The 57,671-nt window shown below is 45.0% G+C and carries 53 protein-coding genes, 8 tRNA genes and 5 rRNA genes (2 of these 66 only partly in view); 62 read left to right on the forward strand and 4 right to left on the reverse strand.

Annotated elements, in window-relative coordinates; all coding sequences use genetic code 11:
* The 12 genes from ACY8DX_RS00145 to rsmI all read left to right on the forward strand — a co-directional run.
* Positions 1-1,071, forward strand: a 23S ribosomal RNA gene (locus tag ACY8DX_RS00145) (it extends 1,865 nt beyond the left edge of the window).
* Positions 1,072-1,139: 68 nt separating this feature from the next.
* A 5S ribosomal RNA gene (gene rrf / locus ACY8DX_RS00150) occupies positions 1,140-1,256 on the forward strand.
* Between the two features lie 789 nt (positions 1,257-2,045).
* Positions 2,046-2,261 (forward strand): sigma factor G inhibitor Gin, encoded by a 216-nt coding sequence (locus ACY8DX_RS00155; RefSeq protein WP_049672629.1) that lies wholly within the window; start codon positions 2,046-2,048, stop codon positions 2,259-2,261.
* Between the two features lie 121 nt (positions 2,262-2,382).
* Positions 2,383-3,837, forward strand: a complete 1,455-nt coding sequence (locus ACY8DX_RS00160) for an aminotransferase class I/II-fold pyridoxal phosphate-dependent enzyme (protein ID WP_462406028.1) — start codon at positions 2,383-2,385, stop codon at positions 3,835-3,837.
* A 41-nt stretch (positions 3,838-3,878) separates the two neighbouring features.
* Positions 3,879-4,517: a dTMP kinase gene (gene tmk, locus ACY8DX_RS00165; RefSeq protein WP_049672627.1), complete on the forward strand. Its 639-nt coding sequence runs from the start codon at positions 3,879-3,881 to the stop codon at positions 4,515-4,517.
* A 108-nt stretch (positions 4,518-4,625) separates the two neighbouring features.
* Positions 4,626-4,955 carry a cyclic-di-AMP receptor gene (locus ACY8DX_RS00170; protein ID WP_049672626.1) on the forward strand — a complete coding sequence of 110 codons (330 nt, stop codon included), beginning with the start codon at positions 4,626-4,628 and terminating at the stop codon, positions 4,953-4,955.
* 25 nt (positions 4,956-4,980) lie between these two features.
* Positions 4,981-5,985: a DNA polymerase III subunit delta' gene (gene holB, locus ACY8DX_RS00175; RefSeq protein ID WP_462406029.1), complete on the forward strand. Its 1,005-nt coding sequence runs from the start codon at positions 4,981-4,983 to the stop codon at positions 5,983-5,985.
* On the forward strand, positions 5,978-6,805 hold the full coding sequence (locus ACY8DX_RS00180; RefSeq protein ID WP_049672624.1) for a PSP1 domain-containing protein: 828 nt from the start codon (positions 5,978-5,980) through the stop codon (positions 6,803-6,805). The genes holB and ACY8DX_RS00180 overlap by 8 nt, the downstream gene beginning before the upstream one ends.
* A gap of 16 nt (positions 6,806-6,821) precedes the next feature.
* Positions 6,822-7,175 (forward strand): DNA replication initiation control protein YabA, encoded by a 354-nt coding sequence (yabA, locus tag ACY8DX_RS00185; protein ID WP_049672623.1) that lies wholly within the window; start codon positions 6,822-6,824, stop codon positions 7,173-7,175.
* Positions 7,176-7,244: 69 nt separating this feature from the next.
* Positions 7,245-7,985 carry a tRNA1(Val) (adenine(37)-N6)-methyltransferase gene (locus ACY8DX_RS00190; protein ID WP_156185672.1) on the forward strand — a complete coding sequence of 247 codons (741 nt, stop codon included), beginning with the start codon at positions 7,245-7,247 and terminating at the stop codon, positions 7,983-7,985.
* Positions 7,975-8,259 carry a GIY-YIG nuclease family protein gene (locus tag ACY8DX_RS00195; RefSeq protein WP_049672622.1) on the forward strand — a complete coding sequence of 95 codons (285 nt, stop codon included), beginning with the start codon at positions 7,975-7,977 and terminating at the stop codon, positions 8,257-8,259. The genes ACY8DX_RS00190 and ACY8DX_RS00195 overlap by 11 nt, the downstream gene beginning before the upstream one ends.
* Positions 8,237-9,112 carry a 16S rRNA (cytidine(1402)-2'-O)-methyltransferase gene (gene rsmI / locus ACY8DX_RS00200; RefSeq protein ID WP_462406030.1) on the forward strand — a complete coding sequence of 292 codons (876 nt, stop codon included), beginning with the start codon at positions 8,237-8,239 and terminating at the stop codon, positions 9,110-9,112. Before ACY8DX_RS00195 ends, rsmI begins: the two co-directional genes overlap by 23 nt.
* A gap of 40 nt (positions 9,113-9,152) precedes the next feature.
* Here rsmI and ACY8DX_RS00205 read toward each other — a convergent pair whose 3' ends face one another.
* On the reverse strand, positions 9,153-9,440 hold the full coding sequence (locus ACY8DX_RS00205) for a transition state genes transcriptional regulator AbrB (RefSeq protein ID WP_049672620.1): 288 nt from the start codon (positions 9,438-9,440) through the stop codon (positions 9,153-9,155).
* Positions 9,441-9,943: 503 nt separating this feature from the next.
* Here ACY8DX_RS00205 and metG point away from each other — a divergent pair.
* The 25 genes from metG to ACY8DX_RS00330 all read left to right on the forward strand — a co-directional run bounded on the left by metG (position 9,944) and on the right by ACY8DX_RS00330 (position 34,444).
* Positions 9,944-11,908 (forward strand): methionine--tRNA ligase, encoded by a 1,965-nt coding sequence (gene metG / locus ACY8DX_RS00210; RefSeq protein ID WP_462406031.1) that lies wholly within the window; start codon positions 9,944-9,946, stop codon positions 11,906-11,908.
* 140 nt (positions 11,909-12,048) lie between these two features.
* The gene (locus tag ACY8DX_RS00215) at positions 12,049-12,816 is read left to right on the forward strand and encodes a TatD family hydrolase (protein ID WP_049672618.1); all 768 of its coding nucleotides are present in this window, start codon (positions 12,049-12,051) and stop codon (positions 12,814-12,816) included.
* Positions 12,817-12,965: 149 nt separating this feature from the next.
* Positions 12,966-14,186 (forward strand): ubiquitin-like domain-containing protein, encoded by a 1,221-nt coding sequence (locus ACY8DX_RS00220; RefSeq protein ID WP_462406032.1) that lies wholly within the window; start codon positions 12,966-12,968, stop codon positions 14,184-14,186.
* Positions 14,187-14,348: 162 nt separating this feature from the next.
* Entirely contained in the window at positions 14,349-14,909 is a 561-nt protein-coding gene (gene rnmV, locus ACY8DX_RS00225; RefSeq protein WP_049672617.1) for a ribonuclease M5, read from the forward strand.
* Positions 14,902-15,795 (forward strand): 16S rRNA (adenine(1518)-N(6)/adenine(1519)-N(6))-dimethyltransferase RsmA, encoded by an 894-nt coding sequence (rsmA, locus tag ACY8DX_RS00230; protein ID WP_049672616.1) that lies wholly within the window; start codon positions 14,902-14,904, stop codon positions 15,793-15,795. The genes rnmV and rsmA overlap by 8 nt, the downstream gene beginning before the upstream one ends.
* A 129-nt stretch (positions 15,796-15,924) precedes the next feature.
* Positions 15,925-16,818, forward strand: coding sequence for a sporulation peptidase YabG (yabG, locus tag ACY8DX_RS00235; protein WP_049672615.1), 894 nt, complete (start codon positions 15,925-15,927; stop codon positions 16,816-16,818).
* A gap of 224 nt (positions 16,819-17,042) precedes the next feature.
* Positions 17,043-17,300, forward strand: a complete 258-nt coding sequence (gene veg, locus ACY8DX_RS00240) for a biofilm formation stimulator Veg (RefSeq protein ID WP_049672614.1) — start codon at positions 17,043-17,045, stop codon at positions 17,298-17,300.
* A 75-nt stretch (positions 17,301-17,375) separates the two neighbouring features.
* Complete coding sequence (locus ACY8DX_RS00245) at positions 17,376-17,585, forward strand: small, acid-soluble spore protein, alpha/beta type (protein ID WP_049673087.1); 210 nt, start codon at positions 17,376-17,378, stop codon at positions 17,583-17,585.
* Between the two features lie 187 nt (positions 17,586-17,772).
* Complete coding sequence (gene ispE / locus ACY8DX_RS00250; protein ID WP_049672613.1) at positions 17,773-18,642, forward strand: 4-(cytidine 5'-diphospho)-2-C-methyl-D-erythritol kinase; 870 nt, start codon at positions 17,773-17,775, stop codon at positions 18,640-18,642.
* A gap of 53 nt (positions 18,643-18,695) precedes the next feature.
* A complete protein-coding gene (purR, locus tag ACY8DX_RS00255) occupies positions 18,696-19,511 on the forward strand; it encodes a pur operon repressor (RefSeq protein WP_049672612.1) in 816 nt (271 codons plus the stop codon).
* 172 nt (positions 19,512-19,683) lie between these two features.
* Positions 19,684-19,977: a septation regulator SpoVG gene (gene spoVG, locus ACY8DX_RS00260; protein WP_049672611.1), complete on the forward strand. Its 294-nt coding sequence runs from the start codon at positions 19,684-19,686 to the stop codon at positions 19,975-19,977.
* 203 nt (positions 19,978-20,180) lie between these two features.
* Positions 20,181-21,554, forward strand: coding sequence for a bifunctional UDP-N-acetylglucosamine diphosphorylase/glucosamine-1-phosphate N-acetyltransferase GlmU (glmU, locus tag ACY8DX_RS00265; RefSeq protein WP_049672610.1), 1,374 nt, complete (start codon positions 20,181-20,183; stop codon positions 21,552-21,554).
* 20 nt (positions 21,555-21,574) lie between these two features.
* Complete coding sequence (locus tag ACY8DX_RS00270; protein WP_049672609.1) at positions 21,575-22,528, forward strand: ribose-phosphate diphosphokinase; 954 nt, start codon at positions 21,575-21,577, stop codon at positions 22,526-22,528.
* A gap of 218 nt (positions 22,529-22,746) precedes the next feature.
* Positions 22,747-23,355 (forward strand): 50S ribosomal protein L25/general stress protein Ctc, encoded by a 609-nt coding sequence (locus tag ACY8DX_RS00275; RefSeq protein ID WP_049672608.1) that lies wholly within the window; start codon positions 22,747-22,749, stop codon positions 23,353-23,355.
* A gap of 348 nt (positions 23,356-23,703) precedes the next feature.
* On the forward strand, positions 23,704-24,264 hold the full coding sequence (gene pth / locus ACY8DX_RS00280) for an aminoacyl-tRNA hydrolase (protein ID WP_049672607.1): 561 nt from the start codon (positions 23,704-23,706) through the stop codon (positions 24,262-24,264).
* Positions 24,265-24,344: 80 nt separating this feature from the next.
* Complete coding sequence (locus ACY8DX_RS00285) at positions 24,345-24,575, forward strand: anti-sigma-F factor Fin (protein ID WP_049672606.1); 231 nt, start codon at positions 24,345-24,347, stop codon at positions 24,573-24,575.
* Positions 24,576-24,688: 113 nt separating this feature from the next.
* Positions 24,689-28,219, forward strand: a complete 3,531-nt coding sequence (gene mfd, locus ACY8DX_RS00290; RefSeq protein WP_462406033.1) for a transcription-repair coupling factor — start codon at positions 24,689-24,691, stop codon at positions 28,217-28,219.
* A 177-nt stretch (positions 28,220-28,396) separates the two neighbouring features.
* Positions 28,397-28,933: a stage V sporulation protein T gene (gene spoVT, locus ACY8DX_RS00295; protein WP_049672604.1), complete on the forward strand. Its 537-nt coding sequence runs from the start codon at positions 28,397-28,399 to the stop codon at positions 28,931-28,933.
* A gap of 141 nt (positions 28,934-29,074) precedes the next feature.
* Positions 29,075-30,679, forward strand: coding sequence for a putative polysaccharide biosynthesis protein (locus ACY8DX_RS00300; protein WP_462406034.1), 1,605 nt, complete (start codon positions 29,075-29,077; stop codon positions 30,677-30,679).
* 18 nt (positions 30,680-30,697) lie between these two features.
* Entirely contained in the window at positions 30,698-32,161 is a 1,464-nt protein-coding gene (gene yabN / locus ACY8DX_RS00305; protein ID WP_439802644.1) for a bifunctional methyltransferase/pyrophosphohydrolase YabN, read from the forward strand.
* A 20-nt stretch (positions 32,162-32,181) separates the two neighbouring features.
* Positions 32,182-32,442 (forward strand): RNA-binding S4 domain-containing protein, encoded by a 261-nt coding sequence (locus ACY8DX_RS00310; protein ID WP_049672601.1) that lies wholly within the window; start codon positions 32,182-32,184, stop codon positions 32,440-32,442.
* Positions 32,443-32,512: 70 nt separating this feature from the next.
* Positions 32,513-32,818 (forward strand): sporulation protein YabP, encoded by a 306-nt coding sequence (gene yabP, locus ACY8DX_RS00315; protein ID WP_049672600.1) that lies wholly within the window; start codon positions 32,513-32,515, stop codon positions 32,816-32,818.
* Positions 32,815-33,471, forward strand: a complete 657-nt coding sequence (gene yabQ / locus ACY8DX_RS00320; protein ID WP_439802643.1) for a spore cortex biosynthesis protein YabQ — start codon at positions 32,815-32,817, stop codon at positions 33,469-33,471. The genes yabP and yabQ overlap by 4 nt, the downstream gene beginning before the upstream one ends.
* A gap of 14 nt (positions 33,472-33,485) precedes the next feature.
* On the forward strand, positions 33,486-33,860 hold the full coding sequence (locus tag ACY8DX_RS00325; protein WP_049672598.1) for an FtsB family cell division protein: 375 nt from the start codon (positions 33,486-33,488) through the stop codon (positions 33,858-33,860).
* Positions 33,861-33,979: 119 nt separating this feature from the next.
* Positions 33,980-34,444 (forward strand): S1 domain-containing RNA-binding protein, encoded by a 465-nt coding sequence (locus tag ACY8DX_RS00330; protein WP_049672597.1) that lies wholly within the window; start codon positions 33,980-33,982, stop codon positions 34,442-34,444.
* Between the two features lie 141 nt (positions 34,445-34,585).
* On the opposite strand, the gene ACY8DX_RS00335 is transcribed toward ACY8DX_RS00330, so the two are convergent.
* The 3 genes from ACY8DX_RS00335 to ACY8DX_RS00345 form a co-directional block, all read right to left on the reverse strand.
* A tRNA-Glu gene (locus tag ACY8DX_RS00335) sits at positions 34,586-34,657 on the reverse strand.
* 13 nt (positions 34,658-34,670) lie between these two features.
* A tRNA-Met gene (locus ACY8DX_RS00340) sits at positions 34,671-34,747 on the reverse strand.
* A gap of 88 nt (positions 34,748-34,835) precedes the next feature.
* Positions 34,836-34,982, reverse strand: a complete 147-nt coding sequence (locus ACY8DX_RS00345; RefSeq protein WP_197089964.1) for a hypothetical protein — start codon at positions 34,980-34,982, stop codon at positions 34,836-34,838.
* 72 nt (positions 34,983-35,054) lie between these two features.
* Between ACY8DX_RS00345 and spoIIE the strand changes: the two genes are divergently transcribed.
* The 25 genes from spoIIE to ACY8DX_RS00470 all read left to right on the forward strand — a co-directional run.
* A complete protein-coding gene (gene spoIIE / locus ACY8DX_RS00350) occupies positions 35,055-37,538 on the forward strand; it encodes a stage II sporulation protein E (protein ID WP_049672596.1) in 2,484 nt (827 codons plus the stop codon).
* Between the two features lie 86 nt (positions 37,539-37,624).
* A complete protein-coding gene (locus ACY8DX_RS00355; protein WP_462406035.1) occupies positions 37,625-38,362 on the forward strand; it encodes a vWA domain-containing protein in 738 nt (245 codons plus the stop codon).
* A gap of 19 nt (positions 38,363-38,381) precedes the next feature.
* Entirely contained in the window at positions 38,382-39,299 is a 918-nt protein-coding gene (locus tag ACY8DX_RS00360; protein ID WP_462406036.1) for a serine/threonine protein kinase, read from the forward strand.
* A gap of 127 nt (positions 39,300-39,426) precedes the next feature.
* Positions 39,427-40,842 (forward strand): tRNA lysidine(34) synthetase TilS, encoded by a 1,416-nt coding sequence (tilS, locus tag ACY8DX_RS00365; protein ID WP_462406037.1) that lies wholly within the window; start codon positions 39,427-39,429, stop codon positions 40,840-40,842.
* A complete protein-coding gene (gene hpt, locus ACY8DX_RS00370; RefSeq protein WP_049672592.1) occupies positions 40,839-41,384 on the forward strand; it encodes a hypoxanthine phosphoribosyltransferase in 546 nt (181 codons plus the stop codon). Before tilS ends, hpt begins: the two co-directional genes overlap by 4 nt.
* Before the next feature lie 136 nt (positions 41,385-41,520).
* Positions 41,521-43,506, forward strand: coding sequence for an ATP-dependent zinc metalloprotease FtsH (ftsH, locus tag ACY8DX_RS00375; protein ID WP_439802642.1), 1,986 nt, complete (start codon positions 41,521-41,523; stop codon positions 43,504-43,506).
* 82 nt (positions 43,507-43,588) lie between these two features.
* The gene (locus ACY8DX_RS00380; RefSeq protein WP_462406038.1) at positions 43,589-44,356 is read left to right on the forward strand and encodes a type III pantothenate kinase; all 768 of its coding nucleotides are present in this window, start codon (positions 43,589-43,591) and stop codon (positions 44,354-44,356) included.
* Positions 44,357-44,391: 35 nt separating this feature from the next.
* Positions 44,392-45,270 carry an Hsp33 family molecular chaperone HslO gene (gene hslO, locus ACY8DX_RS00385; RefSeq protein WP_049672589.1) on the forward strand — a complete coding sequence of 293 codons (879 nt, stop codon included), beginning with the start codon at positions 44,392-44,394 and terminating at the stop codon, positions 45,268-45,270.
* Between the two features lie 18 nt (positions 45,271-45,288).
* On the forward strand, positions 45,289-46,149 hold the full coding sequence (locus ACY8DX_RS00390) for a peptidylprolyl isomerase (RefSeq protein ID WP_049672588.1): 861 nt from the start codon (positions 45,289-45,291) through the stop codon (positions 46,147-46,149).
* Between the two features lie 125 nt (positions 46,150-46,274).
* Complete coding sequence (cysK, locus tag ACY8DX_RS00395) at positions 46,275-47,201, forward strand: cysteine synthase A (RefSeq protein WP_049672587.1); 927 nt, start codon at positions 46,275-46,277, stop codon at positions 47,199-47,201.
* A 132-nt stretch (positions 47,202-47,333) separates the two neighbouring features.
* Entirely contained in the window at positions 47,334-48,167 is an 834-nt protein-coding gene (gene folP, locus ACY8DX_RS00400) for a dihydropteroate synthase (protein WP_049672586.1), read from the forward strand.
* A complete protein-coding gene (folB, locus tag ACY8DX_RS00405) occupies positions 48,160-48,528 on the forward strand; it encodes a dihydroneopterin aldolase (protein WP_049672585.1) in 369 nt (122 codons plus the stop codon). The genes folP and folB overlap by 8 nt, the downstream gene beginning before the upstream one ends.
* Positions 48,525-49,049 (forward strand): 2-amino-4-hydroxy-6-hydroxymethyldihydropteridine diphosphokinase, encoded by a 525-nt coding sequence (gene folK, locus ACY8DX_RS00410; protein WP_439802641.1) that lies wholly within the window; start codon positions 48,525-48,527, stop codon positions 49,047-49,049. The genes folB and folK overlap by 4 nt, the downstream gene beginning before the upstream one ends.
* Positions 49,001-49,210 carry a helix-turn-helix domain-containing protein gene (locus ACY8DX_RS00415; protein ID WP_049672583.1) on the forward strand — a complete coding sequence of 70 codons (210 nt, stop codon included), beginning with the start codon at positions 49,001-49,003 and terminating at the stop codon, positions 49,208-49,210. Before folK ends, ACY8DX_RS00415 begins: the two co-directional genes overlap by 49 nt.
* A 33-nt stretch (positions 49,211-49,243) precedes the next feature.
* Entirely contained in the window at positions 49,244-50,242 is a 999-nt protein-coding gene (gene dusB / locus ACY8DX_RS00420; protein ID WP_049672582.1) for a tRNA dihydrouridine synthase DusB, read from the forward strand.
* A 177-nt stretch (positions 50,243-50,419) separates the two neighbouring features.
* Entirely contained in the window at positions 50,420-51,901 is a 1,482-nt protein-coding gene (lysS, locus tag ACY8DX_RS00425) for a lysine--tRNA ligase (RefSeq protein ID WP_049672581.1), read from the forward strand.
* Between the two features lie 378 nt (positions 51,902-52,279).
* Positions 52,280-53,835, forward strand: a 16S ribosomal RNA gene (locus ACY8DX_RS00430).
* 148 nt (positions 53,836-53,983) lie between these two features.
* Positions 53,984-56,919, forward strand: a 23S ribosomal RNA gene (locus tag ACY8DX_RS00435).
* Between the two features lie 67 nt (positions 56,920-56,986).
* Positions 56,987-57,103, forward strand: a 5S ribosomal RNA gene (rrf, locus tag ACY8DX_RS00440).
* The 16S, 23S and 5S rRNA genes sit together here with 6 tRNA genes alongside, the layout of an rRNA operon.
* A gap of 7 nt (positions 57,104-57,110) precedes the next feature.
* Positions 57,111-57,186 (forward strand) — tRNA-Val (locus ACY8DX_RS00445).
* A 5-nt stretch (positions 57,187-57,191) separates the two neighbouring features.
* Positions 57,192-57,264: transfer RNA gene (locus ACY8DX_RS00450), tRNA-Lys, on the forward strand.
* Between the two features lie 69 nt (positions 57,265-57,333).
* Positions 57,334-57,408 (forward strand) — tRNA-Gly (locus tag ACY8DX_RS00455).
* 15 nt (positions 57,409-57,423) lie between these two features.
* Positions 57,424-57,509 (forward strand) — tRNA-Leu (locus ACY8DX_RS00460).
* Positions 57,510-57,526: 17 nt separating this feature from the next.
* A tRNA-Arg gene (locus tag ACY8DX_RS00465) sits at positions 57,527-57,603 on the forward strand.
* A 6-nt stretch (positions 57,604-57,609) separates the two neighbouring features.
* Positions 57,610-57,671: transfer RNA gene (locus tag ACY8DX_RS00470), tRNA-Pro, on the forward strand (it continues 15 nt past the right edge of the window).

The following is a 57,671-nucleotide window of genomic DNA, read 5'->3' on the forward strand; positions in this document are numbered from 1 at the left end:
CGCCTGCCCGGTGCTGGAAGGTTAAGAGGAGCGCTTAGCATTAGCGAAGGTGCGAATTGAAGCCCCAGTAAACGGCGGCCGTAACTATAACGGTCCTAAGGTAGCGAAATTCCTTGTCGGGTAAGTTCCGACCCGCACGAAAGGCGTAACGATCTGGGCACTGTCTCAACGAGAGACTCGGTGAAATTATAGTACCTGTGAAGATGCAGGTTACCCGCGACAGGACGGAAAGACCCCGTGGAGCTTTACTGCAGCCTGATATTGAATTTTGGTACAGCTTGTACAGGATAGGTAGGAGCCTTTGAAGCCGGAGCGCCAGCTTCGGTGGAGGCGTCGGTGGGATACTACCCCCGCTGTATTGAACTTCTAACCCGCACCCCTGAACCGGGGTGGGAGACAGTGTCAGGTGGGCAGTTTGACTGGGGCGGTCGCCTCCTAAAGAGTAACGGAGGCGCCCAAAGGTTCCCTCAGAATGGTTGGAAATCATTCGCAGAGTGTAAAGGCACAAGGGAGCTTGACTGCGAGACCTACAAGTCGAGCAGGGACGAAAGTCGGGCTTAGTGATCCGGTGGTTCCGCATGGAAGGGCCATCGCTCAACGGATAAAAGCTACCCCGGGGATAACAGGCTTATCTCCCCCAAGAGTCCACATCGACGGGGAGGTTTGGCACCTCGATGTCGGCTCATCGCATCCTGGGGCTGTAGTCGGTCCCAAGGGTTGGGCTGTTCGCCCATTAAAGCGGTACGCGAGCTGGGTTCAGAACGTCGTGAGACAGTTCGGTCCCTATCCGTCGTGGGCGCAGGAAATTTGAGAGGAGCTGTCCTTAGTACGAGAGGACCGGGATGGACGCACCGCTGGTGTACCAGTTGTTCCGCCAGGAGCATAGCTGGGTAGCTACGTGCGGACGGGATAAGTGCTGAAAGCATCTAAGCATGAAGCCCCCCTCGAGATGAGATTTCCCATAGCGCAAGCTAGTAAGAACCCTGAAAGATGATCAGGTAGATAGGTCCGAGGTGGAAGTGTGGCGACACATGGAGCTGACGGATACTAATCGTTCGAGGACTTAACCAAGAACAAAACGCATAGGCCAAACAAACATTATCCAGTTTTGAAAGAATGATTCAACATTCTTTTATAAGTCCGGTAACGATGGCGAAGAGGCCACACCCGTTCCCATTCCGAACACGGAAGTTAAGCTCTTCAGCGCCGATGGTAGTTGGGGCTCACGCCCCTGTGAGAGTAGGACGTTGCCGGGCAAGTGAAACCAGTTCAGTAGTAAGCTGGTTTTTTTGTGTTTTATATTTTCTCGAAAGAGAATATAAAAGTTGATGAAGCCTATCCGAACTGGCAGCAGGCATCTCCGATTGGGAAGAAGCAAGGAGCTTCAGAAGGCAAGTGAGTGAAGCCTGGAATGAAAGGTATACATGAGGACTTAACGAGTGCGGCCGACGCCCGAGGTCCACCGCTTATCGCCGATCAGGTTCCGAATACGGAAGTGAAGCTCTTCAGCGCCGATGGTAGTTGGGGCCGCGCGTCCTCTGTGAGAGTAGGACGTTGCCGGGCAAGCAGAAACCAGTTCAGTAGTGAGCTGGTTTTTTTGTGTTTTCAGGGTATCGTAGAGATGCGGACAAATCAAAAAAGCCTAATAATAGTGTGGTTTTTGAAGATTTTAAGGCAAAAAAACGAGATATCTTCTAAAAAGCAGCTCAGCTTATCATTTTTGACGGTCAGAGGATGGATCGGCTTTATTTTTTTATCTCCATTTTTCTAATTTTAAGATTTAAGGGCGAACGACCTTTGTTAAGGGCGGAATCCAGGCATTACGGGCGATGACCCATCACCTTTTTCAAAATAAGAATTCATTCGCCCACATCCAGACTCATAAAACCTCACCCCTCCCTTCCACTAAACTTTATATGTTGACCCCTAATTAAGACATACAACGTATGCCTGCTCTGGGCATACAATAAGATACAGAAAGAATTCAAAATCATGTATACAATGCCTTGCCAGCGGTGATACTAGGATTAGTGGGAGGTGTATTTATGGCCATTTTTGATGCAGCCTATAAGGAGTTCAAGGAGTCTGAAAACAGATGCCGTATTTGTGAGAAAGTGAAATCAGAAGGTCTACAGCTTCATATAGGATTCATTTGTTCCGAATGTGAGAGAGAGATTGTTCAGACAGATACGAGTGAGCCGGTTTATCAGGAATTCGTGGAGAAACTGCGGAGGAATAATATATCCGGTATTTATACGTAAAGGATTTCAGTTCGTTACTTGAACGAACCGAATAGGAAAATTTATAATGATAAAAAGCACAGGCCCCTTCTTTTGACGGAGCCTTTTTATATGGCTGTGATGAGGAAGGTAGTTGATATAAATGGATAAAATAAAGATACCGATTCTGGAAATGCTGGAGGCTCATAGAGGGAAAGTACCTCTATCATTACATGTCCCAGGTCATAAGAATGGATCAATGGTACATCCGCGGACGCCATCTGGTCTGCAATCAGCTATGAGCTGGGATATGACCGAGCTGATCGGTCTGGATGATCTCCATAGCCCGGAGGAGGGGATTAAAGAAGCTGAAACATTGCTTTCCTCTTTTTATCAGACAGATAGAAGTTATCTGCTTGTGAATGGTTCTACAGTGGGGAATTTAGCGATGATTCTTGGGGTTATCCAGCCGGGAGAAAAGGTGCTGGTACAGAGGAATTGCCATAAGTCTGTTATGAACGGGTTGGAGCTTGCTCGTGCAAACCCTATCTTCATTCATCCGGAGCTGGATGCAGAGGGGGTTGAGATTGGGCTCACAGCTTCAGTCATCAATAAATATTTACATAGGCACCCGGATACGAAAGCCATCATTTTAACTTACCCCAATTATTATGGAATGGCTATGGACCTTGAGGATCTCATTAAGGAAGCTCATTGTTTGCAAATTCCTGTACTCGTTGATGAGGCTCATGGTGCTCATTACGCAGCAGGTGACCCTTTCCCGCCTTCTGCCCTTCTTCATGGGGCAGATATTGTGGTTCACTCCGCTCATAAGACACTGCCTGCGATGACAATGGGGTCATATTTACATATTCAAGGGAATCTGGTTTCTGCCGAGCAGGTGGAGCGTTATGTCAGGATGCTTCAGTCCAGCAGTCCATCCTACCCGATTATGCTGTCGCTTGATTTAGCGAGGGCATATCTGGAAGGATATGGCGAGTTAGATAAGCAATATCTTCAGAAGCAGATTCAGCTATTGAAGGATTATTTAGCCAGTCATAAACAGCTGGCTGTATATGAAACAGAGGATGCTGATTGGCTTGACCCGCTTAAACTGATGATATACCACCGCGGCGGTCTCTCAGGTCAGGAGCTGCAGGCAAAGCTTGAGGAAGCCGGCCTCTACTCAGAGCTCTCAACAGACCGATTTGTGTTATTTGTTCTCCCTCTCTTGAAGGAGGGCGAGGAATATTTCATTAAGGAGATTATAGCAAGGTTCGAGTCGATAGTGTGGAACGAGGGAAAGGGGGCTCAAGCCCGCCATACAGCCTTGATACAGGATGAAGCCAATAGGAGAGAACATAGTGAGCTTGCCTTATCCTACGAGGAAATGGAGAGGCTGCAGGTAGACAGACAACCGCTTTCTCTCGCCATTGGGGAGATTGCTGCCGAGGCAGTTATTCCTTATCCGCCCGGAATTCCGCTCATTCAGCGCGGGGAACGGATTACGGAGGAGGTAGCTGAAGCGTGCCAGAAGCTATTGGAGCAGGGGAAAAAAATCCAAGGTGGCATGTTTCTGAAAGAAGGAGAAATTCAGGTCTTTAAAAGGGGCCTATGATATACTAACTAGTAGCGTACATAATATTGGAGGGTACAGCCTTGAATCGAGGAGTATTTATTACAGTGGAGGGTCCTGAGGGAGCCGGAAAAACAACCATCATAGCAAAAGTGGCTGAACAGCTGGAGAAGGAAGGATACAGCATTATCCTAACGAGAGAGCCTGGGGGCATCCCCATTGCTGAACAGATTCGAGAGGTAATCCTGAATCGAAGTAATACAGCGATGGACCCGCGTACAGAGGCACTCCTTTATGCAGCTGCCCGCAGACAGCATTTGATGGAGAAGGTTGTACCGGCACTTGAAAAGGGAGCAATCGTCCTTTGTGACCGTTTCGTTGATAGTTCCTTGGCTTACCAAGGATACGCAAGAGGTATAGGGGTAGAGGAAATCTGGCAGATTAACCAGTTCGCCATTGAAGACCTTATGCCGGAGCTGACATTATTTTTCATGATTGAGCCGAAAAAAGGACTAGAGAGAATCGAGCAGCATAAAAATAGAGAAGTAAATAGACTTGATGTAGAGGAGCTGAGCTTCCATCAGAAAGTGTATGACGGCTATCAATTATTGATGGAAAAGGACCCGTCACGCATTAAAGGCATTGATGCAGACCGGTCTATTGAGGAAGTATATGAAGAAACTCTTCACCAAATAAAGACAATTATTGACAGGAAACCTTAAAGCACTGCTTTAAGGTTTTATATTAATCTTATACAGGCTTTGGTATAATGAAGATGACAACTTAGAGGAAAACACTGAATAGATTGATTCTAGATTGGGGGGTTCACCATGAAACTTATTGTAGCAATAGTACAAGATAAGGACAGTGCAAAATTATTAAGTGACTTGGTTGACCATAACTTCCGTGCGACTAAGTTGGCCACGACAGGCGGGTTTCTGAAATCTGGCAATACGACTTTTATGATTGGTACTGAGGAAATACGGGTCAATAAGGCTCTTGAAATCATTAAAAGGAATTGTCAGGCGAGGGAGCAATATGTGTCACCGGTCTCACCCATCGGAGGGAATGCGGATTCGTATGTGCCGTATCCAGTCGAAGTAGAGGTGGGAGGGGCAACTGTATTTGTCCTGCCAGTGGATCAGTTCTATCATTTTTAAGTTTAAGGGATGAGAGGAAATAAGCATGATTGAAACATGGGAACAGCTATCAAGCCAGCAGCCAAGAGCAGCAGCAATGCTGAAGAACAGCCTGATAAAAGACAGGGTAGCACATGCATACCTATTTGAAGGGGAGCGTGGCACCGGCAAGCAGGATGCGAGTATATTGCTTGCTAAGTCCTTATTCTGCCTTGAGCCGATTGAGGGGTATCTTCCATGCGGAGAATGCGCGAACTGTAAGAAAATCGAGCATAAGAATCATGCGGATGTCCATATCATCGAACCTGATGGCCTTTCAATCAAGAAAGAGCAGATCAAAATGCTTCACGAAGAATTTCAGAAAAAAGCAGTTGAATCTCAAAAGAAAGTTTACATTATTACTCACGCGCACAAAATGACAGCCTCTGCGGCAAACAGCCTGTTGAAGTTCCTTGAGGAACCTCATGCAGGCACGACCATTATCTTGCTGACTGATCAAATCCACCGGATGCTTTCTACGATTTTATCCAGATGCCAGACCATTTCCTTTACACCTTTAAACCCTGTGGAGCTAAGCAAGCAATTAGTTCAATCAGGGGTACCAGGCAAGAAGGCTAGATTAATTGCCAGTTTGACGAATAGTGTCGAAGAAGGACTAGCTTTAAATGAGGATGAGTGGTTTGCACAAGCCCAAAAGATAGTGGTAAAATTGTTTGAAGCCATAAAAAATCCAGTGGATGGCATTATGGTCGTCCAAGAGGATTGGCTCCCTCATTTCAAAGAACGTGAGCAAATGGAAATGGGATTATTGCTTCTTTTGAATATATACAGAGATCTCCTTTACGTTCAGCTTGATAAACCAGAGGAAATGGTTTATCAGGATAAGGAGGATCAATTCCGCCAATTGGCTATAATGCATTCGCAAAAGCGATTAGCCAATCAGATGAATGAAATACTGGAGGCAAAACGGAAGCTTTCGGCGAATATGAACCCACAGCTGTTAATGGAGCAGCTTGTGCTTAACCTTCAGGAGGGGTTTACACTTGTATGATGTTGTAGGAGTCCGCTTTAAAAAAGCGGGTAAAATATATTATTTCGACCCAGGTGAGCTCGAGATAGCCAAGGATGAGTATATTATTGTAGAAACCGTCAGAGGCATTGAATTTGGGAAAGCTGTGATTCCGCGCAAGCAAGTGGGCGAAAATGATATAGTCCTTCCTTTGAAAAAGGTCATCCGGATTGCTGATGAGAAAGATCGCTTTACCGTAGACGAGAATAAGGAAATTGCCCAGCAGGCTTTCCAGATTTGCAGTGAAAAAGTAACAGAGCATCGGCTGGATATGAAGCTGGTTGATGTGGAATATACCTTTGACCGCAATAAGGTGATTTTTTACTTTACAGCGGATGGACGAGTTGATTTTCGTGAGCTTGTTAAGGATTTGGCGGCCATTTTCCGCACAAGGATTGAACTCAGGCAAATAGGCGTTAGGGATGAGGCCAAAATGCTCGGCGGTATCGGCCCATGCGGACGGATGTTATGCTGTTCAACCTTCTTAGGGGATTTTGAGCCAGTCTCAATCAAAATGGCGAAAGACCAAAATTTATCACTTAATCCAACGAAGATCTCAGGGCTGTGCGGCCGTCTCATGTGCTGCCTGAAATATGAGAATGATGAGTATGAAAGTGCAAAAGAGCAGCTTCCTGACCTTGGTGAGTATATCAATACACCAATGGGCAAAGGAAAGGTTATCGGCCTGAATATCCTTGAGAAGATCATGCAGATTGAATTGCAAGGAAAAGAACGTGTTGTTGAATATACGCTGGATGAGATGATGGAGGAAGGCACCTTCACGATTCAAGCCACAGATTAATAAGGTGGTGGGTGTTATGAATAAAAAGGAAATATTCGATTCGGTCAGCAGCATGGAGGCCCAAATCGGCGATTTGTACAAGCAGCTCGGGGAATTAAAGGAACATTTGGCTGAGATTCTAGAGGAGAATAATACGCTCCAATTGGAGAATGAGAATGTTCGCCGCCGTTTGCTTGAGCTCGAAAAGAGTAAACCTGCTTCTGCTCAAAAAAAGCAGAAGAAAGGAAATAAGCCGATGGATATTGGAGAGGGGTATGACAACCTCGCAAGGCTTTATCAGGAAGGCTTCCATATTTGCAATTTGCATTTTGGAAGTCCGCGTAAGGACGGGGATTGCCTGTTTTGCCTCTCATTTTTGAATAAGAAATAAAGATAGTCTTTCCTATCGTTTAGGAAAGGCTATTTTTATAAAGGATATTTGGTTAGGAGCGAATAGTTTTTGAATATGTTAAAAGATGATGAACGCCTGGATTATCTCTTGGGAGAGCCGCTTCGGATTATTCAAAGCCCAAGTGTGTTCTCTTTCTCTCTGGATGCAGTGCTGCTTGCGAAATTCGCCTATGTACCGATTCAAAAGGGAAATCTCGTGGACCTTTGTGCCGGTAATGGGGTGATCCCGCTCTTATTGAGCCGGAGGACCAAGGGACATATCCATGGGGTGGAGATTCAGGAAAGACTTCATGATATGGCTTTAAGAAGTGTTCAATATAATAACTTGTCCGAGCAGATTACGATGCATCATGAGGACTTGAATAAGATTGTCCCGATTCTCGGGCATGATAAATATGATGTGGTTACATGCAATCCCCCGTATTTTCTGACACCTGCTAAGGAAATCCAGAATGATAATGAACATTATGCTATAGCCAGACATGAGATAATGTGTACATTAGAGGATGTTGTCCGGGTAAGCAGCCAGCTGCTGAAGCAGGGAGGGAAGGCAGCCTTTGTGCACCGGCCCGGAAGGCTTCTTGATATCCTGACTTTAATGAGGAAATACCGAATTGAACCGAAGCGGCTGCAATTTGTGTATCCAAAGGCAGGACGGGAGGCCAATACCATTTTGGTAGAGGGAATCAAGGGCGGGAGCCCGGATTTGAAGCTGCTGCCGCCTCTTGTCGTTTATCAGGATCATAATGAGTATACAGACGAGCTAAAACGGATAATTGATGGAGAATAATATGCATTATTTCTATGTACTTGAATGTGCGGACGGTAGTTTTTATGCAGGCTACACGAATAATATTGAGAAAAGAGTCCATACCCATAATGAGGGAAAAGGGGCTAAGTATACACGAGCAAGAAGGCCTGTGGTCCTGCGTTATTACGAGGAGTATGAAACAAAGACAGAGGCCATGCAGGCGGAATACCGCTTCAAGCAATTGAGGAGATACGAGAAGGAGCGGATTGTGCAAATGGGAGGTAATGGCGTTGAAGAGCCAAAAGAGCTTTGAGCAGGAGCGGGAGCCTGCCTTGTATTTAGTGCCGACACCAATCGGCAATTTAGAGGATATGACCTATCGTGCTGTGAGAATTTTACGTGAGGCTGATGTGATTGCAGCGGAGGATACCCGTAATACGAAGAAGCTGTGCAATCATTTTGAGATTCAGACACCGCTTATCAGTTATCATGAGCATAACAGGCAGCAAAGCGGTGAAGCAATCTTAGAGAGAATCAGGAACGGGAATGTGGTTGCTCTTGTGAGTGATGCGGGAATGCCTGCGATCTCAGACCCGGGCTATGAGCTTGTACAAGCTTGTATAGAGGAAGGAATACCTGTGGTGGCACTTCCGGGTGCAAATGCAGCCTTGACTGCCCTGATCGCCTCAGGAATCACACCTCAGCCTTTTTACTTCTATGGATTCCTGAACCGGAGCCGAAAGGAGAAGAAAAAGGAGCTTGAGGAGCTGAAGAAGAAGGATGGGGCCATCATCTTCTATGAATCCCCTCACCGTCTGAAGGAGACGCTTGGGCTTTTGCATGAATACCTTGGAGACAGGCAGATAGTTCTGGCACGCGAGCTGACGAAGCGATTTGAGGAATATATTCGCGGGTCCATTACCGAGGCAATGGAATGGGCGAATAATCAGGAGGTTCGCGGTGAGTTTGTCTTAATTGTAGAGGGCACTGATTATGTGGAGGACGAAGCCGTTTGGTGGGAGAACATGAGCTTGAAGGAGCATGTCGAACATTATATTGATTCTAAGGGCATGAAGCCAAATGATGCAATCAAGCATGCAGCTAAGGAACGAAACATTCCGAAGAGGGAAGTATATCAGGCGTATCATATAGACATAATGAAATAAAGAACATAAAAAAGGCTCCCCGTTATGGGAAGCTTTTTTATTAAGAGTTTGTAACGTGAAGGTTTTCTTGAATTTCTTTTAGGAGTTGTTCAGCACCTTCGCGGCTTAGGATTAGTTTGCCGTCTGCTAAAGTGAAGTTGCTGTCAGATACTTCACCTGTTACTTGGCAAGTCATGTTTGGTTTATATTTTTTGAGGATGATACGCTCGTCATCAACATAGATTTCAAGGGCATCTTTCTCAGCGATTCCGAGAGTACGACGAAGTTCGATCGGAATAACCACCCGGCCAAGCTCATCTACTTTACGTACAATACCAGTGGATTTCATAACAATACTCCTCTCATAGAATAATATTTTTTTAATAAAATTCGTCATTATTCGACAAAATTTAATGATGTTATCATAATACCAAGCATTCCCAAAACCGTCAATGTTTTTAGTCCCTATATCAATGGTAGTTTGTGGGGTTTATGGGTAGAAATTTGAAAAAAACTAGTTGAAAAGGCTTACTTTTTCCTCATCTTAACCAGTATATGAAATTTTTACACCCGTAATTGTGCAGTAAATTGTATAAGATTTAGAACAAACAAACTTTTTTCGACACTTTCCGAGAGGGAAAATATTATATCAATATACTCGAATAGGACATTTTGTATAATTAATTCACCCAGACAGTACCATTTGTCTTTATGGAAATTTATTTCGTCTCTTGAGATTGGAGAGTTCCTCTGTATAAAAAATCAAGGAATTCCTTTATAATGTTACTATTATGTAAAATAGTCCTTTCGAGTAAAAGGACTTTATTGGCAGGCCTTTAAGGAGTGAAAAAGATGAAGGAAAAATTAAATACGTTTTACATTACAACCCCTATTTATTATCCAAGTGGAAATCTTCACATTGGTCATGCATATACAACAGTAGCTGGAGATGCAATGGCCCGTTATAAAAGAATGCGCGGGTTCGATGTCATGTACTTAACGGGGACAGATGAGCATGGGCAGAAGATTCAGCGAAAAGCAGAAGAGAAAGGAATCAGCCCGCAGGAATATGTAGACGGTATGATTCGAGATATTAAGATTCTATGGAAGAAGCTCGATATTTCTTATGATGATTTCATTCGCACTACTGATGAGCGTCATAAAACAGCCGTAGAGAAAATCTTTAAGCAATTATTGGACCAAGGCGATATTTACCTTGATGAATATGAAGGCTGGTACTGTACCCCTTGTGAGTCCTTCTTCACAGATCGCCAAGTCGAAGATGGAAATTGTCCGGATTGCGGCCGTCCTGTAGAGAAGGTTAAAGAGGAATCTTATTTCTTCAAGATGAGCAAATATGCAGACAGACTTTTGCAATTCTATGAGGAGCATCCAGATTTCATCCAACCTGAATCCCGAAAAAATGAAATGATCAATAACTTCTTGAAACCAGGGCTCGAGGATTTGGCTGTTTCTAGAACAACATTTGATTGGGGCATTAAGGTGCCAGGTAATCCGAAGCATGTCATTTATGTGTGGATTGACGCATTGACCAACTATATTACTGCTCTAGGATATGGCAGTGATGATGATTCTAAATACTTGAATTACTGGCCGGCAGATGTGCATCTTGTCGGAAAGGAAATTGTCCGTTTCCATACGATTTATTGGCCAATCATGTTGATGGCACTTGACCTTCCGCTTCCGAAGAAGGTATTCGCTCATGGATGGTTATTGATGAAGGATGGAAAAATGTCTAAATCTAAAGGCAATGTAGTAGACCCGGTTACCTTGATTGACCGCTATGGCCTAGATTCCTTACGCTACTACTTATTGCGTGAGGTGCCATTCGGTGCAGACGGTGTCTTTACGCCGGAGGGATTTGTCGAACGCGTTAACTTTGATTTAGCCAATGACCTTGGAAACCTGTTGAATCGGACAGTTGCAATGATCAATAAATATTTTGACGGCAAGATTCCGGCTTACAAAGGCTCTGATCGGGAATTTGACCAGCAATTGCTGCAGGCTAATCTCGAGACAGTTGAAAAGTACGAGGAAGCAATGGAGAATATGCAATTCTCTGTGGCCTTGTCTACTCTATGGCAGCTTGTCAGCCGTACGAACAAATACATTGATGAAACACAGCCATGGGCGCTTGCGAAGGATGAAGCTAAAGTGGATGAGCTAGCATCTGTCATGACCCACCTTGCGGAATCCTTAAGAAGAATCGCTGTAATGCTTAAGCCATTCCTCACTATGGCTCCGAAGAAAATCTTCGAACAGCTGAATTGTGAGCAGGAAGCTATGCAAACATGGGAAAGCCTTGAAAGCTTCGGCATTCCATCCGCTGATTTAGTGGTGAAGAAAGGAAATCCAATCTTCCCGCGTCTTGATATAGAGGAGGAGGTTGCCTATATCAAGGAATCTATGCAAAGTACGGCTCCTCAGCAGGCAGTAGAGGAAGCGAAAAAGGCACCAGAGGCACCAGAGGTCGAGGAAATTACGATTGATGACTTCAAGAAGGTAGAGCTTAGAGTAGCTCAAGTCATCAGTGCTGAACCGGTTCCGAAGGCTGATAAGCTTCTGAAGCTCCAATTGGATTTAGGGTATGAGCAGCGTCAGGTTGTCTCCGGCATTGCCCAATACTACAAACCAGAGGAACTAGCAGGCAAGAAGGTTATTTGTGTGACAAACTTGAAGCCAGTTAAGCTTCGCGGCGTCCTTTCACAAGGAATGATTCTTGCCGGAAGTGAAGACGGGCAGCTAGCACTAGCTTCAATTGCGGAATCCCTGCCAAATGGTGCGCAGGTTAAATAAGAGAAATAATCGGAGGGGGATGTTACATGTGAAACATCCCTTTCTTTATTATGTAAGTTATTAGCCGAGCTTTAACTTTTTAAGAGAATGGGTAAAAACATGGATGAAGGAATAAGACTATACTGCAAAGGAGAAAACGGATGCTGTTTGATACACATGTTCATTTAAACGATGATCAATTTGATGAGGATTTGGAAGAGGTTATTGAAAGAGCGCGAGAGAATGGAGTCGAGCGCGTAGTGGTAGTCGGATTTGACGAAAAGACAATTAAACGTGCAATCGAACTGATCGATACATATGACTTTATGTACGCTGCCATTGGCTGGCACCCTGTTGATGCCATTGATTTAACGGACAGCTATCTTGAGTGGATAGAGGAATTGACTGCTCATCCAAAGGTCGTGGCAATTGGGGAAATCGGGTTGGACTACCATTGGGATAAATCGCCGAAGGATGTACAGCAGGTTGTTTTCCGGCGCCAGATTCAATTAGCGAAGAAGCTCAATCTGCCGATTATTATTCATAATCGCGAGGCCACGGAGGATGTTGTCACTATTCTTGAAGAGGAAGGGGCAGCGGAGGTTGGGGGAATCATGCATTGCTTTAGCGGAAGCCCTGAAACAGCGAAACGCTGCCTTGATATGAACTTCTATATTTCACTTGGAGGTCCGGTTACATTCAAAAATGCGATAAAGCCGAAGGAAGTGGCAAAGGCTGTACCGCTTGACCGCCTGCTTATTGAGACAGATTGTCCTTACCTGGCTCCACATCCATACCGCGGAAAGAGAAATGAGCCGAGCTATGTGAGGCTTGTTGCTGAGCAGATTGCTGACTTGAAGGAAGTGTCCTTTGAAGAGGTTGCAAAGGCGACAACAGAAAACGCAAACCGTCTGTTCAAAATCCAATAATACCAATCGGCGAAGGTCCTGACAGATTGTGTGGATCTTCGCCTTTTTTGTATTGTAAATTAGCGTGTTCCGTATTCAGAAAAGGTAGATAGGTTGACAATGTTGTCAGAATATCTATATAATTCATTCAGTGAAAAGGGGGAATTTTCGTGATTCAATACATGAAAAACCTATTTTCCAGGCCGAGACGAACGTCAAGGACGATATTAATTATGACAAGTGCAGCTGTTTTTATGTTTGCAACAGGAATTATATTTTATGAAAGTACAAAAAAAACAGTAGCACTGAGCCTGGATGGAAAAAAGCAAACGGTCAAGACCCATGCTGACACCATTAATGAACTGCTACAAGAACTAGAGGTTGAGGTAGGTAAAGAGGATTATCTTAGTCTGGCAAAAGGGACCGAGATCAGCGATGACCTGCATGTTATCTGGAACCCGGCTACAGAGGTGGAGCTGACAATTGACGGGGAGACTTCCTCCGTTTGGACGCTTTCTCAAACAGTTGGTGAGTTCCTTGAGGAAGAAGGCATACAGCTCAGAGCAGAGGATAAGGTATCTGAAGGCATGGATGAGGCAATCAAAAAAGATATGGATATCAAAATAGAAACGGCATTTCCCATAGCCCTCAAGGTAGGGAACGAGGAACGGGAAATATGGTCAACTTCGACCACGGTCGCTGATTTTTTAAAGAGTGAGCAGGTAAGTGTGAATGAATTAGACCGGGTCAGTCCAGCTTTATCTGAACATTTGACAGAGGAAACAGCTGTCACCGTAACAAGGGTAGAAAAGGTCACCGATGTGGTGGAAGAACCAATTAGCTATGAAACAGTCACTCAGAAGGATTCATCCCTGGAGAAGGGGAAGGAAAAAATTATAACTGAAGGACAAGAAGGATTAATCAGTAAAACATATGAATTAACAAAAGAAAACGGGAAAACCGTATCTAAAGAGTTGGTTTCTGAGAAAACGGTCAAGAAGAAGGTTGACGAGGTCGTCGCTATTGGAACGAAGGAAAAGAAAGCGACTGTTACACCAGTGTCAACATCTTCTAAATCTTCAGCGTCTTCATCCTCGTCAGCAGAGGAGTATTATGTCACAGCAACAGCTTATACGAGCGGCTGTAACGGATGCACCGGTAAAACGGCAACAGGGGTTAATCTGCGTGCTAATCCAAATGCTAAGATCATAGCCGTTGATCCAAGCTTTATCCCGCTTGGTACGAAGGTGTATGTAGAAGGCTACGGATATGCAACAGCAGCAGATACTGGCGGTGCTGTGAATGGCAAGAAGATTGATGTATTTGTACCATCGACGGCGGACGCTTATAATTGGGGCGTAAAAACCGTCAAAATTAAGGTGTTTCGATAAATAAATCGTTATTATTTATACAGAGGATTTTTGTCCTCTGTTTTTTTGCGTTATAATAAGCAGGATTGCTGCTTAAATTTATGCTATTACATTTATATTACAAAAATAACGTAAATATATCAAATATTAAATGAATAAAAAGAAAGCTTTTTTGGAGGAAAAATGAAAATCAAGGAAATCATTGTGGTAGAAGGGAAAGATGACACGGTTGCCATTAAGCGGGCACTTGATGCAGACACGATTGAAACAAACGGGTCTGCGATTAATGAGGAAACCTTGGATAAAATACGGCTCGCCCAGAAGGTGCGCGGTGTCATCGTCTTCACGGACCCAGATTTTCCTGGGGAGCGGATTCGCCATATCATCACGCAAAACGTACCAGGCTGTCAGCACGCCTTCTTGCCTAAGCATCTGGCCATTCATAAAACGGGCAAGGGACTCGGGGTGGAGCATGCATCACCAGAGGCCATAAGAGAAGCCCTCTCTAATGCCAAGCAGATGGAAGAAGAGCAAGTCGAAGTCATCAGCAAAGAGGATTTGATGATGTTTGGGCTTATTGGGGGCAGTGATTCGGCGGATAAGAGAGAAAGGTTAGGAAAATACCTGAATATCGGGTACGCTAATGGGAAGCAGCTATATGCAAGGCTGAAGATGTTTGGAATCACAAAAGAGGAATTTCTACACGCAATTGAACAGATAAATGGAGTGGAAACAAATGAATAAAGATATCGCTACGCCTATTAAGACGAGGCAAATATTAGAGAAGTATGGCTTTTCCTTTAAGAAAAGCCTCGGACAAAACTTCTTGATCGACACGAATATTCTCCGCAATATTGTGCATCATTCAGGTGTTACAGAGGAGAGCGGCGCCATAGAAATTGGTCCGGGAATTGGAGCTTTGACGGAGCAGCTGGCTAAGTCATGCAAGAAGGTGGTTGCTTTTGAGATTGACCAAAGACTTTTGCCTATCTTAGCGGATACATTATCTGAGTATGAGAATGTGAAGGTCATCCATGAAGATATCCTCAAGGCTGATGTTACACGCGTCATTGGGGAAGAGTTTGCCGGTCAAGTGAAGGATCTGCATGTCGTAGCTAATCTTCCATACTATGTAACAACCCCGATTATCATGAAGCTCTTGGAGGAGAAGCTGCCGCTTAGCGGAATTACGGTCATGCTTCAAAAGGAAGTGGCGGATCGGATGGCGGCAAAACCAGGCTCGAAGGAGTATGGTTCTCTATCGATCGCCGTTCAATATTATACAGAGGCGTCAGTGGCCATGATTGTGCCGAAGACGGTTTTCGTGCCGCAGCCGAATGTCGACTCTGCTGTTATTCATCTGGCTGTCAGGGAAAAGCCGGCAGTGGATGTCAAGGACGAAGATTTCTTCTTTATGGTCACACGGGCGAGCTTTGCCCAGCGGAGGAAAACAATCCTCAATAACCTTACATCACAGCTTCCGGATGGGAAGAGCAAGAAGGAATGGATTGTGAAGAGTTTAGAGGAAAGCGGAATTGAACCAGGCAGACGGGGAGAAACACTTTCTCTTGAGGAATTTGCAGCATTGAGCAATCATCTTCTGCCCCATTTCAAACAAAGTAAGGAATAAGGACAAGACAAGAGCCCAGCTTCTCGAAAGCTGGGCTTTTCTTTGTTTCACCATAATGTCCTATTGTGCATAGCCTATGAAGAAACCATTGGTTACGATATGGTCACCATAGTGTGGAGTGAGGCTTTCATGGTAAGGATAAATGATATCGTCGGCCGAAAGTCATATGAATGTGATATATATTTCCGTGTGATTGATTTTCGCACCCATCAGGGCAGGGATATCGCTGTTTTATATGGAGAAGACATCCGGCTTGTCGCTGATGCTCCAATCGATGACCTTGAGCCCATAGGAGAGGCGAGGCGGGCAGCGAGGGATAGAAGCACGAATATGCTTGTCGACCAATCTAATCACCTGCTGACCCAGGAATTCGAGCGTATGCGGCATAAGAAGGAATATGAATGTACAGAAGGATACCGGCATCAAGCAGATTATTTTCAAATACCCGGGAAGGTGCTCCATCTAGACGGCGATCCCGCTTATTTAAAAAAATGCTTGGAGCTCTATCAGCAAATTGGTATTCCAGTTCACGGGGTCCATTGCCGGGAGAAGGAGATGCCTTATAAGATAGGGGAATTGCTGGACCGGTATAGACCCGATATTCTGGTAATTACCGGACATGACTCCTATTCCAAAACAAAGGGGACTGTGGACGATATCCGTGCTTACAGGCACTCGAAGGATTTTGTTTTGACCGTTAAAGAGGCACGAAAGAAGGTGCACCACCTTGATCAGCTTGTAATCTTTGCCGGGGCCTGCCAATCGCATTTTGAGTCATTGATTGTCGCTGGGGCAAATTTCGCCAGCTCCCCCACACGTGTGAACATCCATGCTTTAGACCCGGTTTACATTGTGGCAAAGGTCAGTTATACATCCTTCATGGATCAGATCAATGTATGGGATGTCGTACGGAATACACTGACAGGGGAACGCGGCCTTGGAGGAGTTGAATCAAAGGGTGCCTTGCGAATTGGGCTGCCATTTCACCCAAAGGAAGACCAAGTGCCTAAGAATGACGTATAAGGAGAGCCGCCCGAACAAAATGGGGCGGCTTATTTATTTTGCTTGATTTGTTAATAACATACATAAGTGGATGTCGAATAGGGTATGTTAAAAGAGAGAAAAAAAGAGAAATTTTTGGGATAAAAAACGTTGACAAACAAATTTAATCACTGATATAATTTATTATTTTGTTTGACCGTCATTTTAAAATGTGCTATACTAAATCTTAGTGAGGTGGACGAAGCATGCCAAAAAGTTTGACTGATATTAAACAAATTTTGGATTCCCATTTGGGGCAGAAGTTGCTACTCAAGGCGAATGGCGGTAGAAGAAAAACTATCGAACGTTCAGGTGTATTAGCTGAGACTTATCCATCGGTGTTCGTTGTCGAATTGGATCAAGACGAGAACTCCTTTGAGCGAGTTTCCTACAGCTATGCAGACGTATTGACAGAAACAGTGGAATTAACATTTACTGAAGAGACATCAGGAAAAATGGCTTAAACGGCAGTGGACAAGCGTCCACTGCTTTTTTACTATAATTTGGTCAACATAAAGAGAAAGCAGCGGGCAAAAGCTATGAGAGCCGCACCTATTAGAAAGGGGCTGTTCGCTTTGGGCAGAAGAAGTATGATGTCTGAACGATTCAAAGAAGAGCTTGCGAAAGAACTCGGGTTTTGGGATGTTGTGCAGAAAGAAGGCTGGGGAGGCATAAAAGCTTCTGACGCGGGAAATATGGTCAAACGGGCCATACAAATCGCCGAGGAGCAATTAGCTAACCGCTCTTAGGAAATACCTTAATACCTGTTCACTTCTAAAACAAACTCGTTTGGTGCGGTGATGCGAGCCCCTGGGATTTTATGTCCTCAGGGGCTTTGCTTTGCTGGGAAATAAAATTTCGTGCGAATAGTGGCGATTGATGCGATGAAAATGTACAATGTGAGGAGGAAACAAAAGGATAAAGTAGGTGAACATAATGAAATGGATGGAGAAAGCACCTGCTAAGATAAACTTGGCGCTGGATGTTTTATATAAGCGGGAGGACGGTTTTCACGAAGTAGAGATGGTGATGACCAATGTTGATTTGGCTGATCGTATCGAGCTTGCAGAGCGAAGCGGAAATACAATCAGGATTAATTCACATAACCGCTTTGTTCCGGATGATAGCAGGAATTTAGCCTATCAGGCTGCTGACTTGCTTAAGAAACGGTTCTCGATTAATACAGGTGTTGATATAACGATTGATAAGCAGATCCCAGTTGCAGCAGGTCTTGCCGGCGGCAGCAGTGATGCAGCAGCCACACTGAGGGGCTTGAACAAAATGTGGAGTCTCGGATTATCCATGGATGAATTAGCAGAAATCGGTTCAGAAATAGGGTCAGACGTTGCCTTCTGCGTACATGGCGGAACAGCTATTGCGAGAGGGCGCGGGGAAAAGATTGAGCATTTGCCCTCCCCTCCAAGCAGTTGGGTCATTCTAGCGAAGCCGACAATTGGTGTTTCCACAGCTGATGTATACCGAAATCTTAAAGTCGATGAGGTTTGCCATCCCAATATTCCGAGCATGGTACAGGCCATCTATGAACACGATTATGATGGTATGTGCAATAATATGGGGAATGTGCTGGAGAGCGTAACATTAGCGATGTATCCAGAGGTCCGGATGATCAAGGAGCAAATGAGCCGTTTCGGTGCTGATGCTGTATTAATGAGCGGGAGCGGCCCAACCGTGTTTGGCCTTGTTGAGCATGATTCCCGTATGCAGCGGGTTTATAACGGATTAAGAGGATTTTGTGACAATGTCTTTGCTGTACGGCTGTTAGGAAATCGGAATGAGGTTGAATAAACACGTACAATAAGATAGAATTACATTAAAATATTCGTGTATGGAGGGTACTTATGAAATTACGCAGGAGTGAACGCTTGGTAGATATGACTACCTATTTAATGGCTCACCCTTCAACGCTCATACCGCTTTCCTTCTTTTCCGAACAATATCAGTCGGCAAAGTCCTCTATTAGTGAGGATTTAGCGATTATTAAGGAGACCCTTGAGTTAAAGGAAAAAGGAACGATCTTGACGGTTCCTGGTGCAGCAGGCGGTGTGAAGTACATTCCTGGTGCGGGGGTTGAAGAGGCAGCTCACATCATTGGTGAATTATGCGAAATGATGGAAACACCGGAAAGACTTCTTCCAGGCGGCTATCTTTATATGACAGATATATTGGGCCAGCCTCGAATCCTTGATAATGTCGGAAAGCTGATTGCTTCCCGGTACAGTGATCAGGAAATTGATGTCATCATGACAGTTGCCACCAAGGGAATCCCAATCGCTTATGCTGTAGCGCGGTATTTAAATGTGCCTGTCGTAATTGTTCGAAGGGATTCGCTAGTGACGGAAGGGCCGACAATCAGCATTAATTATGTGTCGGGCTCATCAAAACGAATCCAAACAATGGTTCTATCGAAAAGAAGCTTGCCGAAGGAAGCCAATGTCTTGATTGTTGATGACTTTATGAAGGCAGGTGGAACCGTCAACGGGATGGTTAATTTGCTTGAAGAGTTTGAAGCGAAAGTAGCAGGTATTGCTGTACTAGTAGAGGCAGAGCATGCAGAGGAACGCTTGGTTGATGAGTATGTATCATTGATGAAGCTATCGGATGTGAATGTGAAAGAGAAAATGATTAAGGTGAACAAAGGAAACTTTTTTGCCTAATCACCCGGATTCTACTAGATGATAGACCTTTTATAGAGCGATTTTACCAACTATATTCTTCCTAAACTAAATTTTTTATCTATTTTTTGAATATTTTTCAATATAAAAGAAGGAAATTAGATAGTTTTGTGGAAATAGTTAGTAATTCGCTTTTATAAAAGGTGGTGACATTATGGAAGTTACTGACGTAAGATTACGCCGTGTAAACACTGATGGCAGGATGAGAGCAATCGCATCCATCACTTTGGATAATGAATTCGTTGTCCATGACATCCGAGTAATTGATGGCAATAATGGTTTGTTCGTTGCTATGCCAAGTAAACGTACACCAGACGGAGAATTCCGTGATATTGCACACCCAATCAATTCTGGTACACGCGGTAAGATTCAGGAAGCCGTTCTTGCCGAATATCATCGTGTAGGTGATGTTGAAGAGGTTGAATTAGAAGGAGCGGGAGCATCCTAATTAAAGAGAGAGAATAGAAGTACTACATCTAAGAGCCGACCATCTGAGAGGCTCTTTTTTATATCCCCAAAAATCCCCCAGTTTAATCAAATCCCCATTCAAGGAATCCAGAAATAAATTGACAGTTTTGCCCTCCCTTCTTGAAAAGAATAATTAGTTCATGTATAGTCTTAAATGGATAAAAAGGTAAACGGAGGGCTATCATGACGAACCGAAATGCAATCATACTGGCGGCGGGAAAAGGCACTCGAATGAAATCGAGTCTTTATAAAGTATTGCATCCCGTTTGCGGCAAGCCGATGGTAGAGCATGTGATTGACAATGTTTCTTCTATTAAGGCTTCTAAGATCGTAACAATTATTGGCCATGGTGCGGAAGATGTTAAAGAAGTAGTAGGTTCAAAGACAGAATATGCCCTGCAGGCAGAACAATTAGGCACAGCTCATGCTGTTATGCAGGCTAAAGATATATTAGGGAATGAAGAAGGAACAACGCTTGTTATTTGCGGAGATACCCCTCTCATTACCGCAGACACACTGGAAGCATTGCTTGATGTGCATGCAGCACAGAAAGCTAAAGCAACTATTCTTACTGCTCGTACGGCTAACCCTGCCGGCTATGGACGCGTAATCCGAAATGCTGAAGGCTTGGTTGAGAAGATTGTTGAGCATAAAGATGCATCCCCAGAGGAGCTGCTTGTTCAAGAAATCAATACAGGCACTTACTGCTTTGATAATAAATTGCTGTTTGAATGTCTGGAGAATGTTTCAAATGAAAATGCTCAGGGCGAATATTATTTGCCGGATGTCATTGAGATATTGAAGCAGCAGGGAGAGATTGTTTCAGCCTTTGAAACACCGAACTTTGATGAAACATTAGGCATCAATGACCGCGTTGCTCTTTCACAGGCAGAAACGATACTCAAGCGTCGAATCAATGAAGGTCATATGAGAAATGGGGTAACGCTCATTGATCCTGACCATACGTATATCCACCCGGATGTGGTCATTGGCCCGGATACGTATGTTTACCCTGGGACAATGATTAAAGGAAAGACAACAATTGGCAGCGAGTGTCATATCGGTCCGAACACAGAAATCAAGGATTGTGATATTAAAGACCGCACAGTGGTTCGCCAGTCGGTCGCTCATGATAGCCAAATAGGTTCAGATGTCCAAATCGGTCCTTTCTCTCATATTCGTCCGCAATCAGCCATTCATGATGAAGCGAAGATCGGCAACTTCGTAGAGCTGAAGAAGGCGACTCTTGGAAAGGGCAGCAAGGCATCCCATTTAAGTTATTTGGGAGATGCTGAAATTGGCGAGCAGGTAAATGTCGGATGCGGAAGTATTACGGTTAACTATGATGGGAAGAATAAATTCTTAACCAGGATAGAAGATGGAGCGTTCATTGGATGCAATTCCAATTTAGTTGCTCCAGTAACCGTAGGAAAGAGTGCATATGTTGCTGCTGGTTCAACCATTACGAAGGATGTTCCGGGAGAGGCGCTATCCGTTGCGCGTGCACGTCAAGTGAATAAAGAAAACTATGTAAATAAGCTAAATATTAATAAATAGTCTTGGAGGCCCATTATAAAATGTCAAATCGATATTTAGATCCCAATCTAAAAGTATTCTCACTCAATTCCAATCCTCAATTAGCGGAGGAAATTGCAAATGTTATTGGCGTTGAACTTGGGAAATGCACAGTATCACAATTCAGCGATGGTGAAGTGCAAATCAATATTGAAGAAAGTATCCGCGGATGTGATGTATTCGTTATCCAATCCACTAGTGCTCCTGTAAATGAACACTTAATGGAATTACTCATCATGATTGATGCGTTGAAGAGAGCATCTGCTAAAACAATCAATATCGTTATGCCTTATTACGGCTATGCTCGTCAAGATCGTAAAGCTAGAGCTCGTGAGCCAATCACAGCTAAATTGGTAGCCAATTTGCTTGAAACAGCAGGGGCTACACGCGTTATTACACTTGACTTGCACGCGCCGCAAATTCAAGGCTTCTTTGATATTCTAATCGACCACTTAATGGGTGTTCCGATTCTTGCGGACTATTTCCAAGCAAAAGAATTGGATGATATTGTTATCGTATCTCCAGACCACGGCGGTGTAACACGTGCGCGTAAGATGGCAGATCGTCTGAAAGCACCGATTGCCATCATCGACAAACGCCGTCCGCGTCCAAATGTAGCTGAAGTTATGAACATTGTTGGTAATATTGAAGGGAAAACAGCCATTTTGATTGATGATATCATCGATACAGCAGGTACGATTACATTGGCTGCCAATGCTCTTAAAGAAAATGGAGCAAAAGAAGTGTATGCTTGCTGTACACACCCTGTTCTCTCTGGTCCTGCCATCGAGAGAATCCAAAACTCCAACATTAAAGAATTGGTTATTACAAACACAATCGCATTGCCAGAAGAAAAGCAAATTGACAAGATCGTCAATCTATCAGTTGCTTCTCTTATCGGTGAAGCCATCATCCGTGTACACGAAGAACAATCTGTAAGTACACTATTCGATTGATCAACTGAAATGGCAATCTCCATACTATACTAAAGAAGCTGAATGGAACCTCCATTCGGCTTCTTTGCATTCATCTAACAGTCCTTACGTCAGAGCATCCGCTTTTCCTATATGGAAAATGATTTAAGAAATCGCCGCGCTATATGTTTATACCTGTCTTAAAGAGGGGATTAGGTATAGGATACTCGTTCAAATAGAAAAAGGATGGTGTAAGTGGTATGGCAATGACATTACAAGCAACTAAAAGGGAAGAGTTCAAACGTTCCTCATTACGAAAGCTTAGAGAAAACGGAAAATTCCCGGCAGTCGTGTATGGAAATAACAAACCGACTTCACCCATATATGTTGATGAGGGCGAATTCCTGAAGGCTATGAAGGAAAGCGGAAGAAATGGTGTACTAGCACTCGACCTCGGCGGTCAAAAGGAAAGTGTGATGCTGGGTGAATACCAGCAAGACAGCATAAAAGGCCATATGATTCACGCTGATTTCTTGGTTGTCAACATGTCCGAGGAACTCGAAGTAGATGTACGTATTGACCTTGTTGGCGAAGCAGCCGGTGTCAAGGAGGGTGGTGTTATTCAGCAATCCTTGCATGAAGTAACCGTGAGTGCGAAACCGAACGAGATTCCTGCCTCTATTGAATATGACATCTCTAATCTGCAAATTGGTGATACCATCATTGTTGCTGATTTGAATCAGGATGGTGACTATACCATCACACAGGATGAGGATGAAGTAATTGCCTCTATCCTTGCTCCTAGAGTTGAAGCTGAAGCTGATGAAGGAGCTGTAGAAGGGGCCCCAGAAGAGGCACCTGCTGAATAACGCATCCGATTATTGTAAGTCAACAAACAGGGTTGCCGGGCATGGGTCTGGCAGCCCTTTTTTATCGGCTAATCCTGTTTTCTGTGGAGTGCGCACTAATAAGGCTGTTCATTCCGCAGAAAATAGGGGTAACCTAGAAGGAGTTAGACCTAAAAGGACAGGTTTCTTATAAAAACCAAGCGATTTAACAAAAATACTTGGTCAAACTCTCCTCAAAACAACATATGTATAGAAAAGATATTCGTAAAACCTAGCGAACAGGCGAACTTTATTTTGCTTAAATCCATAAAAAGTATAAAATATGAAGAGGAAATGAAAAGGGTTTAACCTACAAGGAAGTGTTATACAATGAAATTAATCGTCGGCCTTGGGAATCCAGGGGCAAAATATGAAAGAACACGTCATAATATCGGCTTCATCATTATTGATGCATTGGCTGAGAAATGGAACATCAAATTGAATCAAAGCAAGTATAATGGCTTATACGGAGTAGGCACAGTCGCAGGTGAGAAAGTCGTGCTGCTTAAGCCGTTAACATATATGAACCTCTCAGGTGAGGCTATCGCCCCTTTGGCGAATTTTTACAAAATCGGTCTCGAGGATATTGCCATTATTTATGATGATTTAGATTTACCGAAAGGGAAGATACGGCTGCGACAAAAGGGCAGTGCCGGCGGCCATAACGGTATGAAATCAGCTATCCAGCATCTCGGCGGGGATGGGTTTAACCGGATCCGTGTAGGGATAGGACGGCCGGAGGGAAGAATACCAGTACCTGATTATGTACTGACCAACTTCGGTGAGCAGGAGCAGGCGGTCATGGCTGATGCAATAGGGAAGTCTGTAGAGGCTTGTGAACAATGGCTGAAGGAACCATTCCTCAAGGTGATGAATACGTATAACGGGTAAGCTCGCTTCATATGGCTCGTTCTGAATAAAATCAGGCATAAACGTGAATACTAACAGTATTAGGATGCGGAGGTAAATGAATGGCGCTACACTATTACTGCAGGCATTGCGGGCATGTCTTAGGCAATCTCGAAGAACAGCATAAGGAATATTATCAATCGGTTCTTGAAGTGCTAACAGCCGAGGAAAGAGAAGAGATAATAGGTTATGATGATAATGGAGTTATCCAAATCCGCTCCATCTGTGAATCCTGTCAGGAGGCATTGGAGCAGCAGCCGGATTACCATTTGCTTGATTACCTAATTCAATAAGACAGAGATTTGCTTTGGAAGGCGTACTCCAAAGCGTTTTTCTGTTTCTAAATAAGACCTATACCATCTATCAATCTAACAATATAGAAGACAGTTGAAGGGAGGACAGACAGTTGAAAAGACTACAACAGCTATTATCAACGAATAAAGACATTACCTCTATCCAGGAGGGAATTGAAGCGGGATTGAAGGAGCAGATGATTGCTGGTTTATCGGGCTCAGCACGCTCATTGTTCATGGCCGGATTATATGAGCAAACGAATAGACCGCTGTTGGTTGTGACACCTAATCTTTTGAATGCCCAAAAAATTTACGAGGATTTAACCTCAATATTAGAGAAGGATAAGATCTATCTGTTCCCAGCGAATGAGTTAATTGCTGCGGAGCTGAGTATTGCAAGTCCCGAGCTCCGTACACAAAGGATTGAAACCTTAAATTATCTGTCGAACGGACCGAAAGAGGGCATTATTATTGCGCCTATTTCAGGTATCAAAAAATTACTTCCGCCTGCAGAGGTATGGGCCGAAAGTCAATTAGTGCTGAAGGTTGGCAAGGATATAGAGATTGATAAAGCCTTATCCAAGCTTGTGGCGATTGGTTATACAAGAGCAGATATGGTTACTGCACCCGGTGAGTTTTCTCTCAGGGGTGGAATCATGGATATTTTTCCCCTGACAGAGGAGAATCCTATCCGAATAGAATTATTCGATACCGAAATTGATTCGATTCGAACCTTTTCCGTCGAGGACCAGCGTTCATTAGAAAAAGTGAAGGAAGCAACATTAAGCCCTGTTACAGAAACCATTGTGAGTAAGGCAGGGTTGTTTAAGATTGCTGAACGTCTTGAGGAAGGCTTAGAGAACTCCCTCAAAAAAATGAAGGATAAGCAAGCTAAAGAGAATATGCTCATGCAAATTGAACATGAAATCAGCATGCTTAGAAGCGGGGAAACCTTTGAACATATGGCCCAATACCTTTCCCTTGCCTATGATCAGCCGGCTAGTTTGATAGACTATATTCCTGAATCAAGTGTCGTTATTTTTGATGAGGTCTCAAGAATTCAGGAGATGGGTGACCAGCTAGACAAGGAAGAGGCTGAATACTATACGTCCTTGATAGCTGATGGGAAAATCATCCACGACATCATGCTTTCCCACTCGTTATCATCCCTTATGCAGCGCAGGAGGCACCTGTCTGTTTATTTATCCCTCTTCCTCCGTCACGCAGCCAATACGAGCCCGCAAAATATCGTGAATATATCCTGTAAGCCGATGCAGGATTTCCATGGGCAGATGAATGTATTGAAGGCTGAGTTTGACAGATGGAAAAAGGGTAAATATACCGTTATTCTGATGGGAACAGACCCTGAGCGTGTCAAACGAATTGAGCGCATACTTGATGACTATGATATGCAGGCAGATATTGTCAATGACCAGGACGGTATTAAGGATGGCGCCATTCAAATTATGGAGGGCCAATTGCAGACTGGCTTTGAGCTACCGCTGCAGAAAGCAGCCATTGTCACCGAAAAAGAGCTGTTTAATAAACGTACGCGGAAATCAGTAAGAAGGCAGAAGATGACCAATGCCGAGCGAATCAAGAATTATTCCGAGCTGAAGCCTGGAGACTATGTCGTTCACGTGAATCATGGTATTGGGAAGTTCCTTGGAATTGAGACTTTAGTGATAAACGGCATTCATAAGGATTATCTGCATATCCGTTATCAAGGCAATGACAAGCTTTATGTGCCTGTAGACCAGATAGAGCTCATTCAAAAATATGTGGGTTCTGAGGGTAAAGAGCCTAAAATGTACAAGCTCGGAGGCGCTGAATGGAAGCGTGTCAAGAGCAAGGTTCAATCAACTGTTCAGGATATCGCTGATGATTTAATCAAGCTCTATGCTGAAAGGGAAACAGCAAAAGGCTATGGATTTATGCCAGACGGGGAGATGCAGCGGGATTTCGAGGCCTCCTTCCCTTATAAGGAGACAGAGGATCAGCTGCGCTCCATCGTGGAGATCAAGAAAGATATGGAACGAGAACGGCCGATGGATCGCCTTCTTTGCGGTGATGTTGGCTATGGCAAGACTGAGGTCGCTATTCGTGCGGTCTTTAAAGCCATTGCTGATGGCAAACAGGTGGCCTTCCTTGTGCCGACAACGATTCTTGCCCAACAGCATTATGAGACCATGCGGGAGAGATTTCAGGAATTCCCGATTAATATTGGCTTGTTGAGCCGCTTCCGGACGAGGAAGGAGCAGAATGAAACGATTAAGGGGCTGAAGAATGGCACCGTTGATGTTGTAGTTGGTACTCACCGCCTGCTCTCAAAGGATATTGTGTACCATGATCTTGGGCTTTTGGTGGTGGATGAGGAGCAGCGCTTTGGTGTAACCCATAAGGAAAAGATCAAGAGGCTGAAGACGAATGTGGATGTCCTGACCTTGACAGCTACGCCAATTCCAAGGACGCTGCATATGTCTATGCTGGGGGTACGGGATTTGTCTGTTATAGAGACGCCGCCGGAGAATAGGTTCCCAGTTCAGACCTATGTAATGGAATATAATGCTTTGCTTGCTCGAGAGGCCATTGAGCGTGAGCTTGCTCGCGGTGGGCAGGTCTATTACTTATACAATCGTGTAGAGGATATTGAGCGCAAAGCAGAAGAGCTCGCTATGCTTGTTCCAGATGCCCGCATTGTTGTCGCACATGGAAAAATGACGGAAAGTGAGCTTGAATCTGTCATGTACAGCTTCCTTGAAGGGGAGGCAGATGTGTTGGTAAGTACTACCATTATTGAGACGGGTGTAGACATTCCAAATGTGAATACACTCATTGTTTATGATGCTGATAGAATGGGCTTATCCCAGTTATATCAACTGCGAGGAAGGGTTGGAAGATCCAATCGGGTTGCCTATGCGTATTTCACTTACAGACCGGACAAAGTACTTACTGAGGTTGCAGAGAAGCGCTTGCAGGCAATAAAGGAATTTACAGAGTTGGGTTCAGGCTTTAAAATAGCTATGAGGGATTTGACCATTCGGGGTGCTGGTAATCTATTGGGAGCTGAGCAGCATGGCTTTATCGACTCAGTTGGATTTGACCTTTATTCCCAGATGCTTGCAGAAGCAATTCAGAAACGAAAAGGGGACATAAATAAAGATACCCATAATCCAATTGAAATTGACCTTGAAGTTGATGCCTATATTCCAGATGCTTATATAGCTGATGGAAATCAGAAAATTGAAATGTATAAACGTTTCAGAGCGGTTTCAACAGAAGAGGAGCTCGATGAACTCCGAGATGAAATGCTCGATCGTTTTGGAGAATTCCCAGTAGAAGTTACTTACCTTTTCAAAATTGCCGATATGAAAATTCGGGCGATACGCGCAGGCGTAGAATCAATTAAGCAAGTTAAAGATGAAGTAACCATACTCACCTCCGAAAAATCAAGCAAAGAAATAGACGGACATTTATTGTTTAAGGCTGCCTCTAAGTATGGCCGCATGGTTGGCTTAGGTATGGAAGCCAATTGCTTGAAAATGGTTCTGTATGTAAAGAAGGTTCCGGCAGAGGACTGGCTCAATGCTGCCTTTGAGCTGGTTTCCGAGCTCGAGAAGAACAAAAAGGTAAAGGCAGATTAAACGCCTTTACCCTTTAGTGCTTTACAGGAGAAACCCCCATTAAAAAAGAAATAATTTTCTTAGTGTATAGAAGTTACCATTAGAAAAATACTAAGTGCAAGCATCGGCGGCATTTTCGTCAAATGGCAGCAGGACGTGTCGCAAAAAACAAACCCGATGAAAGAGAGGCAACACAGAATGAAAGCAACAGGTATTGTTCGTCGCATTGATGATCTAGGACGCGTTGTTATTCCTAAAGAAATTCGGAGAACACTCCGAATCCGTGAGGGAGATCCTTTGGAAATTTTTGTGGATAGAGACGGAGAAGTAATCCTTAAAAAATATTCTCCAATCAGTGAGCTTGGAGATTTCTCTAAAGAATATGCGGAAGCATTATATGATAGCCTTGGCAACCCAGTATTAATCTGTGACCGTGATACATACATCGCTGTAGCGGGAGGCTCTAAGAAGGAATTCTTGAACAAGGCAATCAGTGATTCTGTTGAAAAAATCATGGAAGATCGCAACTCTGTACTTATCACTCAAAAAGGAACTGTTTCCTTGGTTGATGGCGCAGATGAAGACGTGGCTTCATACACAATCGCTCCTATCGTAGCGAATGGTGATCCAATCGGTGCCGTTGTTATTTTTGCAAAAGAAGCAACTGTTGGTGAAATCGAATTAAAAGCGATTGAAACAGCTGCAAGCTTCCTTGCAAAACAAATGGAACAATAATTAAGATTATTGTATGATGGGCAATCAAAAGATCTGTTTTGAGTAAAACGGGATCTTTTGATTGCCCTTTTTTTATGGATTCATAAAGGTTTAGGTGTATATGGTATAATACATGAAACAGATTAAAGAGGTGTACGTTTGATGGACAGGGAATATGGGGCATCGCGCACGATTGCGCGAGGAGCAGCCGTCTTGGCGGCCGCAGCCATTTTTGTGAAAGTACTGAGCGCGGTTTATCGTGTTCCCTTTCAGAATATTGCTGGTGATGAGGGATTCTATATTTACCAGCAGGTCTATCCAATCTACGGCATTATCGTTGTTCTGGCTACATACGGATTTCCTGCTGGTATCTCAAGTATGCTGGCATCACAGGATTCTGGAGGAAGGGGAGGTCATAAGCAGCTTATAACCGCTTCTCTCCTTTGGATATCCATATTCGGCTTGCTCGGCTTTACTCTCCTTTATATGGGTGCTGAGGAGATTGCTCTTCTCATGAATGATCTTCAGCTCGTCCCCTTGATACAAGTAGTAGCTGTTTCTATGCTTTTACTTCCGTTGATTTCCTGTGTGAGGGGGCTCTATCAATCGAGCGGGAATATGCTGCCTACAGCATACTCGCAAACAATCGAACAAATTGTCAGGGTGTCGGTCATCTTAATTGGCTCCTTTATCTTAATGGAGAGGGGCTTCTCCCTTTATGCAGTTGGTAGAGGAGCTATGATGGGGTCTGTTTATGGAGGTCTTGCAGCAACGGTCATTTTGCTCTACTTTGTCATAAAAGACCGGGATCGGCATTTTCCGCTGCAATGGCCGTCCTATGAGATATTTCTTCAATCTGGGAGGATTCTCCTGTTTCAAGGGCTGGCGTTTTGTCTAAGTAACATGTATATCCTGATTTTGCAACTCGTAGATTCCTTCCAGCTGTATGCTGCTCTTATCGACCAAGGTATTCTTTCGCAAGATGCCAAGGTGTTAAAAGGTACATATGACAGGGGGCAGCCATTGATCCAAGTTGGGCTGGTCATTACGACCTCTTTGGCTTTATCAATGGTGCCTGTTCTGTCCTCATTGAGAAAACAGAAGGCGGTAGAAGAATTAAAGAGGATGTGCCGGCTTGCAATCAAGGTAAGTGCTGCAATTGGACTTGCAGCAGCAGTTGGGCTTACGGCAATATTAAGCTCGGTGAATGTAATGCTATTTAAGGATGATCAAGGCAGGGATGCGTTAATCATTATTGCCTTCATGATTGTGTTTGCTTCAGTGGCCATCACCTCAGCAACAATTCTGCAGACATTGGGGCGCATAAAGGCCTCTATCATCGTGGTTGGCTTGTCTGTTGGGCTGAAAGCTGTGATGAATCCTCTGTTTATTGCGGATGGAGGCATTGAAGGAGCAGCTTGGTCCAGTTTGGCAGCAACAGCCTTTGGGGCAGCTGCCCTGCTTATCCTGGTTGGCAGGGAGCTATCTGGGGAGATGATAAGCATACGGCAGATGGCGATCACAGCAACAGCCGCACTCGCCATGTTCGGAGCCTTAGCTGGATACACATTCCTCTTCTCTATCATCTTTGAAGGATATTTGGCGTCAAGATGGCTGTCTGCCATTCATGCATTAAGTGCCGTTCTTCTTGGGGTGGTAGTTTATCTCCCAGTTTTGGTTAAAATGAAATTATTCAGCAGGGAAGAGCTATTGTTGATTCCTTTAGGAGACCGGCTGGTCCGGTTGCTGCCGCGTGAGAAAAATTAAGTTAGGAGCACAAGTTTAATGAGTCATCATATTACCATTATTGGTTTGGGAGCGGGAGAGCTTGAACAGCTTCCGCTCGGGATCTACCGGTTGTTAAAGAATACATCCTTATTGTATGTCCGAACAATGGAGCATCCGGTATTGAAGGAGCTTTCTTTAGAGGGACTTTCGATTGAGAGCTTTGATGCTGTCTATGAGAAGCATGACCAATTCGAGGACGTATACGAAGAGATTGCGGAAACGCTATTGCAAAAAGCTTTATCAGAGGATGTCATATATGGGGTTCCGGGTCATCCGTTAATTGCGGAAATGACGGTACAGCTTCTTCTCTCAAAAGGGAGTGAACGGGGGATTGATGTCGTCATCAAGGGAGGACAGAGCTTCCTTGACCCTATGTTTACAGCGATTAAGGTTGACCCAGTAGAGGGCTTCCAGTTTCTTGATGGCACGAGCCTGTCTGTTATAGATCTGAATACGCGTCAGCATATCATCATCAGTCAGGTGTATGATGCTTTTATCGCCTCAGAGGTAAAGCTGACGCTGATGGAACGTTATCCGGATAATCATCAAGTATGCCTTGTAACAGGAGCCGGCATGAGCTCGGAACAGGTAAAATGGCTGCCGCTATATGAATTAGACCGGGAGATGGAGCTGAGCAATCTGACATCAGTCTATGTGTCGCCGTTGTCTGCTCCTGAGCAGCAATTTAAGGAGTTCTGGAAGCTTAGGGAGATCATTGACCGCCTCAGGGCTCCGGATGGCTGTCCATGGGACCGTGCCCAGACACATATTACCTTGAAGAAATATTTAATAGAGGAAGCCTATGAGCTCATAAATGCCATCGACCAGGACGATATAGATAATATCATTGAGGAGCTGGGCGATGTTCTTCTTCAAGTAATGCTCCATGCAAAAATCGGCGAGGATGACGGCTTCTTCTCGATTGATGATGTGATTGAGTCCATCTCTGATAAGATGGTCAGAAGGCATCCGCATGTCTTCGGAGATGCTTCCGCCCATACGCCGGAGGATGTGGAGAAGACATGGCAGGAGGTAAAGAAAACTGAAAAGGATGAGAAGGAGTCCTTGTTTAATGGTTTGAATGAGAGCCTTCCGAAGCTCATGCAGGCAGAGGAGATTCAGAAGCGTGCGTCCAAGGTAGGATTTGACTGGGATGATGTCAGCCCTGCCTGGGAGAAGGTTCTGGAGGAACTGCAAGAGTTCAAGTCAGAGCTTGACCACCCAGAGCGCAATCTGGTTAAAATGGCAGATGAGTTCGGAGATGTCCTTTTTGCCTGTGTTAATGTGGCAAGGCTTGCGGGCATTGACCCTGAGCTTGCCTTGCATGGGACAAATAATAAGTTCCGAAACCGTTTTGAGTTTGTGGAACGCTGTGTAAGGGAATCAGGAAAAGGCTGGTCAGATTTCAGCCTGGCTGAGCTTGACCATTTCTGGGATCAAGCCAAGCAGCAGGGGATATAAAGAGTTAGGAGGAAACAACAATGAGGCTGGATAAATTCTTGAAGGTGTCACGAATCATTAAAAGACGCTCTGTGGCAAAGGAAGTGGCCGACCAAGGGCGTATTAAAATAAATGGAAAAGAATCGAAAGCTTCTGCTGATGTGAAGGTCGGTGATACACTTGAAATTCGCTTTGGCCAAAAGGTCCTTACGGCAAAGGTAGAGAAATTAGTAGAGACAACGAAAAAAGACGAGGCTGCCGGAATGTATTCCATTATCGGTGAGGAGCGGATTACCGAGTAAGAGAAGCTTGGTCTAATTTATCCCGATTTATCATACACTTTTACAAAATGTTTGATAATGGGGGATAAGAATGAGCCAATATTATGAATCAAATCAAGCAGGCAAAAATGCCGCACCTGACCATGATATAAGCATGAAGGGCCGCAAGCTTTTGGATATAACAGGCGTCAAGCAAGTGGAGAGCTTTGATAATGAGGAATTCTTGCTTGAGACTGTTATGGGCTTCTTGGCAGTTAGAGGCCAAAATCTCCAAATGAAGAACCTCGATGTCGATAAGGGAATTGTCTCTATTAAGGGAAAGGTATATGAAATTACCTATCTTGATGAGAACGGCGGGGAGAAAGCTAAAGGGTTCTTTGGCAAGTTGTTCAAATGAGTCTTGATACCCAATTTGTGACGCTCTTGTCCATGATTGCAATGGGCTTGAGCTTTGGGGCGGCCTTTGACACGTATAATCGATTCCTGAAAAGGGCGAAGAGAGCCCTTTGGATCGTGTTCATTCATGATGTCTTATTCTGGTGTATGCAGGCACTGTTGATTTTCTTTGTTCTTTTTAAAGCTAATGCAGGTGAATGGCGCTTCTATATTGTACTGGCTCTCTTGTGCGGCTATTCAGCCTATCAGGCCCTATTCAAAGGGTTATATAAAAAAGTGCTCGAGGGAGCGATTCATCTTGTGCTTGAGACGATTCATTTCTTTGTTCGTTTAGGGGACATGCTGTTGCTCAAGCCAGTGAAGGGAATAATCATGCTATTGGCCGGGACCGTTCTCTTCATCTTGAAAATGGCAGCAAAATTAGCGAATGGAATATTTATGCTTGCTTTGATGATTTTAAAGGCCTTATTATCAATAGTAAGAGTAGTATGCTGGCCGTTGTTCCGTTTGGCCGCAATTATATGGAGAATCATGCCTATGGTCCTGCGCCGGCCGTGTGAAAAGTTTTTTTCAAAAATGGCAGGGATTATCGCGGGTATGAAGAATAGTATCATTGTATTCTATGATAGGTGGATAAACAGGTCATCTGAATGAAGGAGGACAAGGAAATGGGTGCGCTTGATAAGAAAAAGAAAAATATCTCTCAAATCGACTCACCATATGTTCAATATCAAGAGAAACGGACCCAGTCCTTTGAGCGGAAGAGATTGGGACTGGCAAGAAGACTGATGTTCTTCATGCTTTTTGCCGTTATTTCAACCGGCATTGTTTTGGCTACGCTCTATTCTCAGAAATCTGCCCTGAAGGACAAAGAGGCCCAAAAGCAAGAGCTTAAGGAGCAATTATCCAGTTTGCAGAAGGAAGAGGAACAATTGAAGGAAGAAATCATAAGGCTGAATGATGATGAATACATCGCGAAGCTTGCCCGTAAGGAGTATTTCCTTTCGGATGACGGTGAGATTATTTTCAACCTTCCAGAATAATGAAGGGTCACGAAATTACCCTCACGTTGACACGAATTTTTTACAGGGATTATAATATATAGGGAAGTATTTCTATACTCTATTATTTTTTTAATTTCTTAAGGAGGAGCATTTTTTTTATGTCAATCGAAGTAGGCAGCAAGTTACAAGGTAAGGTAACAGGAATTACCCATTTCGGAGCGTTTGTTGAGCTGCCCGAAGGTTCAACAGGATTAGTCCACATTAGTGAAGTGGCTGATAACTATGTTAAAGATATCAACGATCACCTTAAAGTGGGTGACCAAGTTGAAGTAAAAGTCATCAACGTCGAAAAGGACGGAAAAATTGGTCTATCCATCAAGAAGGCTGTTGAGAAGAAAGAAAGCGAAGCACCATCTTCTTATCAGCAACGTCCAAGAAGAAACAACGACTTCCGTGGCGGACGCGGTGATAACCGCGGTGGAAGAGGAAATGATTCTAGACCGCCACGCGAGAATTTTGAACAAAAAATGGCCCGCTTCTTAAAAGATAGTGAAGAGCGTATGTCATCTCTTAAACGGAATACAGAATCCAAACGAGGTGGCAGAGGAGGAAGACGCGGCTAAACCTTGCTGCTGAAACAAACTGGCAATTTTATATAACAGACCGGCTGATTAGCCGGTCTGTTTTTGTATACACAGGAGATTTGGTGAAAGGCGCACAAAAAAGCCGAGGAACGCATTCCTCGGCTTTTATCTATATAAAAATGACCCCTACGGGATTCGAACCCGTGTTACCGCCGTGAAAGGGCGGTGTCTTAACCGCTTGACCAAGGGGCCATGTATAAAAAATTGGTAGCGGCGGAGGGGATCGAACCCCCGACCTTACGGGTATGAACCGTACGCTCTAGCCAGCTGAGCTACACCGCCATATTTTTAAACACAAAAAGTATCTTACAATCTTCCTGTCTCTTTGTCAACGATTTAAAAATTATCCGCAATTATCAGATTATTACAGTTAAATTAATGGCAAATTCTTGCCTGTTCCCTTCATTCTTACACATCTTTCAAGCAAAAGATGATCATTGCCCGTCAACGGCACATGCTTTATGTTTGGTTTTGCCCATTCGCAAGGAATGCCGTCGAAGACTTTTTCTCTCTCCATCCTTCAATATGACAAATTAATGAGCTTGTCCACTCTATAATGAGAGACATCACTAGTTAGGGGAGTGAAACAATGAGTAAAGTAGAAAACAATCAAATGCTTGGATCAGTAACAGATGTTCAATATAATCCTGAGAAGTGGAATCCGGTTAATCTTATTGGCAAATATACGGCCAAAGTTGAAGATATATTCATTAGACAGGGGTATATACTCGTTGTTCTGGGCTTCCTGCTGGGGAGGGCGCTCATTCTCTCTCAGCTTACCCCATTCTCGCTGCCGTTCTTTGCGGCGGTTTACATGATGAAAAGAGAGCGATCACCGCTTGTGATGGTGTCGGCCATCGGAGGAGCATTAACGGTATCCTGGACAGCTGGATTAAGCCTGTTCGCCTCCTGTGCTTTATTTCTCCTTCTTTATAAGCTGCGTCAGCCCTCGGTGGAGAACCAATTTAAACTGGTCGGCGTTTATGTCCTCATAGCCCTCGGCATCTCAAGTGCGACAGAACGGTATTTAAAATATATGAAGTTTGAAATCTACGACGCCATGATGGTTGGAGTAGAGGCAGGACTTGCACTGATCTTAACGTTAATCTTTATTCAATGTATACCCTTGATTTCCGTTCATAAGAGACCGCAATCCTTAAAAACGGAGGAAGTGATCAGCCTGATTATCATGCTGGCCTCCGTTATGACGGGAACGATTGGGTGGGCAATCTATGATGTGTCACTTGATCATATTCTGAGCCGGTATCTCGTCTTATTGTTTGCTGTCTCTGGCGGGGCATCCATAGGGTCGACTGTCGGCGTCGTGACTGGGCTTATCTTCAGTCTGGCTAATTTGTCTAGTCTATTTCAGATGAGTCTGCTCGCCTTTTCCGGACTTCTGGGAGGCTTATTAAAGGAAGGGAGAAAAATCGGCGTATCCTTAGGACTAATCATTGCGACGCTGCTAATAGGCCTATATGGTGAGGGCTCGCAAAACATATCCATAACCCTATATGAATCACTCATTGCTATTAGTTTATTTCTGCTTACCCCTGCCTCTATTATTGAGCGGGTCGCAAAGCATATACCCGGAACGGTCGAGCATGCCAATGAGCAGCAGCAATATGTCAGGAAGGTGCGAGATGTGACTGCCCAGCGGGTGAATCAGTTTTCATCCGTGTTTCTTGCATTATCTAATAGCTTCTCGAAAATGGAGGCGGAGACAACAAAAGAGGAGGATAGGGAGCGCGATATGGACTACTTCCTCAGCAATGTCACAGAAAAGACATGCCAAACATGCTTTAAGAAGGATTATTGCTGGGCGAAGAATTTCGATTACACATATGGGATGATGAGTGATTTAGTCCAAGATCTTGAAGAAGAGCCGGCTCAAGTCTCGCAGCAGACGGCGCGGGAATGGAAGAAGTTCTGCACGCGGTATGACAAGGTGACAGAAGCGATGCTTCAGGAGATATCCTATTTCAATGCCAATCAGAAGCTGAAGAAGCAGGTGAAGGAGAGCAGGAGGCTGGTTGCAGATCAGCTTCAAGGTGTTTCGAAGGTAATGGAGGACTTCGCTAAGGAAATTACTAAGGAACGCGAGAATCTTCATATCCATGAGGAGCAATTAATGGACTCCATTCGATCATTCGGATTGGACATCCACCAAATGGAAATTTATTCTCTTGAACAGGGGAATATTGACATAGATATGCAGCTCAGTGATAACAAAGGAAGTGAAGTGGGAGAGAAACTGATTGCACCGATGCTATCCGACATATTGGGCGAACATATTATTATGCATAAGGAGGAAAAGGGGCCTTTCCAAAGAGGGATTTGCCGGCTGACTTTCCGTTCGGCAAAACGATATGCAGTTGTGACAGGAGTGGCTCACGCGGCAAAAGGAGGCGGGCTCGTATCCGGAGACAGCTATAAAATGATTGATATTGGAAAAGGGAAATATGCCATTGCCATAAGTGACGGCATGGGTAATGGCCAGAGGGCACATAATGAGAGTACGGAAACCCTGCAGCTTTTACAAACCATTCTTGAATCAGGCATTGAAGAAAAGGTGGCGATTAAATCCATCAATTCCATCCTTTCATTACGGACGACAGATGAAATCTTCTCGACGCTGGATTTGGCCATGATTGATTTGCAGGATGCAAATATTAAATTTCTAAAGGTCGGTTCCACGCCGAGTTTCATTAAACGAGGACAGCAAGTGACGAAAATACAATCGAATAATTTGCCGATAGGCATTATTAAAGAATTTGACGTAGATGTCGTGAATGAACAGCTGAAGGCAGGCGATCTGCTTGTCATGATGAGTGATGGTATTTTCGAAGGGCCGAAGCATGTAGAGAATTACGAAGCATGGATGAACAGGAAAATACGAGAAATCAAGACAGAGGACCCTCAAGAGGTGGCAGACATTATATTGGAGGAGGTTATTCGAACAAGCTCTGGCCGAATAGAGGATGATATGACAATTGTTGTTGCCCAAATAAAGCATAATATACCGAAGTGGTCCAGCATCCCTATGGGAATGCGGAGAAAAAAGGCGCAATAGTCCCTGAAAATCCCTTCAAAGACCGTATAAAGCGCCATTTAATAGGCGAAGATGATGATAACATACGAGTATTGGAGGGTAATGGGATGAAGACAGGTACAGTGAAGCAGATTCTCCTGCTGACGGATGGCTGCTCTAATCAGGGGGAGAATCCAGCGGCCATGGCAGCTTTGGCACGGGAGGAAGGATTGGTTGTCAATGTGATTGGTGTGATGAGCAAGGATATCGTTGATGAACGGGCGATGGGTGAAATTGAACAGATTGCCATTGCCGGCGGCGGAATTCATCAAATTGTCTATGCTGAACAGCTATCTCAAACCGTGCAAATGGTCACAAGGAAAGCTATGAATGAAACCATTCAGGGGGTAGTCAATAAAGAGCTTCAGCAGATTCTTGGGAATCAGGTAACGCTAGAGGAGCTGCCTCCTGAAAAGCGGGGAGAAATCATGGAGGTTGTTGAGGACCTTGGTGAAACAGTAAGAATGGAAGTTCTTGTTCTGGTTGATACGAGCGCAAGCATGAAGCATAAGCTTCCCACGGTCAAGGAAGCGCTGATTGACCTATCGATCAGTCTAAATGCCCGGAGCGGCGATAATCAGTTTGCCGTTTACATATTTCCCGGGAAAAGGGCAGAAGCGGAATTAGTGCTTGATTGGTCACCAAGAGTAGAATCACTATCCAAGATATTCGAAAAGCTAACAACAGGCGGAATCACACCGACCGGCCCTGCTATTAGGGAAGCAATTAGGCACTTTAAAGACAAATCATCTTTAAGGAGATTGGTGAACGAAGATGACGAGTCATACCGCGAAGAGACCATGTAGTTTCCAGATAGGGACTTTCATGACGGGCAAATGGCACCATAACCGCTACGAGTTGCGAAAGGAATTAGGATATGGGGCCAATGGAATTGTTTACCTGGCCCAATCTGTGCGAGGAACTGTCGCAGTAAAGTTCAGTGATAACAATGCCACGATTGCCTCTGAAGTGAATGTATTAAAATCATTTGCAAAGGCCCAAGGGGATTCCCTCGGGCCTTCTTTAATAGATGTAGATGACTATGTAGTAAATGGCAAGATCTATCCTTTTTATGTGATGGAATTTATACAAGGGGATTCCCTCCTGGCATTCCTGAGAAAGCGGGGGAATGAATGGCTGAATGTCCTCTCCTTGCAGCTGCTTACCCAGCTGGAGAAATTGCATCAGCTAGGGTGGGTCTTTGGTGACTTGAAGCCGGAGAATTTGATTATTCAATGGCCCGAACAAAGAATCCGCTTTATTGATGTCGGCGGAACAACTCTGCAGGGCAGAGCAATTAAGGAATATACGGAATACTTTGATCGGGGATATTGGGGTCTTGGCGGAAGAAGGGCTGAACCGTCCTATGATTTATTCTCCTTAGCCATGATTATGATGACTGCAGCTTACGGAGGAAGAGTGCCAAAGAGAGAGGGCGGTCTAAAGGAGCTTCGCGAGAGAGTCAAGGACAAGAAAGAGCTCGCTGTAATCGAGCCTGTTCTCATGAAGGCATTTGCTGGCAAGTATGCGAGTGCTGGAGAGATGAAACGAGAGTTGGCAGCATATATGCAACGCCAGTCAAATAGGAGAAAGCATAGCGCGGTACAAACGAGCCGTATGCAAATGAGAAATGCTAAAGGCAAGAGTGGTCGTCGTAAGGGTGGGCGAATAGCAGAGACCTTGTTTCTCATTCTTCTTGTCACACTGTTATACGCAATCTATATGTTGGGGCTTGTTGTATAAGTTTATTATTTAAACAAATAATAAAGTGGAGTTTCTTGCCTGTTCATAAAGGAAAGTTTTTGGCAGCGTCCATACAAGAATGGTACGATAGTACATATTGAATTGATAAGGCAGGAAGGGATTACGCATGTTAGAGAAGCAGGTTACTGCTTTTATAAAGCAAAAACGGTTAATAGACCCCAGTGATTCGTGCTTAGTTGGGGTTTCAGGCGGTCCGGACTCGATTGCTTTATTGGCTTATATGAAGGAACTCATCCCGGAATATGGACTGACGATTATGGTTGCCCATGTTGATCATATGTTCAGGGGAGAGGAATCTTATAAAGACTACCAATATGTCGAGGAGATGTGTGCCAAATGGAATCTGCCCTTTAAAGGGACGAGAGTCAATGTACCGGATTATATTAAGCAGACAGGAAAAAATCCCCAACAGGCATCTCGGGATTGTCGATACGCGCATTATAAAGCTATAATGAAGGAATATTCGGTGAAAAAGCTTGTTCTGGCGCATCATCTAGACGACCAGGCCGAAACGGTCCTGATGAATTTAATCAGGGGGAGTACAGGTAAAGCGAGAATGGGGATACCTGTAAAAAGGTCTTTTGCCGGAGGAGAAATTATCCGGCCGTTCCTTGCTGTGACAAGACAGGAAATCATGGATTATTGTGAACGAATGAACCTGAATCCCCGTTTTGACCCAAGCAATGAAAAGGATCTATATACAAGGAACCGGTTCCGCAAATACATATTGCCACTCATTAAGCAGGAAAATGAACAGGCATTGAATCATATTCAACGTTTCTCTGAGGAAGTGGAGCGGGATGAGGATTATCTTCAAAGCCTTGCCCAGGAGAGATTTGAATCCCTTGGTATAGAGCGGGATAAGGACAAATGGATTGTCGAAATCCCCCGTCTTTCAGCAGTGCCAAAACCTTTACAAAGAAGGGTGATTCAACTAATATTAAACTATCTTTATCAAGTGAAACCTTATATGTTTTCATCCGTACATATAGATAGTATTCAATCCTTGCTTGTGGAATCTCATCCTTCCATCTCCTTGCAGTTGCCTCATGGCCTTCGAGTGACAAAGGCCTACGAACGGTTGCTTTTCCATTTTGGCGAGCTGCCCGTTTCGACCTTTTCCAATGAACTTTGTATACCTGGGCTGACGACGCTAGAGAATGGTTATGTGATTGAAACAGCATTATGGGACGGAGCTGCTGAAGAAATGCTTCAAGAATCAGCAGATGCCTGTACCATAACGATTGCGAAGGAAAGACTGCCCTTGCTTGTACGGAACAGGCGTGATGGAGACCGCTATCAGCCGAAGGGATTTGCAGGACATAAGAAGCTGAAGAAGCTTTTTGTCGAACGCAGAATTCCCATCCATTTACGTGATTCATGGCCGATTGTCACCGATAAGAACGGAGTCATCGTCTGGATACCGGGCTTGCAGCAGGTAAGTGCCGAATATTCGCCGAATGCTATAAATATCATGGTAAAGTATACTGAATTAAGCTCTTCTAGGAGGACAACTGAATGACAATCCACAATGACATAGAAAAGGTACTGATTTCCGAGGAGGAGATCCAAGGGAAAATCAAAGAGTTGGGCGCAATGCTCACAGAAGAATATAAGGATAAGAATCCGCTTGTAATCGGCGTGTTAAAAGGCGCAATGCCATTTATGACAGATTTGCTGAAGCATGTGGATAGCTATCTGGAAATGGACTTCATGGATGTTTCCAGCTATGGAAACTCAACTGTTTCATCCGGTGAGGTTAAGATTATCAAGGATTTAAATACATCTGTTGAAGGCCGTGACCTTCTTATTATTGAAGATATTATTGACAGCGGTTTGACCTTATCCTATTTAGTGGACTTATTCCGCTACCGTAAGGCTAAATCAATCAAGCTTGTTACTTTGCTTGATAAGCCGTCCGGCCGTAAAGCCGACATCACAGCAGATTATGCATGCTTCGATGTGCCGAATGAATTCGTTGTCGGCTATGGATTGGATTACATCGAGAAATATCGTAACCTTCCATATGTTGGAGTGCTTAAAAGAGAAGTTTATGAAGCATAAATTTAGGGATATAAATGATTAGAACACGTTTTATTTCAGCAAAATAGACGGGTCTATTATATTTATATAAAATAAATAAGTACCTAAATGCACTATAGCCAAATACTATTTAGTTTCCTTTGGGAGGAGGTTAGGGATGAACCGTATATTTAAAAATACCATATTTTACTTACTTATTTTTGTGGCGATCATAGGTGTCGTGAGTGTGTTTAACCAGAACTCCGAGCCTACCACACAAATGTCAAATACTGAGTTCATAAACAAACTCGAAGCTGGTGAGATCAAATCTGCCGACTTGCAGGTGGAAAATGGTGTATATGCAGTAACAGGCCAAGAAAAAGGCGCTAAGGAAGATGAGTTTTATGTAACATACATTCTTTCAGAGCAGGCAGGGAAAGTCACTGATCTGATTGATGACCAAGACATCGCTACTAATGTAAAAGGTGCCGAACAAACAAGCGCATGGGTAACATTCCTTACTTCCATGATTCCGTTTGTTATCATCTTGTTGCTATTCTTCTTCTTGTTGAATAATGCACAAGGCGGCGGAAGCCGAGTAATGAACTTCGGCAAAAGCAAAGCTAAGCTGTACAGCGAAGAAAAGAAAAAGGTTCGTTTCAAAGATGTGGCAGGAGCAGACGAAGAGAAGCAGGAGCTTGTCGAAGTCGTTGAGTTCTTGAAAGACCCTCGTAAATTCGCAGAGCTCGGTGCCAGAATTCCGAAGGGTGTCCTGTTAGTTGGACCTCCAGGGACTGGTAAAACCTTGCTTGCACGTGCAGTGGCTGGAGAAGCCGGCGTGCCGTTCTTCTCTATCAGTGGTTCTGACTTCGTTGAGATGTTCGTCGGTGTCGGTGCATCACGTGTTCGTGATTTGTTTGAAAATGCAAAGAAAAATGCTCCATGTATCATCTTCATTGATGAGATTGATGCAGTTGGACGCCAGCGTGGCGCAGGTCTTGGCGGCGGACATGATGAACGTGAGCAAACCTTGAACCAATTGCTAGTTGAAATGGATGGCTTCGGTGCTAATGAAGGCATCATCATCATCGCTGCGACTAACCGTCCAGACATCCTTGACCCGGCGTTATTGCGTCCAGGACGTTTCGACCGTCAAATCACGGTTGACCGACCAGACCTAAACGGAAGGGAAGCAGTCCTTCGTGTTCATGCACAGGGCAAACCGCTTGCAGAGGATGTTGATCTTAAAGCGATTGCAATGAGAACACCTGGTTTCTCAGGAGCAGACCTTGAGAACTTGTTAAATGAGGCGGCGCTTGTTGCTGCCAGACAAGATAAGAAAGAAGTAGACATGAGCGATATCGATGAGGCAACTGACCGTGTTATTGCCGGTCCTGCTAAGAAGAGCCGTGTTATTTCCAAGAAGGAAAGAAACATCGTTGCCTTCCATGAATCCGGGCATACGGTTATCGGCCTTGTATTAGATGAAGCTGATATGGTTCATAAAGTGACAATCGTACCGCGCGGTCAAGCCGGCGGATATGCTGTTATGCTTCCTCGTGAAGACCGTTACTTCATGACGAAACCAGAGCTTTACGACAAGATTACCGGCCTATTAGGCGGACGTGTCGCAGAAGAAATCGTGTTCGGTGAAGTAAGTACAGGCGCTCACAATGACTTCCAGCGTGCAACAGGCATCGCTAGAAAGATGGTCACTGAATACGGCATGAGTGATAGACTCGGACCAATGCAGTTCGGTCATACACAAGGTCAAGTATTCCTTGGACGTGACATCAATAATGAACAAAATTACTCTGATAAGATTGCTTATGAGATTGATACAGAAATCCAAAACATCATCAAGACATGTTATGAGCGTGCCAAAACAATCCTTACTGAAAACCGCAGCAAGCTTGATTTAATCGCTAATACATTGCTTGAAGTAGAAACATTGGATGCAGAGCAAATTCGTCACTTAGCGGATTACGGTAAACTGCCTGAACGCAAGAAGGCGAATGGCGATGTAAAGGTGAACCTTTCCTCTAAGGAAAAATCACCTGTTGTCCATGAAGATATGACGAAAGAAGATGAGACGATCGCTGAGGGCAGGAAAGATGTACCTACTCCTCCAGACATGGAGACAGATGATCGCAATAAGCTATAAGAAAGAAGTGCCCCTTCATTGGGGCGCTTTTTTATTGCGCATGTTAAAATAAGGACATTCTAAGATAAGGTGAGGATAACAGATGCTGCTCGTTTTAGAAGTGGGGAATTCGAATATCTTGATAGGGGTTTATGAGGATGATTATTTGCGTTACCACTGGAGAATTGAAACGAATCAACGAAAAACCGAGGATGAGTACGGCCTAATTTTCTCTCAGTTATTTAGTCATTCGGGTGTCTCGGCTGAACAAATTGAAGGAATTATTATGTCCTCCGTTGTACCGCCGATTATGCCTGCCCTTATCAAGATGTGCTCAAAGTATTTTCATTTGGAACCGCTTGTGGTGGGACCGGGAATTAAGACAGGTCTTCATATTAAGTACGAAAATCCCCGTGAAGTCGGGAGTGATCGAATCGTCAATGCGGTGGCTGCCATAGAAGAATACGGGGCGCCAATCATCATTGTGGATTTTGGGACGGCAACCACGTATTGTTATGTTAATAAGCATCAACAATATATGGGTGGAGCCATTGCGCCTGGTATTGAAATCTCAATGGAAGCCCTTTTTGAGAGAGCCTCCAAATTGCCAAGGGTTGAAATCTTACGACCTGAAGGCATAATAGGGAAGACGACAGTTTCGGCCATGCAGGCAGGGATCTTGTATGGAGTCATCGGTCAGGTTGAGGGAATTGTCAACCGTATAAAGAAACAAAGTAAACAGCAACCTAAGGTTATTGCAACAGGAGTATGGGCAGATCTCATTGCCGGTGAGACAACAGTCATCGATGAGGTGGCGCCGTTCCTGACTTTGAAGGGGCTGCAAATCATATATAAGAAGAATCGGCCGTAGAGCCATTCTCTCGGAAAGCTAGGAAGGAGCTTAACATGAACGATTATTTAGTAAGAGCATTGGCCTATGAAGGGCAAGTAAGGGCATATGCCGTATCAACAACAGAAACAGTAGGAGAGGCGCAAAGACGCCATGATACATGGAGAACAGCATCTGCCGCCCTGGGAAGAGCGATGACTGCTGGTGTCATGATGGGGGCCATGCAAAAGGGTGACGCAAAGATTACGATCAGCATTGAGGGGAATGGACCGCTCGGCCCGATTATCGTGGATGCCAATGCAAATGGGGAAGTGCGCGGTTATGTCACAAATCCGCATGTTGATTTCGCATCTCGTGAAGGCGGGAAGCTTGATGTCCGCCGTGCAGTAGGTACAGAGGGAACGTTATCTGTCGTTAAGGATGTAGGGATGAAGGATAATTTCTCCGGAAGAGTACCTTTAGTCTCTGGTGAACTAGGCGAAGATTTCACCTACTATTTCGCCCTTTCTGAACAAACACCAAGCTCAGTTGGTGTTGGGGTTCTTGTAAATGGGGATGATACGATTGCCGTTGCAGGAGGATTCATTATCCAGCTGCTTCCGAATACAGATGATGCCGTGATTACGCAAATAGAGAATTCCTTAAATAATATGCCGTATATCTCTGAAATGCTGAAGGACGGGTTAAAGCCTGAGGAGATTCTCTATCGTATTCTTGGAGAGGAAAACGTGAAAGTATTGGATACGATGCCAATCAAGTTTGAGTGCCAATGCTCAAAAGACCGATACAGCAGGGCTATTATTGGACTCGGTAAAGAGGAAATTCAGGATATGATTGATACAGAGGGCGGCATAGAAGCTCAATGTCATTTCTGTAATGAAACATATGCCTTCACCACAGAAGAACTAGAAGAACTGAAAAAAGAAGCAAAGTAAGCTATTGGGGGAGTTGCTTTGTCTGTTAAACAGTGCTGGGCAATCATCGCAGGATTGATTTTGCTCAATATCTCGACGGTTCTATATTTTCTTTATGGCGGAACATCGAAGAATAACCTAGATGATACAGTAGCATCGGTAGGAGATGTGAATATTCAAAGAGCCGAATTGGCGGATAAGCTAGACCTATCCTATGGTCGTGAAACCTTGAGGAAAATGGTCAATGATGAGGTCATCCGCCAAATGGCTGATAAGAATGGTTTGTCTGTTACAAAAGAGGAAGTGGAGATGGAACGGCGCCTTCATCAATCGACCTATGGATATGGAAAAGAAGAAGGACGGGATGAGAAAAAGCTGATGGAGCAACTCAAGCTCTCTATTCTCTTTGAGAAAATCCTTACGAAGGATGTCCAAGTCGCCGCTGAGGAAATAGAGAGGTATTTGGATGAAAACAATAGCCTCTTCAATAAGCCGGATCTATACCATGTATCTCATATCATCGTTGAGAAGAAATCGGATGCAGAGAACATTATTAAGGATTTAAAGGCTGGGGCTGATTTTTCGGCCTTGGCTATGGAATATTCCCCGTCCGATCCAGAATACGATTTAGGGATGCTTTCTTTAGAGACAGATACCATACCAACAAGCTATAAAGTCTCCTTGAAGAATTTAAAGGCAGGTCAATGGAGTGAGCCTCATGAAGTAGATGAAGGCTACGCTGTTTTGTATGTTGAGGAGTTCATGGAAGGAAAGACATATACGGCAGAGCAGCTTGAGCCATATGTCAAACGGCGTATTGCCATGGAGCAGCTTGATGCGGTTGCTGCCGTCGATCTTTTTTGGGATGAAGTCGGGGTCAAATGGGTATATGAGCAATAGGATGATAGAACCAGAAAATGGTGTAAATGATGGTTGGCCCAGTGAATATTAGTTGACAGATAGGAAAAAAATAGCTAAATTGTATATAAAACATATGAAAATACTATGGATTAGGGGTGGATGAAGTGAGTAAGATAGCAAATAATGTGTCAGAGTTGATTGGGAACACACCAGTCGTGAAGTTGAACAAGATTGTAGAGGATGGTTCTGCTGAGGTTTATTTGAAACTAGAATACATGAATCCGGGCAGCAGCGTGAAAGACCGTATTGCTTTAGCTATGATTAATGATGCTGAAGAGAAGGGTCTATTGAAGCCTGATACGACAATTATTGAGCCGACAAGCGGGAATACAGGAATCGGTCTTGCATGGGTTGCGGCTGCAAAAGGCTATAAAGCCATTCTAGTCATGCCTGACACAATGAGCATTGAACGCCGTAATTTGCTGAAAGCTTATGGTGCTCAACTCATCCTGACTCCTGGTAAAGAAGGGATGAAGGGTGCCATCGCGAAAGCAACTGAGCTAGCTGAGCAAAATGGCTATTTCATGCCACAGCAATTCCAAAATGAAGCAAACCCAGAGGTTCACCGTCAAACAACAGGTAAAGAAATCGTTGAGCAAATGGGTGACCAGCTTGATGCCTTCATTTCAGGTATTGGTACAGGCGGAACAATTTCCGGTGCAGGTTCCGTACTTCGTGAAGCCTATAAAGATATCAAAATTGTCGCTGTCGAGCCGGCGGATTCTCCCGTATTATCCGGAGGATCACCAGGACCGCACAAAATTCAAGGAATTGGTGCAGGATTCGTTCCTGATACATTAAATACAGAAATCTATGATGAAATCATCAAAGTGGCAAATGAAGAAGCGTTCGAACAAGCAAGAAGAGCTGCGAAAGAGGAAGGTATCCTAGGAGGAATCTCTGCTGGGGCTGCTATCCATGCTGCGCTTCAGGTTGCGAAGAAACTTGGGGAAGGCAAAAAAGTTCTGGCGATCATTCCGGATAACGGAGAACGCTACTTGAGCACACCTCTTTATAACTTTGAAGATTAATAGAGATGAACGAAAAGAGGCGAAAGCCTCTTTTTTTTATTCACAACATTTCCATTCATGCCCATGAGTTATGGTATAGTGTTTTCCATAGAAGAAGTGTTAAGGGCATCTTAATAAAAGGAGTATTGGTAAATGGTGAATGTAATAGAATGCGGACCATATAAACTCGAGATGAGCGGCCGGACGCTCATCATGGGAATCCTAAATATGACCCCTGATTCCTTCTCTGATGGAGGAAGGTATAATGCGGTTGATACAGCGCTTGAGCGGGCGCGCCAGCTCATCCAAGACGGCGCAGACATCATTGATGTCGGGGGTGAGTCAACTCGTCCAGGATATGAGCAGATTTCGTCTGAGGAGGAAATTGAGCGGGTAGTTCCAATCATTGAGTGTTTGGCTCAGGAGGTGAATGTACCGATCTCCATTGATACGTACAAAGCTGATGTAGCCAGAGCCGCATTAAAAGCAGGTGCTCATATTATAAATGATATTTGGGGGGCAAAGGCTGACCCGGATATGGCGAAGGTAGCAGCAGATACAGGTGTTCCAATCATTCTCATGCATAATCGTGAAGCAAAGCCCTATCAGGATTTTATGCGAGATGCATTAAATGATTTATATGAGAGCATTCAGCTGGTGAAGGGAGCAGGCGTAAAGGATGAACAAATTATCCTTGACCCAGGCATTGGTTTTGCTAAGACTCTTGAAGAGAACCTGCTGATGATGAGAAACCTCCGTATCATTACAAGTCTCGGTTACCCAGTTTTACTTGGTACCTCCCGTAAATCAATGATTGGCCATACATTGCAATTGCCAGTTGAGGAGCGCGTTGAGGGAACTATTGCGAGTGTTTGTCTTGGAATTCAGCAAGGGTGCAGCATCATGCGTGTGCATGATGTGAAGGAGAATGCACGCGCAGCGAGGATGATGGATGCAATGTTAGGGAAGGTGAAGGTAAATGGATAAAATAATTCTTGAAAAGATGGAATTTTATGGATACCATGGTGTTTATCCAGAGGAAAATAAATTAGGCCAGCGCTATCGTGTTGATCTTACTGCTTACTTAGATCTTAAGCCGGCAGGACAGACAGATGATTTGAATAAATCGGTTAATTATGCTGAAATATACACGTTATGCAAAGAAATCGTAGAGGGCGAGCGCTTTGATTTAATCGAGGCGGTAGCTGAAAGAATTGCAGCTGGAGTGTTGACGCAGCATGAAATAATTCAAGCGTGTACTGTCAGAGTAATCAAGCCTGACCCTCCGATTCCCGGTCATTATCAATCAGTGGCTGTGGAAATTGAGAGAAAGCGTGAGTCAGCATGAATAGCGCCTATATCGGATTAGGTACGAATCTGGGGGATCGGGAAAGCTATTTAATGAACGCTATTGAAGAGCTATCCAGCCATCCCTCCAATCGGATTACGGCTGTATCCTCCATTTATGAGACCGATCCTTGGGGATATGAAGAACAAGGTAAATTCTTGAATATGGTTATTTGCCTTCAAACAGAGTTATCACCGCAAGACCTACTCGCATGCTGTATGTATGTTGAGAAGAAACTTGGCAGAAAACGGGAAATCAGATGGGGTCCAAGAACGATAGACCTTGACATTTTACTATATAATCAAGAGAATATTGTCACGGAAAACTTGATTATCCCGCACCCGCGAATTATGGAAAGAGCCTTTGTTGCCATTCCGCTCGTGGAACTTGATAAGGACATCACTCTGCCAAATATGGACAAACCGGTAAGGGAAGTCATGGACGATATCCCCGACAAAAAAGGGGTTCGAGTATGGAAGCAGAAAGATGGGGAAGGCGCATTCGGGCTTTCCGGAAATTAAAAGGTTTTACGCAAGAAGAATTCGCTAGGGAGCTTGGTGTATCCGTCTCCATGCTTGGGGAAGTGGAACGGGGAAACAGGAACCCGACAACAACCTTCTTGACGGATGTGGCGGAGCAGCTGGGGATTACGATGGAGGAATTGAAGCCTCCTGTTAAATAGATGAATAAAAACACGGATAGGGAGGTCATATTCATGCTGAAGATTGGGAACGTCGAAATGAAGAACCCGGTAGTGCTGGCTCCGATGGCTGGAGTATGTAATTCTGCCTTCCGTCTGACGGTGAAGGAATTCGGAGTCGGTCTTGTTTGTGCAGAAATGGTCAGTGACAAGGGAATTGTGTATGGCAACGAGAAGACTTTGAGCATGCTCTACATCGATGAGCGTGAAAAGCCGTTGTCCCTGCAGATTTTTGGTGGGGAGAAGGAATCTCTCGTTCAGGCTGCCCAGTTCGTTGACAAGAATACGAATGCAGACATTATTGATATTAATATGGGCTGCCCGGTTAATAAGATTATTAAATGTGAAGCAGGAGCCCGCTGGCTATTGAATCCAGATAAAATCTATGAGATGGTTTCTGCGGTAGTCGATAAGGTAGAAAAGCCGGTTACGGTAAAGATGCGCATTGGCTGGGATGATAAACATATCCTCGTGGCAGAAAATGCGCAGGCTGTTGAAAGGGCTGGCGGAAGCGCTGTGGCTGTCCATGGACGTACACGCGTACAAATGTATGAAGGGCAAGCGAACTGGGATTACATCAAGCTTGCGAAGGAATCGGTCAATATTCCAGTCATCGGTAATGGTGATGTCCAAACTCCACAGGATGCTAAACGCATGCTTGATGAGACAGGCTGTGATGGGGTCATGATTGGTCGTGCGGCGCTTGGGAACCCGTGGATGATGTATCAGACGGTTAAATATCTCGAGAGCGGTATCCTGCTGCCAGAGCCCTCCGTACGCGAGAAAATGGACGTATGCGTGCTCCATCTAGACCGGCTGATTGCCCTGAAGGATGAATATATCGCTGTTCGCGAAATGAGAAAGCATGCCGCCTGGTATTTAAAGGGCGTGCAAGGCAGCGGGAAGATAAGGAAAGAAATTAATATTGTAGAGACACGCGACCAGCTTGTCGGGCTGCTCTATGGACTTGTAGAAGACATTGAAGCAGAGGGTCAAGTAACGGAAGCTGTTTGATGATTTGACAGCCTTGCATCTAATTACTAAAATAAGCATGAATCATAAGCTGCCGGGTCCGTTCCGGCAGTTTTTCTGCTATTTTAAAAAATTCAAGTAGATACTGGTGTCTTATGGTGTTATTTTGTGTAAAATAAAAAACAGTATATAGCGATACAGAGATGGAGTGAGTAGTAAATGAGCGAAGAATTAAATGACCAGTTCCAGGTCAGACGTGATAAAATGACGCGAATTGCTGAATTGGGCCTTGATCCATTCGGACAAAAATTCGTGCGTACACATTTGGCTCAAGAGATTATTACAGAGTTCAGCGAATTGGAAAATGAAGAGCTTGAAGCAAAGGGTATTGAAGTATCCATTGCCGGCCGTATTATGACCAAACGCGGAAAAGGGAAAGCTGGTTTTGCACACATTAAAGATGTTAGCGGCCAAATTCAAATTTATGTAAGAAAAGACGCAATTGGTGAGGATGCCTATGAGCTCTTTAAGATGGCTGACCTAGGTGATATCGTTGGTATTAAGGGGATAGTCTTTAAGACTAAAGTTGGCGAATTGTCCATCAAGGTCAATGAATTTACCTTCCTGACTAAATCCTTGCGCCCGCTGCCGGAGAAATACCATGGTCTTAAAGACATTGAGGAGCGCTACCGTAAACGCTATCTGGACTTGATTACAAGCGAAGAAAGCCAAAAGACCTTTATTGCAAGAAGCCGTATTATCCAAGCGATGAGACGTTACTTCGACGATAACGGCTTCTTGGAAGTGGAAACACCAATGCTTCACTCCATTGCCGGCGGTGCATCTGCAAGACCTTTCGTAACGCATCATAATGCTCTTGATATGCCAATGTATATGCGTATTGCGATTGAGCTTCACTTAAAACGCCTTATTGTCGGTGGATTAGAAAAGGTTTACGAAATTGGCCGTGTATTCAGAAACGAAGGCGTATCTACACGCCATAACCCTGAATTCACCATGCTTGAGCTTTATGAAGCTTATGCTGATTTCCATGACATTATGGACCTCACTGAGAATGTCATTGCTTACATTGCTGAAGAAGTACTTGGAACAACGACAATTCCATACGGTGAATATGAAGTAAATCTTGCGCCAAAATGGAAGAGACTTCATATGGTCGATGCAATAAAAGAATATGTTGGTGTAGACTTCTGGAAAGAGATGAGTGTAGAAGAAGCTCGTGCACTTGCGAAAGAGCATGATGTACAAATTACTGAATCTATGACAGTTGGCCATATCATCAATGAATTCTTCGAGCAAAAGATTGAAGAGAAATTGATTCAGCCTACATTCGTCTATGGTCATCCAGTTGAGATTTCTCCGCTAGCGAAGAAAAATGCAGAGGACCCTCGCTTTACAGATCGTTTTGAACTCTTTATCGTTGCGCGTGAGCATGCTAATGCCTTCACAGAGCTAAATGATCCTATCGACCAAAGACAACGCTTTGAAGCACAATTAAAAGAGCGTGAGCAAGGTAATGATGAAGCTCATATGATGGATGACGATTATATCGAAGCGTTAGAATATGGCATGCCGCCAACAGGCGGGCTCGGTATCGGCATCGACCGTCTCGTTATGCTGTTAACGAACTCTCCATCTATTCGTGACGTACTGTTATTCCCGCTTATGAGACATAAATAAGATACTTAAAAAGAGCCATGGAGACATGGCTCTTTTTTTATGTATATCCCCATAACATTTACCTTTTGCAACGAGTATTATCTTATTAAATATTTTAAATAAATTAACTATAATTTTTTTCATAAATAACTATTGCAATATAAAATGACGGGTGATATATTTATATACGTCGCCGCTGACCTAAAGCGAACGACGAAAAAAAGAATAAAAAAGTTGTTGACACGGAAGACTGAACTTGGTAAGATAGTTAAGTCGCCAAAAACGACAACGAAGAAAATTGTTCTTTGAAAACTAAACAAAACGAAACGCTAAGCAAGTCTTAAAAATTGAGAGTTTAACTCTCGTCAATGTTTTATTTTTAATAGCTAGATCAAACATCTTTTGGAGAGTTTGATCCTGGCTCAGGACGAACGCTGGCGGCGTGCCTAATACATGCAAGTCGAGCGAATCAGATGGGAGCTTGCTCCCGGATGATTAGCGGCGGACGGGTGAGTAACACGTGGGCAACCTGCCCGTAAGATTGGGATAACTCCGGGAAACCGGTGCTAATACCGAATAGTTTCTGACACCTCATGGTGTCAGAGGGAAAGTTGGCTTTTAGCTAACACTTACGGATGGGCCCGCGGCGCATTAGCTAGTTGGTGAGGTAACGGCTCACCAAGGCGACGATGCGTAGCCGACCTGAGAGGGTGATCGGCCACACTGGGACTGAGACACGGCCCAGACTCCTACGGGAGGCAGCAGTAGGGAATCTTCCGCAATGGACGAAAGTCTGACGGAGCAACGCCGCGTGAGCGAAGAAGGCCTTCGGGTCGTAAAGCTCTGTTGTCAGGGAAGAACAAGTGCCATTCGAATAGGTTGGCACCTTGACGGTACCTGACCAGAAAGCCACGGCTAACTACGTGCCAGCAGCCGCGGTAATACGTAGGTGGCAAGCGTTGTCCGGAATTATTGGGCGTAAAGCGCGCGCAGGCGGTCCTTTAAGTCTGATGTGAAAGCCCACGGCTCAACCGTGGAGGGTCATTGGAAACTGGAGGACTTGAGTGCAGAAGAGAAGAGTGGAATTCCACGTGTAGCGGTGAAATGCGTAGAGATGTGGAGGAACACCAGTGGCGAAGGCGACTCTTTGGTCTGTAACTGACGCTGAGGCGCGAAAGCGTGGGGAGCAAACAGGATTAGATACCCTGGTAGTCCACGCCGTAAACGATGAGTGCTAAGTGTTAGGGGGTTTCCGCCCCTTAGTGCTGCAGCTAACGCATTAAGCACTCCGCCTGGGGAGTACGGCCGCAAGGCTGAAACTCAAAGGAATTGACGGGGGCCCGCACAAGCGGTGGAGCATGTGGTTTAATTCGAAGCAACGCGAAGAACCTTACCAGGTCTTGACATCCTCTGAAAACCCTAGAGATAGGGCGTTCCCCTTCGGGGGACAGAGTGACAGGTGGTGCATGGTTGTCGTCAGCTCGTGTCGTGAGATGTTGGGTTAAGTCCCGCAACGAGCGCAACCCTTGTCCTTAGTTGCCAGCATTCAGTTGGGCACTCTAGGGAGACTGCCGGTGACAAACCGGAGGAAGGTGGGGATGACGTCAAATCATCATGCCCCTTATGACCTGGGCTACACACGTGCTACAATGGGTGGTACAAAGGGCAGCAAGACCGCGAGGTTAAGCAAATCCCATAAAACCACTCTCAGTTCGGATTGCAGGCTGCAACTCGCCTGCATGAAGCTGGAATCGCTAGTAATCGCGGATCAGCATGCCGCGGTGAATACGTTCCCGGGCCTTGTACACACCGCCCGTCACACCACGAGAGTTTGTAACACCCGAAGTCGGTGGGGTAACCCTTACGGGAGCCAGCCGCCGAAGGTGGGACAGATGATTGGGGTGAAGTCGTAACAAGGTAGCCGTATCGGAAGGTGCGGCTGGATCACCTCCTTTCTAAGGAATATAGACTGCCTCAGCCAAGTAGTTTTGTTTAGTTTTGAAGGAGCAATCCTTCTGAAAATTGTTCTTTGAAAACTGGATAATGTAGTAAGGCAAAGTAATGCGTCATTAATGTATAAAAACCGAGTAAGAGTTTTTTAACGGTTAAGTTAATAAGGGCGCACGGTGGATGCCTTGGCACTAGGAGCCGATGAAGGACGGGACTAACACCGATATGCTTCGGGGAGCTGTAAGTAAGCTTTGATCCGGAGATTTCCGAATGGGGAAACCCACTGTTCGTAATGGAGCAGTATCTTACACTGAATTCATAGGTGTATGAAGGCACACCCGGGGAACTGAAACATCTAAGTACCCGGAGGAAGAGAAAGCAAACGCGATTTCCTGAGTAGCGGCGAGCGAAACGGAACCAGCCCAAACCAGAAGGCTTGCCTTCTGGGGTTGTAGGACACTCATTGTGGAGTTACAAAGGAACGGGGTAGGCGAAGCGACCTGGAAAGGTCCGTCAGAGAAGGTAACAACCCTGTAACCGAAACTTCGTTCCCTCCCGAGTGGATCCTGAGTACGGCGGAACACGAGGAATTCCGTCGGAATCCGGGAGGACCATCTCCCAAGGCTAAATACTCCCTAGTGACCGATAGTGAACCAGTACCGTGAGGGAAAGGTGAAAAGCACCCCGGAAGGGGAGTGAAAGAGATCCTGAAACCGTGTGCCTACAAGTAGTCAGAGCCCGTTAACGGGTGATGGCGTGCCTTTTGTAGAATGAACCGGCGAGTTACGATCCCATGCGAGGTTAAGTTGAAGAGACGGAGCCGCAGCGAAAGCGAGTCTGAATAGGGCGTATGAGTATGTGGTCGTAGACCCGAAACCAGGTGATCTACCCATGTCCAGGATGAAGTCCAGGTAACACTGGATGGAGGTCCGAACCCACGCACGTTGAAAAGTGCGGGGATGAGGTGTGGGTAGCGGAGAAATTCCAATCGAACCTGGAGATAGCTGGTTCTCTCCGAAATAGCTTTAGGGCTAGCCTCGAACTGAGAGTCTTGGAGGTAGAGCACTGTTTGGACTAGGGGCCCTCATCGGGTTACCGAATTCAGACAAACTCCGAATGCCAAAGACTTATGTTCGGGAGTCAGACTGCGAGTGATAAGATCCGTAGTCAAAAGGGAAACAGCCCAGACCGCCAGCTAAGGTCCCAAAGTATACGTTAAGTGGAAAAGGATGTGGAGTTGCCCAGACAACCAGGATGTTGGCTTAGAAGCAGCCACCATTTAAAGAGTGCGTAATAGCTCACTGGTCGAGTGACTCTGCGCCGAAAATGTACCGGGGCTAAACGTATCACCGAAGCTGCGGATGCATACCGTATGGTATGCGTGGTAGGAGAGCGTTCTAAGGGCTGTGAAGCATGACCGGAAGGACATGTGGAGCGCTTAGAAGTGAGAATGCCGGTATGAGTAGCGAAAGAAGGGTGAGAATCCCTTCCACCGAATGCCTAAGGTTTCCTGAGGAAGGCTCGTCCGCTCAGGGTTAGTCAGGACCTAAGCCGAGGCCGAAAGGCGTAGGCGATGGACAACAGGTTGATATTCCTGTACCACCTCTCTTCCATTTGAGTGATGGGGGGACGCAGTAGGATAGGGTAAGCGCGCTGTTGGATATGCGCGTCCAAGCAGTTAGGCCGATGAGTAGGCAAATCCGCTCATCACACAAGGCTGAGCTGTGATGGCGAGGGAACTAGAGTACCGAAGTTCCTGATTCCACACTGCCAAGAAAAGCCTCTAGCGAGGAAGAAGGTGCCTGTACCGCAAACCGACACAGGTAGGCGAGGAGAGAATCCTAAGGTGATCGAGAGAACTCTCGTTAAGGAACTCGGCAAAATGACCCCGTAACTTCGGGAGAAGGGGTGCTCACCAGGGTGTCAAAGCCCAGGTGAGCCGCAGTGAAAAGGCCCAGGCGACTGTTTAGCAAAAACACAGGTCTCTGCGAAGCCGCAAGGCGAAGTATAGGGGCTGACGCCTGCCCGGTGCTGGAAGGTTAAGAGGAGCGCTTAGCATTAGCGAAGGTGCGAATTGAAGCCCCAGTAAACGGCGGCCGTAACTATAACGGTCCTAAGGTAGCGAAATTCCTTGTCGGGTAAGTTCCGACCCGCACGAAAGGCGTAACGATCTGGGCACTGTCTCAACGAGAGACTCGGTGAAATTATAGTACCTGTGAAGATGCAGGTTACCCGCGACAGGACGGAAAGACCCCGTGGAGCTTTACTGCAGCCTGATATTGAATTTTGGTACAGCTTGTACAGGATAGGTAGGAGCCTTTGAAGCCGGAGCGCCAGCTTCGGTGGAGGCGTCGGTGGGATACTACCCCCGCTGTATTGAACTTCTAACCCGCACCCCTGAACCGGGGTGGGAGACAGTGTCAGGTGGGCAGTTTGACTGGGGCGGTCGCCTCCTAAAGAGTAACGGAGGCGCCCAAAGGTTCCCTCAGAATGGTTGGAAATCATTCGCAGAGTGTAAAGGCACAAGGGAGCTTGACTGCGAGACCTACAAGTCGAGCAGGGACGAAAGTCGGGCTTAGTGATCCGGTGGTTCCGCATGGAAGGGCCATCGCTCAACGGATAAAAGCTACCCCGGGGATAACAGGCTTATCTCCCCCAAGAGTCCACATCGACGGGGAGGTTTGGCACCTCGATGTCGGCTCATCGCATCCTGGGGCTGTAGTCGGTCCCAAGGGTTGGGCTGTTCGCCCATTAAAGCGGTACGCGAGCTGGGTTCAGAACGTCGTGAGACAGTTCGGTCCCTATCCGTCGTGGGCGCAGGAAATTTGAGAGGAGCTGTCCTTAGTACGAGAGGACCGGGATGGACGCACCGCTGGTGTACCAGTTGTTCCGCCAGGAGCATAGCTGGGTAGCTACGTGCGGACGGGATAAGTGCTGAAAGCATCTAAGCATGAAGCCCCCCTCGAGATGAGATTTCCCATAGCGCAAGCTAGTAAGAACCCTGAAAGATGATCAGGTAGATAGGTCCGAGGTGGAAGTGTGGCGACACATGGAGCTGACGGATACTAATCGTTCGAGGACTTAACCAAGAACAAACGCATACGCCAAACAAACATTATCCAGTTTTGAAAGAATGATTCAACATTCTTGAATAAGTCCGGTAACGATGGCGAAGAGGCCACACCCGTTCCCATTCCGAACACGGAAGTTAAGCTCTTCAGCGCCGATGGTAGTTTGGGCTCACGCCCCTGTGAGAGTAGGACGTTGCCGGGCATCATATGGAGGATTAGCTCAGCTGGGAGAGCATCTGCCTTACAAGCAGAGGGTCGGCGGTTCGATCCCGTCATCCTCCACCATATATGAGCCATTAGCTCAGTCGGTAGAGCATCTGACTTTTAATCAGAGGGTCGAAGGTTCGAGTCCTTCATGGCTCACTCTTTATTTAAATAATTCTGTCGTGATGGACTATTTAAGTTCCGAAACGAAAAATGTGCATGATCCATGCGGAAGTAGTTCAGTGGTAGAACACCACCTTGCCAAGGTGGGGGTCGCGGGTTCGAATCCCGTCTTCCGCTCCAATTGCCAACCATAATGCCGGGGTGGCGGAATTGGCAGACGCACAGGACTTAAAATCCTGCGGTAGGTGACTACCGTGCCGGTTCGAGACCGGCCCTCGGCACTTTATCTCTTTTAAATGCGCCCGTAGCTCAATTGGATAGAGCGTTTGACTACGGATCAAAAGGTTAGGGGTTCGACTCCTCTCGGGCGCGCCATTATTGCGGGAAGTAGCTCAGCTTGGTAGAGCACTTGGTTTGGGACCAAGGGGTCGCAGGTTCGAATC

Source organism: Gracilibacillus sp. Marseille-QA3620 (assembly GCF_054950035.1).

Excerpts from the sequence above, each read along its gene's own strand:
- ACY8DX_RS00155 (WP_049672629.1), top strand. The coding sequence starts at position 2,046 with ATGGCCATTTTTGATGCAGCCTATAAGGAGTTCAAGGAGTCTGAAAAC.
- ACY8DX_RS00160 (WP_462406028.1), top strand. The coding sequence starts at position 2,383 with ATGGATAAAATAAAGATACCGATTCTGGAAATGCTGGAGGCTCATAGA.
- ACY8DX_RS00170 (WP_049672626.1), top strand. The coding sequence starts at position 4,626 with ATGAAACTTATTGTAGCAATAGTACAAGATAAGGACAGTGCAAAATTA.
- holB (WP_462406029.1), top strand. The coding sequence starts at position 4,981 with ATGATTGAAACATGGGAACAGCTATCAAGCCAGCAGCCAAGAGCAGCA.
- yabA (WP_049672623.1), top strand. The coding sequence starts at position 6,822 with ATGAATAAAAAGGAAATATTCGATTCGGTCAGCAGCATGGAGGCCCAA.
- ACY8DX_RS00195 (WP_049672622.1), top strand. The coding sequence starts at position 7,975 with ATGGAGAATAATATGCATTATTTCTATGTACTTGAATGTGCGGACGGT.
- ACY8DX_RS00205 (WP_049672620.1), bottom strand. The coding sequence starts at position 9,440 with ATGAAATCCACTGGTATTGTACGTAAAGTAGATGAGCTTGGCCGGGTG.
- metG (WP_462406031.1), top strand. The coding sequence starts at position 9,944 with ATGAAGGAAAAATTAAATACGTTTTACATTACAACCCCTATTTATTAT.
- ACY8DX_RS00215 (WP_049672618.1), top strand. The coding sequence starts at position 12,049 with ATGCTGTTTGATACACATGTTCATTTAAACGATGATCAATTTGATGAG.
- rnmV (WP_049672617.1), top strand. The coding sequence starts at position 14,349 with ATGAAAATCAAGGAAATCATTGTGGTAGAAGGGAAAGATGACACGGTT.
- rsmA (WP_049672616.1), top strand. The coding sequence starts at position 14,902 with ATGAATAAAGATATCGCTACGCCTATTAAGACGAGGCAAATATTAGAG.
- yabG (WP_049672615.1), top strand. The coding sequence starts at position 15,925 with ATGGTAAGGATAAATGATATCGTCGGCCGAAAGTCATATGAATGTGAT.
- veg (WP_049672614.1), top strand. The coding sequence starts at position 17,043 with ATGCCAAAAAGTTTGACTGATATTAAACAAATTTTGGATTCCCATTTG.
- ACY8DX_RS00245 (WP_049673087.1), top strand. The coding sequence starts at position 17,376 with ATGAGAGCCGCACCTATTAGAAAGGGGCTGTTCGCTTTGGGCAGAAGA.
- ispE (WP_049672613.1), top strand. The coding sequence starts at position 17,773 with ATGAAATGGATGGAGAAAGCACCTGCTAAGATAAACTTGGCGCTGGAT.
- purR (WP_049672612.1), top strand. The coding sequence starts at position 18,696 with ATGAAATTACGCAGGAGTGAACGCTTGGTAGATATGACTACCTATTTA.
- spoVG (WP_049672611.1), top strand. The coding sequence starts at position 19,684 with ATGGAAGTTACTGACGTAAGATTACGCCGTGTAAACACTGATGGCAGG.
- glmU (WP_049672610.1), top strand. The coding sequence starts at position 20,181 with ATGACGAACCGAAATGCAATCATACTGGCGGCGGGAAAAGGCACTCGA.
- ACY8DX_RS00270 (WP_049672609.1), top strand. The coding sequence starts at position 21,575 with ATGTCAAATCGATATTTAGATCCCAATCTAAAAGTATTCTCACTCAAT.
- ACY8DX_RS00275 (WP_049672608.1), top strand. The coding sequence starts at position 22,747 with ATGGCAATGACATTACAAGCAACTAAAAGGGAAGAGTTCAAACGTTCC.
- pth (WP_049672607.1), top strand. The coding sequence starts at position 23,704 with ATGAAATTAATCGTCGGCCTTGGGAATCCAGGGGCAAAATATGAAAGA.
- ACY8DX_RS00285 (WP_049672606.1), top strand. The coding sequence starts at position 24,345 with ATGGCGCTACACTATTACTGCAGGCATTGCGGGCATGTCTTAGGCAAT.
- spoVT (WP_049672604.1), top strand. The coding sequence starts at position 28,397 with ATGAAAGCAACAGGTATTGTTCGTCGCATTGATGATCTAGGACGCGTT.
- ACY8DX_RS00300 (WP_462406034.1), top strand. The coding sequence starts at position 29,075 with ATGGACAGGGAATATGGGGCATCGCGCACGATTGCGCGAGGAGCAGCC.
- yabN (WP_439802644.1), top strand. The coding sequence starts at position 30,698 with ATGAGTCATCATATTACCATTATTGGTTTGGGAGCGGGAGAGCTTGAA.
- ACY8DX_RS00310 (WP_049672601.1), top strand. The coding sequence starts at position 32,182 with ATGAGGCTGGATAAATTCTTGAAGGTGTCACGAATCATTAAAAGACGC.
- yabP (WP_049672600.1), top strand. The coding sequence starts at position 32,513 with ATGAGCCAATATTATGAATCAAATCAAGCAGGCAAAAATGCCGCACCT.
- yabQ (WP_439802643.1), top strand. The coding sequence starts at position 32,815 with ATGAGTCTTGATACCCAATTTGTGACGCTCTTGTCCATGATTGCAATG.
- ACY8DX_RS00325 (WP_049672598.1), top strand. The coding sequence starts at position 33,486 with ATGGGTGCGCTTGATAAGAAAAAGAAAAATATCTCTCAAATCGACTCA.
- ACY8DX_RS00330 (WP_049672597.1), top strand. The coding sequence starts at position 33,980 with ATGTCAATCGAAGTAGGCAGCAAGTTACAAGGTAAGGTAACAGGAATT.
- ACY8DX_RS00345 (WP_197089964.1), bottom strand. The coding sequence starts at position 34,982 with ATGGAGAGAGAAAAAGTCTTCGACGGCATTCCTTGCGAATGGGCAAAA.
- spoIIE (WP_049672596.1), top strand. The coding sequence starts at position 35,055 with ATGAGTAAAGTAGAAAACAATCAAATGCTTGGATCAGTAACAGATGTT.
- ACY8DX_RS00355 (WP_462406035.1), top strand. The coding sequence starts at position 37,625 with ATGAAGACAGGTACAGTGAAGCAGATTCTCCTGCTGACGGATGGCTGC.
- ACY8DX_RS00360 (WP_462406036.1), top strand. The coding sequence starts at position 38,382 with ATGACGGGCAAATGGCACCATAACCGCTACGAGTTGCGAAAGGAATTA.
- tilS (WP_462406037.1), top strand. The coding sequence starts at position 39,427 with ATGTTAGAGAAGCAGGTTACTGCTTTTATAAAGCAAAAACGGTTAATA.
- hpt (WP_049672592.1), top strand. The coding sequence starts at position 40,839 with ATGACAATCCACAATGACATAGAAAAGGTACTGATTTCCGAGGAGGAG.
- ftsH (WP_439802642.1), top strand. The coding sequence starts at position 41,521 with ATGAACCGTATATTTAAAAATACCATATTTTACTTACTTATTTTTGTG.
- ACY8DX_RS00380 (WP_462406038.1), top strand. The coding sequence starts at position 43,589 with ATGCTGCTCGTTTTAGAAGTGGGGAATTCGAATATCTTGATAGGGGTT.
- hslO (WP_049672589.1), top strand. The coding sequence starts at position 44,392 with ATGAACGATTATTTAGTAAGAGCATTGGCCTATGAAGGGCAAGTAAGG.
- folP (WP_049672586.1), top strand. The coding sequence starts at position 47,334 with ATGGTGAATGTAATAGAATGCGGACCATATAAACTCGAGATGAGCGGC.
- folB (WP_049672585.1), top strand. The coding sequence starts at position 48,160 with ATGGATAAAATAATTCTTGAAAAGATGGAATTTTATGGATACCATGGT.
- folK (WP_439802641.1), top strand. The coding sequence starts at position 48,525 with ATGAATAGCGCCTATATCGGATTAGGTACGAATCTGGGGGATCGGGAA.
- ACY8DX_RS00415 (WP_049672583.1), top strand. The coding sequence starts at position 49,001 with ATGGAAGCAGAAAGATGGGGAAGGCGCATTCGGGCTTTCCGGAAATTA.
- dusB (WP_049672582.1), top strand. The coding sequence starts at position 49,244 with ATGCTGAAGATTGGGAACGTCGAAATGAAGAACCCGGTAGTGCTGGCT.
- lysS (WP_049672581.1), top strand. The coding sequence starts at position 50,420 with ATGAGCGAAGAATTAAATGACCAGTTCCAGGTCAGACGTGATAAAATG.